The 45,340-nt window shown below is 73.1% G+C and carries 38 protein-coding genes and 1 pseudogene; 20 read left to right on the forward strand and 19 right to left on the reverse strand.

What is annotated here, in order from left to right; all coding sequences use genetic code 11:
* From FRCN3DRAFT_RS0201010 to fahA, 5 genes and pseudogenes are all read left to right on the forward strand, one after another.
* Nucleotides 1-679, forward strand: a pseudogene (locus tag FRCN3DRAFT_RS0201010) (hypothetical protein); the annotation flags it as partial.
* A gap of 185 nt (nt 680-864) precedes the next feature.
* Nucleotides 865-1,518: a hypothetical protein gene (locus FRCN3DRAFT_RS0201020; protein ID WP_007517993.1), complete on the forward strand. Its 654-nt coding sequence runs from the start codon at nt 865-867 to the stop codon at nt 1,516-1,518.
* Between the two features lie 167 nt (nt 1,519-1,685).
* Nucleotides 1,686-2,921, forward strand: coding sequence for a 4-hydroxyphenylpyruvate dioxygenase (hppD, locus tag FRCN3DRAFT_RS0201025; protein ID WP_007517995.1), 1,236 nt, complete (start codon nt 1,686-1,688; stop codon nt 2,919-2,921).
* A gap of 68 nt (nt 2,922-2,989) precedes the next feature.
* Nucleotides 2,990-4,318, forward strand: a complete 1,329-nt coding sequence (locus FRCN3DRAFT_RS0201030; protein ID WP_007517997.1) for a homogentisate 1,2-dioxygenase — start codon at nt 2,990-2,992, stop codon at nt 4,316-4,318.
* Nucleotides 4,315-5,568, forward strand: coding sequence for a fumarylacetoacetase (fahA, locus tag FRCN3DRAFT_RS0201035; RefSeq protein WP_007517998.1), 1,254 nt, complete (start codon nt 4,315-4,317; stop codon nt 5,566-5,568). The genes FRCN3DRAFT_RS0201030 and fahA overlap by 4 nt, the downstream gene beginning before the upstream one ends.
* Before the next feature lie 57 nt (nt 5,569-5,625).
* Here the strand turns inward: fahA and FRCN3DRAFT_RS0201040 are convergent, their stop codons facing one another.
* Nucleotides 5,626-6,129 carry a PH domain-containing protein gene (locus FRCN3DRAFT_RS0201040; protein WP_007518000.1) on the reverse strand — a complete coding sequence of 168 codons (504 nt, stop codon included), beginning with the start codon at nt 6,127-6,129 and terminating at the stop codon, nt 5,626-5,628.
* 56 nt (nt 6,130-6,185) lie between these two features.
* Nucleotides 6,186-7,079, reverse strand: a complete 894-nt coding sequence (locus tag FRCN3DRAFT_RS0201045) for a biotin--[acetyl-CoA-carboxylase] ligase (RefSeq protein ID WP_342435232.1) — start codon at nt 7,077-7,079, stop codon at nt 6,186-6,188.
* Nucleotides 7,080-7,200: 121 nt separating this feature from the next.
* Here FRCN3DRAFT_RS0201045 and FRCN3DRAFT_RS0201050 point away from each other — a divergent pair, with 121 nt between their 5' ends.
* The 4 genes from FRCN3DRAFT_RS0201050 (at nt 7,201) to FRCN3DRAFT_RS42070 (ending at nt 12,089) form a co-directional block, all read left to right on the forward strand.
* Nucleotides 7,201-8,796 (forward strand): acyl-CoA carboxylase subunit beta, encoded by a 1,596-nt coding sequence (locus FRCN3DRAFT_RS0201050; RefSeq protein WP_007518004.1) that lies wholly within the window; start codon nt 7,201-7,203, stop codon nt 8,794-8,796.
* 96 nt (nt 8,797-8,892) lie between these two features.
* Complete coding sequence (locus tag FRCN3DRAFT_RS0201055; RefSeq protein WP_007518006.1) at nt 8,893-9,144, forward strand: acyl-CoA carboxylase epsilon subunit; 252 nt, start codon at nt 8,893-8,895, stop codon at nt 9,142-9,144.
* A gap of 216 nt (nt 9,145-9,360) precedes the next feature.
* Nucleotides 9,361-11,130: an acetyl/propionyl/methylcrotonyl-CoA carboxylase subunit alpha gene (locus tag FRCN3DRAFT_RS0201060; protein WP_007518007.1), complete on the forward strand. Its 1,770-nt coding sequence runs from the start codon at nt 9,361-9,363 to the stop codon at nt 11,128-11,130.
* A gap of 365 nt (nt 11,131-11,495) precedes the next feature.
* Nucleotides 11,496-12,089 (forward strand): DUF5313 family protein, encoded by a 594-nt coding sequence (locus FRCN3DRAFT_RS42070; protein WP_007518008.1) that lies wholly within the window; start codon nt 11,496-11,498, stop codon nt 12,087-12,089.
* 63 nt (nt 12,090-12,152) lie between these two features.
* On the opposite strand, the gene FRCN3DRAFT_RS0201070 is transcribed toward FRCN3DRAFT_RS42070, so the two are convergent.
* Nucleotides 12,153-12,593 (reverse strand): gamma-glutamylcyclotransferase family protein, encoded by a 441-nt coding sequence (locus FRCN3DRAFT_RS0201070; RefSeq protein WP_007518010.1) that lies wholly within the window; start codon nt 12,591-12,593, stop codon nt 12,153-12,155.
* Nucleotides 12,594-13,174: 581 nt separating this feature from the next.
* Between FRCN3DRAFT_RS0201070 and FRCN3DRAFT_RS0201075 the strand changes: the two genes are divergently transcribed.
* Both FRCN3DRAFT_RS0201075 and FRCN3DRAFT_RS42075 read left to right on the forward strand, forming a co-directional pair.
* Entirely contained in the window at nt 13,175-14,623 is a 1,449-nt protein-coding gene (locus tag FRCN3DRAFT_RS0201075; RefSeq protein ID WP_007518011.1) for an NAD(P)H-quinone dehydrogenase, read from the forward strand.
* A 30-nt stretch (nt 14,624-14,653) separates the two neighbouring features.
* Nucleotides 14,654-15,073 (forward strand): hypothetical protein, encoded by a 420-nt coding sequence (locus FRCN3DRAFT_RS42075; RefSeq protein WP_051466101.1) that lies wholly within the window; start codon nt 14,654-14,656, stop codon nt 15,071-15,073.
* Here FRCN3DRAFT_RS42075 and FRCN3DRAFT_RS0201085 read toward each other — a convergent pair.
* The 4 genes from FRCN3DRAFT_RS0201085 to FRCN3DRAFT_RS0201100 form a co-directional block, all read right to left on the reverse strand.
* Nucleotides 15,054-16,421, reverse strand: coding sequence for an amidohydrolase (locus FRCN3DRAFT_RS0201085; protein ID WP_007518014.1), 1,368 nt, complete (start codon nt 16,419-16,421; stop codon nt 15,054-15,056). The genes FRCN3DRAFT_RS42075 and FRCN3DRAFT_RS0201085 overlap by 20 nt on opposite strands.
* Nucleotides 16,422-16,501: 80 nt before the next feature.
* Nucleotides 16,502-17,662, reverse strand: coding sequence for a glutamate--cysteine ligase (locus tag FRCN3DRAFT_RS0201090; RefSeq protein ID WP_007518016.1), 1,161 nt, complete (start codon nt 17,660-17,662; stop codon nt 16,502-16,504).
* Nucleotides 17,663-18,080: 418 nt separating this feature from the next.
* Nucleotides 18,081-19,871: an aspartate--tRNA ligase gene (aspS, locus tag FRCN3DRAFT_RS0201095; RefSeq protein WP_007518018.1), complete on the reverse strand. Its 1,791-nt coding sequence runs from the start codon at nt 19,869-19,871 to the stop codon at nt 18,081-18,083.
* A gap of 179 nt (nt 19,872-20,050) precedes the next feature.
* Entirely contained in the window at nt 20,051-20,437 is a 387-nt protein-coding gene (locus tag FRCN3DRAFT_RS0201100) for a hypothetical protein (RefSeq protein WP_007518019.1), read from the reverse strand.
* A 30-nt stretch (nt 20,438-20,467) separates the two neighbouring features.
* Between FRCN3DRAFT_RS0201100 and FRCN3DRAFT_RS58060 the strand changes: the two genes are divergently transcribed.
* Nucleotides 20,468-21,445, forward strand: coding sequence for an alkaline phosphatase D family protein (locus FRCN3DRAFT_RS58060; protein ID WP_232793881.1), 978 nt, complete (start codon nt 20,468-20,470; stop codon nt 21,443-21,445).
* 575 nt (nt 21,446-22,020) lie between these two features.
* Complete coding sequence (locus FRCN3DRAFT_RS0201110; RefSeq protein ID WP_051466102.1) at nt 22,021-22,860, forward strand: purine-nucleoside phosphorylase; 840 nt, start codon at nt 22,021-22,023, stop codon at nt 22,858-22,860.
* Nucleotides 22,861-23,160: 300 nt separating this feature from the next.
* Here FRCN3DRAFT_RS0201110 and FRCN3DRAFT_RS0201115 read toward each other — a convergent pair whose 3' ends face one another.
* The gene (locus FRCN3DRAFT_RS0201115; RefSeq protein WP_232794248.1) at nt 23,161-23,955 is read right to left on the reverse strand and encodes an SDR family NAD(P)-dependent oxidoreductase; all 795 of its coding nucleotides are present in this window, start codon (nt 23,953-23,955) and stop codon (nt 23,161-23,163) included.
* 224 nt (nt 23,956-24,179) lie between these two features.
* On the opposite strand from FRCN3DRAFT_RS0201115, the gene FRCN3DRAFT_RS42085 reads away from it, so the two are divergent.
* On the forward strand, nt 24,180-26,030 hold the full coding sequence (locus tag FRCN3DRAFT_RS42085; RefSeq protein ID WP_232793882.1) for a phospho-sugar mutase: 1,851 nt from the start codon (nt 24,180-24,182) through the stop codon (nt 26,028-26,030).
* A gap of 76 nt (nt 26,031-26,106) precedes the next feature.
* Here the strand turns inward: FRCN3DRAFT_RS42085 and FRCN3DRAFT_RS42090 are convergent, their stop codons facing one another.
* From FRCN3DRAFT_RS42090 to FRCN3DRAFT_RS42105, 6 genes are all read right to left on the reverse strand, one after another.
* Nucleotides 26,107-27,114, reverse strand: a complete 1,008-nt coding sequence (locus FRCN3DRAFT_RS42090) for an OmpA/MotB family protein (RefSeq protein ID WP_007518028.1) — start codon at nt 27,112-27,114, stop codon at nt 26,107-26,109.
* Complete coding sequence (locus FRCN3DRAFT_RS0201130; RefSeq protein WP_007518030.1) at nt 27,086-29,581, reverse strand: Hsp70 family protein; 2,496 nt, start codon at nt 29,579-29,581, stop codon at nt 27,086-27,088. Before FRCN3DRAFT_RS0201130 ends, FRCN3DRAFT_RS42090 begins: the two co-directional genes overlap by 29 nt.
* Nucleotides 29,581-30,207 (reverse strand): hypothetical protein, encoded by a 627-nt coding sequence (locus FRCN3DRAFT_RS42095; RefSeq protein ID WP_051466103.1) that lies wholly within the window; start codon nt 30,205-30,207, stop codon nt 29,581-29,583. Before FRCN3DRAFT_RS42095 ends, FRCN3DRAFT_RS0201130 begins: the two co-directional genes overlap by 1 nt.
* Before the next feature lie 68 nt (nt 30,208-30,275).
* Nucleotides 30,276-32,042, reverse strand: a complete 1,767-nt coding sequence (locus tag FRCN3DRAFT_RS42100; protein ID WP_035924184.1) for a hypothetical protein — start codon at nt 32,040-32,042, stop codon at nt 30,276-30,278.
* Nucleotide 32,043: 1 nt separating this feature from the next.
* A complete protein-coding gene (locus FRCN3DRAFT_RS0201155) occupies nt 32,044-32,355 on the reverse strand; it encodes a hypothetical protein (protein WP_007519665.1) in 312 nt (103 codons plus the stop codon).
* Entirely contained in the window at nt 32,327-33,451 is a 1,125-nt protein-coding gene (locus FRCN3DRAFT_RS42105) for a serine/threonine-protein kinase (protein WP_007519663.1), read from the reverse strand. The genes FRCN3DRAFT_RS0201155 and FRCN3DRAFT_RS42105 overlap by 29 nt, the downstream gene beginning before the upstream one ends.
* Nucleotides 33,452-33,860: 409 nt before the next feature.
* On the opposite strand from FRCN3DRAFT_RS42105, the gene FRCN3DRAFT_RS49065 reads away from it, so the two are divergent.
* Nucleotides 33,861-35,597 carry a serine/threonine-protein kinase gene (locus FRCN3DRAFT_RS49065; protein WP_007519661.1) on the forward strand — a complete coding sequence of 579 codons (1,737 nt, stop codon included), beginning with the start codon at nt 33,861-33,863 and terminating at the stop codon, nt 35,595-35,597.
* A gap of 47 nt (nt 35,598-35,644) precedes the next feature.
* Here FRCN3DRAFT_RS49065 and upp read toward each other — a convergent pair whose 3' ends face one another.
* Nucleotides 35,645-36,268 (reverse strand): uracil phosphoribosyltransferase, encoded by a 624-nt coding sequence (upp, locus tag FRCN3DRAFT_RS0201170; protein WP_007519659.1) that lies wholly within the window; start codon nt 36,266-36,268, stop codon nt 35,645-35,647.
* Between the two features lie 146 nt (nt 36,269-36,414).
* Between upp and deoC the strand changes: the two genes are divergently transcribed.
* Nucleotides 36,415-37,218, forward strand: a complete 804-nt coding sequence (gene deoC / locus FRCN3DRAFT_RS0201175) for a deoxyribose-phosphate aldolase (RefSeq protein WP_007519658.1) — start codon at nt 36,415-36,417, stop codon at nt 37,216-37,218.
* An 80-nt stretch (nt 37,219-37,298) separates the two neighbouring features.
* Here deoC and FRCN3DRAFT_RS0201180 read toward each other — a convergent pair whose 3' ends face one another.
* Nucleotides 37,299-37,994, reverse strand: a complete 696-nt coding sequence (locus FRCN3DRAFT_RS0201180) for a hypothetical protein (RefSeq protein ID WP_007519657.1) — start codon at nt 37,992-37,994, stop codon at nt 37,299-37,301.
* 177 nt (nt 37,995-38,171) lie between these two features.
* Between FRCN3DRAFT_RS0201180 and FRCN3DRAFT_RS0201185 the strand changes: the two genes are divergently transcribed.
* Together FRCN3DRAFT_RS0201185 and FRCN3DRAFT_RS0201190 are read left to right on the forward strand one after the other, a co-directional pair.
* Complete coding sequence (locus tag FRCN3DRAFT_RS0201185; RefSeq protein WP_007519655.1) at nt 38,172-40,466, forward strand: sensor histidine kinase; 2,295 nt, start codon at nt 38,172-38,174, stop codon at nt 40,464-40,466.
* Nucleotides 40,466-41,119, forward strand: a complete 654-nt coding sequence (locus FRCN3DRAFT_RS0201190) for a response regulator transcription factor (RefSeq protein WP_007519653.1) — start codon at nt 40,466-40,468, stop codon at nt 41,117-41,119. The genes FRCN3DRAFT_RS0201185 and FRCN3DRAFT_RS0201190 overlap by 1 nt, the downstream gene beginning before the upstream one ends.
* 40 nt (nt 41,120-41,159) lie before the next feature.
* On the opposite strand, the gene FRCN3DRAFT_RS0201195 is transcribed toward FRCN3DRAFT_RS0201190, so the two are convergent.
* Nucleotides 41,160-41,735: a TetR/AcrR family transcriptional regulator gene (locus FRCN3DRAFT_RS0201195; RefSeq protein WP_232793883.1), complete on the reverse strand. Its 576-nt coding sequence runs from the start codon at nt 41,733-41,735 to the stop codon at nt 41,160-41,162.
* Nucleotides 41,736-41,798: 63 nt separating this feature from the next.
* On the opposite strand from FRCN3DRAFT_RS0201195, the gene FRCN3DRAFT_RS0201200 reads away from it, so the two are divergent.
* Nucleotides 41,799-42,314, forward strand: a complete 516-nt coding sequence (locus FRCN3DRAFT_RS0201200) for a GNAT family N-acetyltransferase (RefSeq protein ID WP_007519649.1) — start codon at nt 41,799-41,801, stop codon at nt 42,312-42,314.
* 26 nt (nt 42,315-42,340) lie between these two features.
* On the opposite strand, the gene FRCN3DRAFT_RS0201205 is transcribed toward FRCN3DRAFT_RS0201200, so the two are convergent.
* Together FRCN3DRAFT_RS0201205 and FRCN3DRAFT_RS0201210 are read right to left on the reverse strand one after the other, a co-directional pair.
* On the reverse strand, nt 42,341-42,961 hold the full coding sequence (locus tag FRCN3DRAFT_RS0201205) for a DNA-3-methyladenine glycosylase I (protein ID WP_051466520.1): 621 nt from the start codon (nt 42,959-42,961) through the stop codon (nt 42,341-42,343).
* Between the two features lie 122 nt (nt 42,962-43,083).
* A complete protein-coding gene (locus tag FRCN3DRAFT_RS0201210; RefSeq protein ID WP_007519645.1) occupies nt 43,084-44,187 on the reverse strand; it encodes an adenosine deaminase in 1,104 nt (367 codons plus the stop codon).
* Nucleotides 44,188-44,401: 214 nt separating this feature from the next.
* Here FRCN3DRAFT_RS0201210 and FRCN3DRAFT_RS0201215 point away from each other — a divergent pair.
* Nucleotides 44,402-45,340, forward strand: a 939-nt coding sequence (locus FRCN3DRAFT_RS0201215; RefSeq protein ID WP_157845301.1) for a serine/threonine-protein kinase, incomplete at its 3' end; no start/stop codon positions are given.

Below are 45,340 nucleotides of genomic sequence, written 5' to 3' on the forward strand. Positions count from 1 at the left end.
GGCGTACGGCGCCTGGCCGGGGGCGGTCGACCCGTCGGCCCCCGCGGCGCCGTTCTGGCGACGCCGGCCCGCCCTGACCGCGGTGTCGGTGAGCCTCGCCATGCTGCTCGTGGCCGTCGGGCTCGCCTGGGTCGCCGTGGCGCCAAGCTGCTGCTCGGGCGGCACAGGGACTTCGGCCGCCGCGGCCACACCGGCCGCCGCCACGCCGCAGGCCGCGGACGGCGGCTGGACGTCGGAGCGGCGCGCCCTCGCCGACCGGCTCGACCCGGCGGAGATGGTGGGCTGCCGGCCCAACCCCAGCCCCGCCGGTGTCGGCGTGACGGCGGCGCTGTTCTGCGCGACGCCCGATGGCCGCCAGGTGGCGGTGTACGCCTACCGGGACGCGGACGCGCTGCGTTCCGACGTCACCCAGCGCGCCAACGGCGTGCCCAGCGAGGGCAGGTGCGAGCGCGGCGAGAACGAGGTCTTCTCCTGGGACACCGGCCCGGGCACGCCGGCCGGTGGGACGGTCGTCTGCCACCACCGGGACGGCCACGCCTTCCTGTTCTGGAGCTCGGACGCCGACGTCGTCTCCTTCCTCGCGTACGACACCGACCCTCGGGCCCTGGTCGACTGGTGGGAGTCGTTCGAGCCCTTCCCGGACCGCGCCGGCCCCACCGCCGCTCCTCGGCCGGCCTGAGCTCCCCCGGCCGGCCTGAGCCGCCCTGCCGGCACAGGGACGAGACCGGCGGGCTCACTGGTCCGTCGGCTCACCACCGCGTCGGCGGCGACCGGCCCGGCGCAACGATCCGCGCGCGGCGGGCGTCGCACACCACGCGGCGTACGGGACCTGGAGAAGTCCGGACACGGCGAAGGGGGACCGCGATGCGGCGTGGGCAGGTCGCGGCGCTGGCGGCCGGCGGGGCGGTGCTGGTGGCCGCCGGCATCACGGTCGCCGTGGTGCTCACCACCGGCGGCGACGGGCCGGCGCCGACCGCGGGCACGTCGCCCGCGGTGACCACCCAGGCGGCACCATCGCCGGCGGCGAGCTCCCCGGCCGACAACCTGACGCCGGCGCAGCGGGCGCTTGCCGCGACGCTCGGGCCGCTGCGGGTGCGCGACTGTGTGCCGGCGCCGCCCGAGCGGGTCACCGAGCCGCCCGGCCAGGGGTCGAGCCTGGACCAGGGCGTCGACGCCGCGATCCTGTGCCAGACCAACGTCATCGCCGGGGAGCCCGGCCCGGCCGAGGTCATCGCGCGTCACTACCACGACGCCGCGGCCCTGAAGGCCGACGCCGACCGGCGCACCGGCGCCATCAACGACGTCGGCAGCTGCGCCGCCGGCGAGCCGAGCACCGAGACCTGGGGGCGCTCGACGCGCCAGCTCGGCACCTTCCTCTGCGATCGGGTCGCCCCCGGCACACCGGACGCCCGCTTCGCGGTCTTCTGGACCGTCACCGCCGACCAGACGGCCCTGTCCGCTGCCTCCGCCGATCCCGCCGGCCTGATCGCCTGGTGGCGCGACTTCACGAAGCCGTAGCCAGCCGATACCTCGCGTCGGAGTGGACGGCCCCGGTCTGCGGGCGTAGGACGGTGGCGTCGGGCAGCGCGCGCACGGGCGTGGGCGAGCGCCCGGCGGGACAGTCCGGGACGCGGAGCCTGGCGAACCAGGCGGCGCTCCCGGGCGGACGGTGCAGGAGGCGGCCCATGAGCATTCAGCGGACCCTCACCGAACAGGAACGGCTCGCCCACCTGGATCCGGAGCAGCTGCGACGGCTGGTCGGGCTGGTGGAGCACGACCCGGCCGCCGACCCGTTCCCGGTGACCGGGTGGGACGCGCTGGTCTGGGTCGTCGGGAACGCCACCCAGGCGGCCGCCTACTACCGGCTGGTGTACCGGATGGAGCTGGTCGCCTACACCGGCCCCGAGACCGGCAACCGCGACCATGTCGGCTATGTGCTGCGTTCGGGGGCGGCGCGGTTCGTGCTGACGGGTGGCGTGGACCCGGCCAGCCCTCTGTTGGAGCACCATCGCCGCCACGGTGACGGCGTCCTGGACGTCGCGCTGGAGGTCCCGGACGTCGACCGGTGCGTCGCCCATGCCCGCGAGCAGGGGGCCGTGGTGCTGGACGAGCCGCACGACGTCGGCGACGAGCACGGCACCGTGCGCCTGGCCAGCCTCGCGGCCTATGGCGACACCCGGCACAGCCTGGTGGACCGGTCCCGCTACACCGGCCCGTACCTGCCCGGATACCTCGCGGTCCAGCCCGTGACGGCTACGGGTCCGACGGCTGCGGCTGCGTCGGCTCCGCCTGCGCGGGCCGGGGCGCCGCTGTTCCAGGCGCTCGACCACGTCGTCGGCAACGTCGAGCTGGGGCGGATGGACGACTGGGTCGCGTTCTACAACCGGGTCATGGGCTTCACGAACCTCGCCGAGTTCGTCGGCGACGACATCGCGACGCGGTACTCGGCGCTCATGAGCAAGGTGGTGGCCAGCGGCGACCATCGGGTGAAGTTCCCGCTCAACGAGCCGGCGGCCGGCCAGAAGCGGTCGCAGATCGACGAGTACCTGGAGTTCTACGGCGGCCCGGGAGTCCAGCACCTGGCGCTGGCGACCGACGACATCGTCCGCGCGGTCGATGTGCTGCGGTCGCGGGGTGTCGGGTTCCTGGCCACGCCCGACTCGTACTACACCGACCCGGCGCTGCGGGCGCGGATCGGCGAGGTGCGGGTGCCGATCGACGAGCTGCGCACCCGCGGCATCCTCGTCGACCGCGACGAGGACGGCTACCTGCTGCAGATCTTCACCAGGCCGATTGGAGACCGACCGACGGTGTTCTTCGAACTGATCGAGCGGCACGGCTCGCTCGGGTTCGGCAAGGGCAACTTCCAGGCCCTGTTCGAGGCGATCGAACGCGAACAGGCCAGTCGCGGCAACTTCTAGGGGTTCGCGGCCCGGTGAGCCGGAGGTCGGACCGGTGCGCCGGAGGCGTGTGAGAGGGGTGCCAGGACATGGCGCACTACCGCGCGGTTGGCTCGATCCCGCCCAAGCGGCACACTCAGCACCGTTCGCCCGAGGGCGGCCTCTACTACGAGGAGCTCATGGGAGCCGACGGGTTCTCGGCGGACTCGTCGTTGCTGTACCACCGTGGCGTCCCATCGGCGATCGTCGACGCGACGCCCTGGGAGCCCCCGGACCAGACACTCACCGAGAACCGGCCGCTACTCCCCCGGCATCTGCGCCTTCCCGCCCTCTTCCCGGAAGAGAGCTGGAAGCGCGTCAACCCGGTCACCGGGCGGCGGTTGGTGCTCGGCAACGCCGACGTCCGGATCTCCTACGTCGTGGCGGGCGCCTCCTCGCCGCTCTACCGCAACGCCGCCGGCGACGAGTGCGTGTACGTCGAGTCCGGCGCCGCGACGGTGGAGACCGTCTTCGGAGCGCTGACCGTCCGCCAGGGTGACTACGTGCTGCTGCCCCGGTCGACGACGCACCGCTGGGTGCCCGCTGACGCCGCCGACGCCGCCGACGCCGCCACCGGCGCCGTCCGGCCGTTGCGGCTCTACGTGATCGAGGCGGGCACGCACATCGCGCCACCGCGGCGCTACCTGTCCCCGCGCGGCCAGTTGCTCGAACACGCGCCGTACTGCGAGCGGGACCTGCATGGCCCGGCCGAGCCGCTCCTGGCCGACGGCGACGACGTCGAGGTGCTGGTCAGGCACCGCGGCGCCCACACCGTCACCGGCACCCGGTACGTCTACTCGACACATCCGTTCGACGTCGTCGGCTGGGATGGCTGCGTCTACCCGTACACGTTCAACATCGCCGACTTCGAGCCGCTGACCGGCCGGGTGCACCAGCCGCCGCCGGCCCACCAGGTGTTCGCCGGCGACGGGTTCGTCATCTGCAACTTCGTGCCCCGCAAGGTCGACTATCACCCGCTGGCGGTGCCGCTGCCCTACTACCACTCCAACATCGACTCGGACGAGGTGATGTTCTACTGCGGCGGCGACTACGCCGCCCGGCGAGGAGCCGGCATCGGCCAGGGCTCGGTCAGCCTGCACCCGGCCGGGCACTGCCACGGCCCGCAGCCCGGCGCCGTCGAACGCGCGCTCGGCGCGCAGTTCGTCGACGAGCTCGCCGTCATGGTCGACACGTTCCGACCGCTCCAGCTCGGCGAGGGCGCCCGCGCGGCCGAGGACCCGGCCTACGCCTGGACCTGGTCCGGCCGCGCCCCGACCACCGGACCGGGCCCGGCGGGACCGGTCCGGGCGGCATCGGGCCCCGATGACCACCGATCCGAGATGACGATTCATCCGACAGGCGGAGGAACCCAGGCGTGAGCGTGGTCGAGGTCCCGGCGGGTTCGCCCTTCGGCCCGGACAACCTGCCGTACGGCGTCTTCTCCACGGCGGGGACCGCCCCGCGGGTGGGCGTGCGGCTTGGCGACACCGTCGTCGACCTCACCGTCCTGCTGAGTGGCGAACGGCCGCGTGACGACGAGGATGGCGGGAACGGTGGGAGGGCCGACGGCGAGGACAGCCAGGACGACGTGTTCGCGGCGCCGACGCTGAACCCGTTCCTGGCCCAGGGCTCGGCGCGCTGGCTGGCCGCGCGCCGGCGGATCACGGACCTTCTCGCCGGCGACGTCCCCGACGCGGCGTGCCACCCCGTCCACGAGGTCTCCACGCACCTGCCGTTCCAGGTCGCCGACTTCGTGGACTTCTACGCCTCCGAGCACCACGCGTCGAACGTCGGCCAGATCTTCCGCCCGGGCGCGCCGCCGCTGATGCCGAACTGGAAGCACCTGCCCGTCGCCTACCACGGCCGGGCCGGCACGGTCGTCGTCTCCGGAACCGGCATCGTCCGCCCGCAGGGACAGCGCCGGCTCCCGGGCGCGGAAACACCCAGCTACGGCCCGAGCCTCCGGCTGGACATCGAGGCCGAGCTCGGGTTCGTGATCGGCACTGGCTCCCGCCTGGGCGACCGGGTTGGCGTCGACGAGTTCGACGAACACGTCTTCGGCGCCGTCCTGGTCAACGACTGGTCCGCGCGCGACCTGCAGGACTGGGAGTCCCGGCCGCTCGGCCCGCACCAGGGCAAGAGCTTCGCGACCTCCGTCTCGCCGTGGGTCGTGCCGATGACCGCGCTGCGCGCCGCCCGGGTCCCACTGCCGGCCCAGGTTCCCGAGCCGCTGCCGTACCTGCGCGGGCGCGCGCCCGGCTGGCGGCCGTGGGGCCTCGACGTCGACCTGGTCGTCGGCTGGAACGGCGAGGTGGTCTCCCGCCCGGCAGCCCGCGAGCTGTACTGGTCCCCCGCCCAGCTGCTGGCCCACCTGACGGCGAACGGCGCGTCCGCCCGCACCGGCGACCTGTTCGCCTCGGGCACGGTGTCCGGTCCGGAGAAGGACCAGCGGGCCTGCCTGCTCGAGCTGACCTGGAACGGCGCGGAACCGATCACGGTCGGCGGCGAACGGCGCACCTTCCTGCTCGACGGCGACCAGGTCACGATCTCCGCCACCGCCCCGGGCCCGGACGGCGCCCGCGTCGGTTTCGGCGAGGTCACCGGCACTGTCCTGCCCGCCCGCCGCTGAGCACGCTCGATCTCCGGACGGGGCGCCTAGCGCCCGCCGTAAGGACCGCCCTACGCGCTAGGCGCCGGAGTAGCCGCGGAGGGCTTCGCCGAGCTCGTAGAGGCGCAGGTGGACGTGCTCGACGTGGGGAACGCTGGTCAGGACCACCTGCCCGCGTTCTCCCGCGCTCTCGATCGTCAGCGTGCCCGAGCCGACCATCCGCTCGAAGAGCGTGTGCTCGAACGTGACGTCGTTGAGCCGGACCAGCGGGATGTCCCGGCCCGATCGGGTGAACACGCCGGTGCGCAGCAGCACCCGCTCGTTGGTGATCACGTAGCGCGTCGTCACCCAGCGAACCCAGGGAACGATGGTCAGATAGACCAGCAGGACCACGGCGACGATCAGCACCAGGTACTGCAGCGGTTTCTGCAGTACGCCGTTAGGCGCGAAGAAGACCGCCAGCACGGCTAGACCGAGCACCACGACAGCGCTGAACACCGGCCGTACCAGCCGGATCCAGTGCGGGTGCAGGTCGAGCACCACCACTTCGTCATCCGTCAGGATGTCTTCGGGAAAGGCCACGCGACGATCGTCGCACTCCCTGTTACATCCGGGCGAGATGCCCCAGAGCGGGCCGCTCAGGGCGTGGCGGGAGCCGGCCGGAGGTGGACGACGTCGGCGGCGCTGAAGGCCCGGCCGCCGACGACCAGCCTGCCGGTCTCGTCGACGTCGGTGGCGACGCCCACGACCGTCTCGCCGCCTGGCAGCTCGACCCTGACGTCGCGGCCGAGGGTCGCGCACACCTCGAGGTAGCCGGGCCGGGCGGCCTCTGGATCCGCGTCGAACCGGGCCAGGGCGCCCGCGAGGCCCGTGAGCAGCGCGGCGAGCAGATCGGTCCGCCGCGGCACCTCGCCGGGACCGGCGGCGGCCAGCACGGCCAGGCTGGTGCCGCCCGGGGGCAGCTGCGCGGCGGTGGTGCGCACGTTCAGCCCGAAGCCGATCACCAGTCCCGGCGGCGACGCCCTCGGCGCGTCCGGCTTGCCCGGCGCGGCGCGGACCAGCTCGACCAGGATGCCGGCGAGCTTGTCCCCACCGACCTGGACGTCGTTCGGCCACTTCAGCCAGGCCGGCACCGCGAACCGGGAGCGCAGCGTCGCGACCAGCGACGTGCCGACGACCATCGGCACCCAGCCGAGCCGAGCCGTCGGCACCGTCGGCCGGGCCAGCAGCGACACGGTCAGCCCGGAGCCCGGCGGGGACACCCAGGAGCGGTCGAGCCGACCCCGCCCGGCGCTCTGCCGCTCGGCGGCGATCACCAGCCCGGCCGGCTCGCCGGCGCGGGCCCTGGCGGCGACGTCGGCGTTGGTGGAGCCGGTCTCGGCGAGGACGACCACCCGCAGCCCCACGGGCCGCCCGGCCTGGGCGAGCTCCGCGGCGTCCAGCGGGTCCGCCACCGCCGGCCCTTCCACCGCCGGCTCGTTCGCCGCCGACGGGCCCTGCCCGCCCGATGCCGCGCTTCTGGGGTCAGCCACGACCACAGCTTGCCAGCACGCGCCACCTTCGCCCACCGGGACCACAACCCCTAGTCGCGGGTGTGAGACAGAGTGCACTGTTGCTCGCACCCACGCCCACGCTGGCCGTACGCTGCCGCGCATGGCACTTCCGGCGCCCGCTTCCGAACCCACGCCCGACCCGCACACCACAGCGGGAAAGCTCGCGCAGCTTCAACGGGTGAACGACGACGCCGTGCACGCCGGATCGCAACGAGCGGTCGACGCGCAGCACGCCAAGGGCAAGATGACCGCCCGCGAGCGGATCGCGGCCTTCCTCGACCCGGGCTCCTTCGTCGAGACCGACGCGTTCGTCCGCCACCGCGCGCACGACTTCGGCGTCGAGGCGAACCGGCCCTACGGCGACGGCGTCGTCACCGGCTACGGCACGGTCGACGGCCGTCAGGTGTGCGTCTTCAGCCAGGACGCGACGGTGTTCGGCGGCAGCCTCGGCGAGGTCTTCGGCGAGAAGATCGTCAAGGTCATGGACCTCGCGGTGCGGACCGGCTGCCCGGTCATCGGGATCAACGACTCGGGTGGTGCCCGCATCCAGGAGGGCGTCGTCGCGCTCGGCCTGTATGGCGAGATCTTCTATCGCAACGTGCTGGCGTCCGGGGTCGTGCCGCAGCTGTCACTGATCATGGGCCCGTGCGCCGGCGGCGCCGTGTACTCGCCCGCGATCACCGACTTCACCCTGATGGTCGACAAGACCAGCCACATGTTCATCACCGGGCCGGACGTCATCAAGGAGGTCACCGGCGAGGACGTGGGCTTCGAGGAGCTCGGCGGCGCCCACACGCACAACAGCAAGAGCGGCGTCGCCCACTTCCAGGCCACGGACGAGACCGAGTGCTTCGAGCTGGCCAAGGCGCTGCTGTCGTACCTGCCGCCGAACAACATGGACGACGCGCCGATCTACGACGAGGTCGCCGACGTCGAGGGCGAGGTGGACCCGGAGCTGGACACCTTCATCCCCGACTCGCCGAACACCCCGTACGACATGCACAAGGTGATCGAGAAGATCCTCGACGACGGGGACTTCCTCGAGGTGCACGCGCAGTTCGCCATGAACCTCATCGTCGGTTTCGGCCGGGTCGACGGCCGGTCCGTCGGCGTCGTCGCCAACCAGCCGATGCAGTTCGCCGGCACCCTCGACATCGACGCGAGCGAGAAGGCCGCGCGGTTCGTGCGCACCTGCGACGCGTTCAACATCCCGGTGCTGACGTTCGTCGACGTCCCGGGCTTCCTGCCGGGTACGTCGCAGGAGTGGAACGGCATCATCCGCCGCGGCGCGAAGCTCATCTACGCCTACGCGGAGGCGACCGTCCCGAAGGTCACGGTCATCACCCGCAAGGCCTACGGCGGTGCCTACGACGTCATGGGGTCCAAGCACCTGGGCGCCGACATCAACCTCGCCTGGCCGACCGCCGAGATCGCCGTCATGGGCGCCCGCGGCGCCGTCAACATCGTCTACCGCCGCGAGCTGGCCAAGTCGGACAACCCGGACGCCCGCCGCACCGAGCTGATCGCCGACTACAACCACCACTTCGCGACGCCGTACATCGCGGCCGAGCGCGGCTACCTCGACGCCGTGATCCCGCCGTCGGTGACCCGCCGCGAGGTGATCCGCGCGCTGCGGCTGCTGCGTAACAAGCGCCAGACGCTGCCGCCGAAGAAGCACGGCAACATCCCGCTCTAGCGGGCCAGGAGGTGCGAAAATGATCTTTCTTCGCGCTTCCTGAAGCACCGAGCGCCAGCCGCACAGTGACACATAGACCATCTCGAGGAGGTGCCGGTGGCCGAGAACGAACCGGCCGAGCCGCGCCGGCCGTTGCTGAAACTGGTGCGCGGCGACGCGACACCGGAGGAGGTCGCGGCCATCGTCGCGGTGTTCGCGGCGCACGCCGCCGCCGCGGCGGCGGTGCCGGCGCCGCGCGCGCCCCGGTCGGTGTGGGCCGACCGAAGCCAGGCGTTGCGGGTCGCGAGTGGCCCGGGAGCGGGCGGCTGGCGGCGCGCGGGCATCCTCGGCGGCCTGCGGACCGGGTGATTGTCGTCACTGACGGCTCGGCCGCCGGCCGGCGAGCCCCGGCGACCCGATGCTTCTGACGGAGCCAGGACGGCTTTTGACGGAGCTAGGACGCAGGATTCTCGTCAGCCCACGGCGCAGTTACAAGATCAACGGGCAAGCAGGGACATTCCAGTAGCAACCTCAGCGGCCTCAGTCGCCCTAGACTCGGGCAGGCCGAACGAGGACGGGAGGAACGTGCGCAAGATCCTCATCGCCAACCGCGGCGAAATCGCCGTCCGGGTGGCGCGGGCGTGCAAGGACGCTGGCTATGCCAGCGTCGCGGTGTATGCCGAGCCCGACATCGACGCCCTGCACGTTCGCGTAGCCGATGAGGCGTACGCACTCGGCGGATCCACGCCGGGCGACTCGTACCTGCGCATCGACAAGATCCTCGACGTCGCCGCGAAGTCGGGCGCCGACGCGGTGCATCCCGGCTACGGCTTCCTCTCCGAGAACGCCGACTTCGCCGAGGCCGTCATCGCCGCCGGGCTGACCTGGATCGGCCCGACGCCGGACGCGATCCGCCGGCTGGGCGACAAGACCGCCGCCCGCCACATCGCGCTCGCCGTCGGCGCCCCGCTCGCGCCCGGCACCGCCGACCCCGTCGCCGGTGTCGACGAGGTCATCGCGTTCGCCGACGAGCACGGCCTGCCGGTCGCCATCAAGGCCGCGTTCGGCGGTGGCGGCCGCGGCCTGAAGGTCGCCTGGACGCGGGACGAGCTGGCCGAGCTGTTCGACAGCGCGGTGCGCGAGGCGGTCGCGGCCTTCGGCCGGGGCGAGTGCTTCGTCGAGCGCTACCTCGACCAGCCGCGGCACGTGGAGACCCAGATCCTCGCCGACACGCACGGCAACGTGGTCGTCGTCGGCACCCGCGACTGCTCGCTGCAGCGCCGCTACCAGAAGCTCGTCGAGGAGGCGCCCGCGCCGTTCCTCACCGACGCCCAGCGCGCGTCGCTGTACGAGGCCTCCAAGAAGATCGCCAAGGAGGCCGGCTACGTCGGCGCCGGCACCTGCGAGTTCCTGGTCGCCAAGGACGGGATGATCAGCTTCCTCGAGGTCAACACCCGGTTGCAGGTCGAGCACCCGGTGACCGAGGAGACGACCGGCATCGACCTGGTGCGCGAGCAGTTCCGCATCGCCGAGGGCGAGGCACTCGGCTTCACCGACCCGCCGGCCCGCGGCCACGCGATCGAGTTCCGGATCAACGGCGAGGACCCCGGCCGCAAGTTCCTGCCGGCGCCGGGCACCGTCACCAGCCTGGTGCTGCCGACCGGCCCCGGCGTGCGCGTCGACACCGGCATCGAGAGCGGCAGCGTCATCGGCGGGGCGTTCGACTCGCTGCTGGCCAAGCTGATCGTCACCGGCGCGACCCGCCAGCAGGCCCTGGAGCGGGCCCGCCGCGCACTCGACGAGCTGGTCGTCGAGGGCATGGCGACGGCGCTGCCGTTCCACCGGGCCGTGGTACGCGACCCGGCGTTCGCCCCGGCCGACGCCGACGAGCCGTTCACGATCCACAACCGCTGGATCGAGACCGAGTTCATCAACACCATCCCGGCGTTCACCGGCGGGGCGCAGGACGAGACCGCCGACTCCGCGGCGCGGGAGACCGTCGTCGTCGAGGTCGGTGGCAAGCGGCTGGAGGTCGTGCTCCCGGCCGGCCTCGGCGCCATCGGGGGCGCGGGCGGTGGCGCCGCCCGCGGCGCGGCGCCGAAGCGCAAGGCCAGCGGCAAGAAGGCCGGCGCGGCCAGCGGCAACTCGCTGACCAGCCCGATGCAGGGCACGATCGTCAAGGTAGGGGTCGCCGACGGCGACACCGTGGCCGAGGGCGACCTGATCGTCGTCCTCGAGGCGATGAAGATGGAACAGCCCATCACCGCCCACCGCGCGGGCACCATCACCGGCCTCACGGCCACTGTCGGCGCGGTCGTCCCCAGCGGCACCGTCCTCTGCGAGATCAAGGACTAGCCGACCTCGAAGGACTGGCCGACCTCGGTCGAGAGCGGCGGTCGCGGGCACCTCCCGCGGCTGCCGCTTCGTCATGTTCCGGGCTTGGGGAGCATTCCGGGCTTGAGGCGCATTCCGGCTTGACGAGCCGGCGCAGGACAGTCGGCATTTGTATGCCGCTTCGGATGTGTTAGGGGGCACTCGCGGCGGCTGGGGGGTGAGCCCTGGGGACTCTGCTGGGGGCAGGGTCCCCAGGGCTTTCACGTTCTCGGCCCGCCTGTTGGAACGGCGGGCCGCGGGTGACCCGGCGCTGGCCTGGGCGACGACGTAGCCGGGTGATGCAGCCAGCGGCGCCGGTGCCGCCCGTGGTTCGTAGGCTCGGACGTATGAACGTTGGCAACGAAGCCCGGACGGGCACCGCCGAGGCCGAGAAGCCCATCAGAACGGTGCCATCTCCGGCGGCGACGACGGTACCGGCACCAGCCGGCGGACCCGAGGCCCCGCCGCTGACGGGACGGGTCGCATACGTGTTCGGCGGGGCGCTGCCCGCCCGGTACGTCGCCTGGGTGTCGCGGGACCTAACGGGTCCGGGGTGGCGGCGACGGCAGGCGCTGCGGCCGGTGCTGATGATGCTGCCGTTCGCGGTCATCTTCGCGCTACTGCCGGGGCCGGTCGGGGTCCGGGCGCTGCTGGTCGCCTTCCTGCTGGTGGCGGCCGGGGGGCTGGGGCTGGGGATGAGCGGCCACTTCCGCAACCGCCGGCTCGTCCAGCACGGCTTCCCGCCCGTCATCAAGCTGAACGTCGAGGACGTCGAGGACGTCGAGGACGTCGAGCCCGAGCGGCCGGCCGGCCTGGCCCCGGCGAGGGCCCGCATCGACGCGACGCCCGCGACCAGGGAACCTAGCCAGCCCGACAGCACCGGTACCAGCGGCAGCGGCAGCGGTGCCGACCCGGACGACCCGGACGGCATCAACGCCTGACCCGGTCACCTGGCGCGTGGCCGATGGGGTCCTCGGGGCTGTGACGGCGAAGATCCCACCGGATCAAGCCGTGGGACGGGCGCGCAGGTCGGCGACGTAGTCGCTGGGGGCGCCGGCCTTCTCGGCGCCGTCGGCGATGTCGGCCAGGTGGCGGGCGGAAGGCAGGCCGCCCTCGTAGGCGTCCAGGACGTAGGTCCAGGCGAGCACGTCGCCGTCGAGGGTGGAAAGGCGTACTCGGATGCGGGTGTAGAGCCCGGTGTCGGCGCCTTCCCAGACGTCGAGCCGCTCCAGGTCGTAGCGGTCGATGTCGTAGAGCATGACGTACACGCGTCCCGCCGGGTACGGGACGATCGTCGCGAGCGCGCCGTCCCAGCCGAAGTTCTCCCCGCCAAAGGTGAGCCGCCAGCCGCTGAGCCAGCCGGTCCCGGTCACCGGCGAGTGCGGAGCACGCTCCTTCATCTTCGCCGGATCAAGATTGCTGGCATACGCTGCGTACAGATTCATGTCGGCGTCTCTCATCCCATGGCCCGAGCCTGGATGGCGCGGGGGCCGGTGCAAGGCCGGTGGCGCGCGGTGTGAGCACCGCAAACGCGCGTGACGGCGGGGCCGGTTCGCCTCGCCATTATGCGACCGATGGCCCCCTTGATCACACGGGCCTTTCCGTAGAGCCTGGCCACACCGGCTAATCATGGCCATGCCGGGGAATGGGCCGGTCGAGAACCTGGCGAGTCCGCTCACGCTCCGCTCGCCGAGCGCTCGCGGTCCGCTCACCGAGCGCTCGGCGTCGGCGCCGAGCGGTCGTCATCCGCGCGCCAAGCGTTCGTCGCCCGCTCCTCGACGGTTTCGCGCCGGGACGGGCCGGCGCGGTCTGGACGTTGTAGCCGGAGGCCACCCGGCGGGGCTCGGTGGTGGGTGCGGTCGCGGCGGCAGGCAGGATGGACTACTGGGTGGGCCGGCCTACCAGCCGGCGATACCCACGGCCGCCGGGCGGCCGCTCGGTGCCGGGCGCGGCGAGCGGTCGCGGCGGTACGAGACTCGACAGGGCAGGAACCGTGGCAGGGACCAGAAGTGGCAAGGAGGGGACCGTGAGCCGGATCGTCATCCTCGGCGGGGGGCCCGGCGGATATGAGGCGGCCCTCGTCGCGGCGTCGCTGGGGGCCACCGTCACGCTGGTCGACTCGGACGGGGTGGGCGGTGCCTGCGTACTCACGGACTGTGTGCCGTCCAAGACCCTGATCGCCACGTCGGAGACCATGACGTCCGTCGCGGGGGCGCCGGCGCTCGGCCTTTCCCGCAAGGGAATGCCGACCCCCCGGCCCGCCAGCTGGGAGGGCGAGGGGCCGCATCTCACCCCGCCCGAGGTCCTCACGTTCGAGGCGAAGCGCGTCAACAGCCGGGTGATCGAGCTGGCGCAGGCGCAGTCACGCGACATCGAGGCCCGCCTGCGGCGCGAGAAGGTGGAGGTCGTCCACGCGAAGGGCCGCCTCGTCGGGCCCACGGCGGTCGAGACGGACACCGGTGACAGCTTCGTCGGCGACGTGGTTCTCATCACCACCGGCGCGGCCCCGCGCATCCTGCCGACGGCCGAGCCCGACGGCGAGCGGATCCTGACCTGGCAGCAGCTCTACGAGCTCCCGGAGATTCCCGAGCACCTCATCGTCGTCGGTTCCGGCGTCACCGGCGCCGAGTTCGCCAGCGCCTATCGAGCGCTCGGCGCGGCGGTGACGCTGGTCTCGTCCCGGGAGCGGGTGCTGCCCGGCGAGGACCCGGACGCCGCCATGGTCATCGAGGACGTGTTCCGCCGCCGCGGCATCGAGGTGCTGAACCGCTCCCGGGCCGCCTCCGTCCGCAGGATCGGCGACGGCGTGCTCGTCGAGCTGACGGACGGCCGCACGGTGACCGGTTCGCATGCGCTGATGGCGGTCGGATCGGTACCTCGGACCAAGAACATCGGGCTGACCGAGGTCGGGGTGCGGCTCGGTTCCGGAGGGCATGTGGTCGTCGACCGGATGTCGCGCACCTCGGTGCCCGGGGTGTACGCGGCGGGCGACTGCACCGGCGTGCTGCCGCTGGCCTCGGTCGCCGCCATGCAGGGCCGGATCGCCATGCGGCACGCGCTCGGCGAGGCGGTGACACCGCTGCGGCTCGGCACCGTGTCGTCCAACATCTTCACCGACCCGGAGATCGCCACCGTCGGTGTCACCCAGCGCATGAAGGATTCGGGCACGATCGCGGCGGAGGTCGTCACGCTGCCGCTGGCGCGCAACCCGCGGGCGAAGATGCTCGGCATCGCCGACGGGTTCGTGAAGCTGTTCTGCCGGCCGGGCAGCGGCAGTGTGCTCGGCGGGGTCGTGGTCGCGCCGCGGGCGTCCGAGCTGATCCTGTCGATCTCGCTCGCCGTCTCCAACGGCCTGACCGCGGAGCAGCTGGCGAACACCTTCTCGATCTACCCGTCGCTGTCCGGCTCGATCACCGAGGTCGCCCGGATGATGCGCTCCGAGGACCTCTTCGCGGCCTTCGACGACACTCTCTGACAGCGCCGCGAGCGGTGTGATGATGGCCGCATGACGGACAGGCGGACTGTGGACGTCGGCGGCGTCGGCGGCCGGGCTGGCTTCGCGTACGAGGCCCAGCTGCGGCTGGCGCCTGGCGCTGACGAGCGGGCTCCCGGCGGCGCCGTGACAGCGGCCCTGTGCGGTCACTGGGAGCACGACGGCCCGTGCCGCTGGCCGCACCACACCAGCGTCGACGAGCGGGACGGCGAGGAGCTCACGGTCCGGGTGGTGGCCGCCAGCCCGCCCACTGAGCGTGCCGAGGTACAGCGTCTGATCGACGGCGCCCTCACCGTCGGTGAGCTCGTCGGCCCGGATGGACCGAGCCACTGGACGCTGCTGCGCTCCGGTCCGGTCGGCCTGCGCACCGACGAGCTGGCCCTGGCCGGCCGCCTCGCCACCGGCCCCGCCGCTAGCGGGCCAACCGGGTGAAGGCCTCGACGGCGGCGCCGGCCAGGAGGCGGACCCCGACGCCGATCGCGCGCTCGTCGACGGCGTAGTCGCCCTGGTGCAGGTCGTAGGTCGGGCCGCCCGGGGTGCGGGTGCCGAGCCTCGCCAGGGCGCCGGGGACGTAGGTGAGGTACCAGCCGAAGTCCTCGCCGCCGAGCGACTGGGCGACGGTCGTGGCCGCCTCGTGGCCGAACGTCTCGGTCACGGCGGCGTCGAGGACGTCGACCATGTCGGCGGTGTTCACGACCGGGGGCACGCCCCGGCGGTAGTCCACGACGATGTCCGCGCCGAACGGCGCGGCGATCTGGTGGGCGAGCTCCTCGACCAGCTCGGGGGCCGTCTCCCAGGTGTCGCGGGACAGGGTCCGCACGGTGCCGCGCAGCTGCCCGGCGCGCGGGATGGCGTTCGCCACCGAGCCGGCCTGCACCTGGCCCCAGACCAGCGCGAGCCCGGACCGGGGGTCGATCCGCCGGTTCAGCGCCGCCGGCAGCTGGGTGATCAGTGCACCGATGGCGTAGACCAGGTCGACGGTGTTCTGCGGGCGCGAGGTGTGGCCGCCGGGGCCGGCCAGCATGATCTCCACCAGGTCGGCCGCCGACGTGATCGGGCCGGGCCGCAGCCCGACGGTGCCGACGTCGAGGGCCGGGTCGCAGTGCACGGTGAGCGCCGCGTCGACCGGTTTGAGGATGCCCGCGTCGATGACCTCCAGGGCGCCGCCCGGCATCGTCTCCTCGGCCGGCTGGAACAGCAGCCGCACGGTGCCCGCCAGCGGGTGGGACCGGGCGTACTCGGCGAGCGCCAGGCCCGCCCCGAGCACGACGGTCGTGTGGACGTCGTGCCCGCAGGCGTGGCAGACGCCGGGGATGATGGACGCGTAGGGAACGTCCTTGGCGTCCTGCAGCGGCAGCGCGTCCATGTCGGCGCGCAGCATCACGACCGGGCCCTCGTCGGGAGAGGTCCGGGTCGCGTCGCCCGGGCCGCCGGTGGCGATGTCGCACCAGATGCCCGGGATGTCGGAAAGCCGCTGGGGCGCCAGGCCCGCCGCGGCGAGCCGCTCGGTGATCAGCCCGGCTGTCCGGTGCTCCTGGCGGCCGAGTTCGGGATGCATGTGCAGGTCGCGGCGGAAGGCGATGAGCTCGTCCTCGTGCCGGGCGAACCAGTCCCGGACGAATCCGGTGACGTCCGCGGCGCGTTCTCCCCGCGCGCCCGCCGGCCAGGCCGCCCGCGCGGTCGTCGCCGCCGAGTCGGCGGGTTCCGCGTCCCCCGACGGCGCGTCCACCGACATCGCGTCGGCGGGCGCCACCGGCATCGCACTCACGTTGTCCGACATCCCGAAATAGACCTTCCCCCGGCTGCACCGGCTTGTCCGTTGAACAAACACCGGCGCACTCGCCAGGAACTGCCCGAAGGTCAGCCAGCCGACCTGTCCAGCCGCAGTGGACGGCCGATGTTCATCTCCTCTAGCAGAGTATCGACGACCTGGCTGAGATCGCCGCCGGCCCGCCGGGCGGCGGCGCGCTGCCGCTGGTAACTCGCTCCGATCGTCAGGATTTCCGGCACCGCCTCCAGCTCGGCGGAGCAGCCGAGGCGGCGGGCGACTGGCAGCAGGTCGTCGACCAGGTCGGCCAGCTCCGTGCGCACCGGACGGGTGGTGCCGCGGTCGTCCACCAGGATCTCCGCGTCCAGCCCGTAGCGGGCGGCCCGCCACTTGTTCTCCTGGACGACCCAGCGGCGCGGCACCGGGAGCGTGTAGCCGCGATCGAGCTGGCTGTTCATCCGGTCGACGAGGCACTGGGCCAGCGCGGCGACCGCGCCCACCTCCCGCAGCGTCGGCAGCCCGTCGCAGATCCGCAGCTCGACGGTGCCGAAGTTCGGATGCGGGCGGATGTCCCACCACACCTCGCGGATCGTCTCGATCGTGCCAGAAGCGACGAGAGTCTCCATGAACCGCTCGAACTGTGCCCAGTCCGACAGTTGGTAGGGCAGCCCGGCCGTCGGCAGGCTCTCGAAGACCTTCGACCGGCTGGAGGCAAGTCCGGTGTCCCGCCCAAGCCAGAACGGCGACGACGCCGACAGCGCCAGGAAGTGCGGGATGTAGCTCATAAGCGCGTTGACGATCGGGAACGCCTTCTCCTTGGAGCGGACGCCGACGTGAACATGCACACCGAAGATCAGCAGCCGGCGGGACAGCCACTGCATCTGGTCGACAAGGCGGTGATAACGCTCATTCTCACTGATTTCCTGCGTGCTGTACTCGCTGATCGGGTGCGTACCACTGCACATCAACCCGATTCCGCGCCTTTCCGCGAGACCGCGCAGCACGTCGATCGTTCCGGTCAGATCGGCGAGCGCCTGCGGCACCGAATCGCAGACGCCCGTGATGACCTCGATCGTCGACTCAAAGAGCTCGTGCTTGGCTTTGGCCGCATCCTCGTCGCCGACCTTGGCCGCGAGCTCCTCGAGGATCTCGGTCGAGGCGCCGCGTAGCTGGCGAGTCCGGAGGTCGACCAGCTCCAGCTCCCACTCGATACCCAGGCTGGTGCGCGGCGACGACGAGAAGGGAATATGCACCCTGCCTCCTCCTGTGTCAGCGGTCGGCGTGGAAACCGGGACGACGCGATCACACAATCACGCGATCATGCGGGTCGTTGCGTGTCCGGGCTCTCCTAACGACGTGGGGGCTTCAGGACAGGTAGGCGGTCATGGCGCGTCGGTGGGCATGATGCCGCGGCGGGAGAGCCGCCCCGGCGGGACCTCGGTGAGGCGACGCCTCTCCCGCGGACCACGCACCCCCTATGCGGTTCACCGGCGGGCAGGCAAGGTCCGTCCGTCCGGCCTGGCTGCCGGCGAATTACCCGCTTGGCCCGTCGATACGCACAACAGCGGTCAGACACCACCCCCGTTGAGGTAACGGTAGGTCGCCTCACCCCCGTTTCGGGGCTATTTCCCCGAAACGGGCCGTACATACCCGAGCGCGGAACTTCCTCGCTTAGGCCGGCGGCGTGGCCACCACGCGGACGCCCAGCTCGCGTAGCTGACGCTCGTCCACCTGGGTCGGGGCACCGGTCATCGGGTCGAGGCCGGACTGCGTCTTGGGGAACGCGATGACCTCGCGGATGTTCTCCTCGCCGGCGAGGATCGCCACCAGCCGGTCGATGCCAAACGCGAAGCCGCCGTGCGGCGGGGCGCCGTACCCGAACGGGGTCAGGAAGAACCCGAACCGGGCGTTCGCCTCCTCCGGGCTGATCCCCAGCAGGCCGAAGATCCGCTGCTGCAGCTCCGGCTCGTGGATCCGGATCGAGCCGGAGCCGAGCTCCCAGCCGTTGAGGACCAGGTCGTAGGCGCGGCTGCGGACCTCCAGCGGGTCGCTCTCCATCTTGTCGACGTCGTCCGGGTGCGGGCGGGTGAACGGGTGGTGCCCCGGCTTGGGCCGCCCGGTCGCCTGGTCGATGCCGACGAACAGCGGGAAGTCGACCACCCAGACGTAGCGGAAACCGCCCTCGCCCGCCGGCGGGCGCCCCAGGGAGTTGCGCAGCTGGCCGAGCACCTCGCAGGCGGTCATCCACTCGTCGGCGACGAGCAGCAGCAGGTCGCCCTCGACCGCCTCGGTCCTCGTGACGATCCCGGCCAGCTCCTCGGGCGAGAGGAACTTCGCCACCGGCGACTCCAGCACACCGCCGGCGCCGACCCGCATCCAGACCAGGCCCTTGGCGCCGAGCTTCTTCGCCGTGTCGGTCAGGGTGTCCAGCGCCTTGCGGTTGTGCGTCGCCGAGCCGCCCGGCACCCGGACGCCCTTCACGGCGCCGGCGCCCGCGAACGCCTTGAAGCCGCTGCCGGCGAAGACGCTGGTGAGCTCGACCAGCTCCATGCCGAAGCGCAGGTCGGGCTTGTCGACGCCGAAGCGGTCCATCGCCTCGTGCCAGGTCATCGTCACGACCGGGGGCACCGGAACGTCGACGACGGCCTCGGTCGCGGCCAGCACGGACGCCGTGATGACGTCGAGCACGTCCTGCTGGTCGACGAAGCTCATCTCGATGTCGAGCTGGGTGAACTCGTACTGCCGGTCGGCGCGCAGGTCCTCGTCGCGCAGGCAGCGGGCGAACTGGAAGTAGCGGTCCACCCCGCCGACCATCAGCAGCTGCTTGAACAGCTGCGGCGACTGCGGCAGCGCGTAGAAGCTCCCCGGGAACTGCCGGGAGGGGACGATGAACTCGCGCGCGCCCTCCGGCGTCGACGGCATCAGCAGCGGCGTCTCGACCTCGGCGAACCCCAGCGGGGCGAGCGCGGCGCGGATCGCCGACAGCGCCGCCGAGCGGACCCGCAGGTTGCGCTGCATCCGGTCGCGGCGCAGGTCCAGGTAGCGGAAGGCCAGCCGGGTCGACTCGTCGACGTTGTCCGCCCGATCGTCGAGCGGGAACGGCGGGGGCTTCGCGACCGAGAGCACCTCGACCTTGCAGTCGCGCAGCTCGACCTGACCGGTCGCGAGCTGCGGGTTGACGGTGCCCTCCGGCCGTTCGGTGACGGTACCGGTGATCTTCAGCACGTACTCCGACCGCACGTCGACCGTGCCGTCGACGACGCACTGCACGACGCCCGAGTAGTCCCGCAGGTCCAGGAACTGCAGCGACTGCCCGTGCTGGCGCCGGTGGGCCACCCACCCGCACACCGTCACGGTCTCCCCGGCATCAGCCAGCCGAAGGTCCCCGCACCGATGCGTACGCATCGCGGTCTGCCGCACCCGCGGCGTCCCCGGCTCGCCGTGCCCGTCTGCCGTCACCATCGCCCTGCCGTCCTGTCCGTGTGTCCTCGTCGCTCACGTCGGCCCTGTACGAGCAAAAGGGGAGCGAGAAAGCGTCTTGGTGTGATGCCACACCGAACCTTCACACCACACAGAACCCTACCGGCGCGATACGCCCTGCCCTCGGCACGCTCCGTGCCGACGATCGGATCGGCGAGTTGTCAGTGTCTAAGCGCCCTGATGAAGCGGCTGACCTCCGAGCGGATGCCCGCCGGGACGCGGAGGACCTGGGGGCCGCCGGGGGTGGTGAGCTGGACGCGGATCACGTCGCCGTGTTTGACGCCCTGGGAAGCCTTCACCTCGCGGCGGTCCCAGACGACGTCGAACCAGTCCCCCTCGCGTGGGAACGGCGCCACGACGAGCAGCCGCTGGCTGGTCAGCAGGATCCAGCGAGACATGCCGAGCCGGTACCCGATGAACCGCTCGGCCCTGGCGACCAGCCGACCTCCGCCGCCGGGGTCGGTGAGCCGGCCGCGTAGCACGACCTCGGTGAACTCCCCCGGTTCCAGCGGCACGTCAGGCGGACGTGAGCTACGCGGGATGGCCACGCCGCAAGTCTGCTCCTCATCGGCCGGCGCGTGCCGTCCCACGCGTGCCGTCCCGCGCCCGCCGCGCCGCGGGAGCCCGGCGGGCGCGCGGCGGGCCGGTGCCCGCGAACGGTAGCGAACGTTCACCGGCTGGCCCCGGTCAGGACCGGTCGCCGTCAGGCAGGTCTACAAGCCTGTCCAGGAGAAGGACGGGGACGGGCTGGGGGACCCAGAACGGCTGAACGTGAGCCATACCGGACCGAAAGGAGCTGCGATGCCGCAGCTGCCCACCATTCCCGACGTGAGCCGACGAGATCTCCTCCGGGGTGGCGTCATCCTGACCGCGGCCGGGGCGGCGGCGGCCACCGGCGTGCTGTCAGGCGGGCCGGCCTGGGCCGGCGGGGCGAACCTCGGCGGCCTGCCGTCCTTCACCTCCGGCGTGCAGTCCGCGGATGTGACCGCCAGGAGCGGAGTCATCTGGGCACGTGCCGATCGGGCCGCCCAGATGATCGTGGAAGTGTCCGCCGCAGCAAGGCCACCTGGAAGGTCATCGCGAACGACCTGCCGCTCGGCCTGGTCGTCCCGGATGGCACCGCTGTCGAGGGTGTCGCCCAGGGCGACAACGGCGTCCCGCTCGGCCGTGAGGTCGAGTTCGCCCGCATCCTTTCATCGATCAAGCACAACAAGGTGCGCAACACCGTGTGGCTGACCGCCGACGTGCACTACACGGCGGCCCTGCATTACACGCCGGACCGCGCCGCGTTCAAGGACTTCGACCAGTTCTGGGAGTTCGTCGCCGGGCCGGCCAACGCGGGGACCTTCGGGCCCAACGGCACGGACGGGACGTTCGGGCCGGAGGTCGTGTTCCAGAAGGTGCCACCGGCCGGCCAGTCGAACCTGCCGCCGTCGGCCGGGTACCAGTTCTTCGGGCGAGTCACGATCGACGGCTGGTCGCGGGCGCTGACCGTGGAGCTGCGGGACGCTTCCGGCACCGTCCTCTGGTCGAACCAGCTGCCGGCCGCCAGGTAACCGCTCCCCGGCCGGTGTCGCGTCGTGTACCACGCAACGCGCCGCGGCACCGCAGGGCGCCCCGACTCCTGGTGGCGGCGGCAACGAGGCCGCCGCCACCAGGTATTTGCCTGCCCGCGCTCTCCGCCGAGGCCCGCCACGGCGATCCGGCGACGTCTCGCCAGTCAAACGGTCCCGCCCACGGCCTCTGAAGGTCGATCCGTGGCACCTGGGCATGCCTATTGGCAGGGCCATCTGACACGCTTCACCGATCGCCTTTGGGTGTGTGTCAGATAGGCGTGCCTATAGACAGGCTGAGACGCCGCGGTTCGGCTGGCGGGCGAGACCTCGGCGGGGCGGGGCCTCAGGGTGAGGTCGGTCGGGCCCAGGGAATCAGTCCACGCGCCTCTGGCCGGCTGTCAGCGGCCCGCTCAGCGGTGTCCACGGCGCCACGCTCTGTGTTTTACATAACACCCATGGCCTCAGGCGACCTTTCGTGCCAGTAGACGGCGTCGCCTGCACGGCCGCGGTCACGCCGTACAGTCGGGCCCGTGACGCAGCTTGCCGGCAATGCTGACCATTCGGCCTCCGAGGGCGTGAGCAGAAACACCCCCGCGCCTTCATCAGCCGCGACGGCAACAGCCAGACCCGACGCCACCGCCTCCGCCGCCCGCCTGGCCGCGGTCACCGGCGCCGACAGGCATGACGTGGCGGTGGTGCTCGGGTCGGGCTGGAAGCCCGCCGCCGAGACCCTCGCGGCCCAGGGCCGGGTGCTCGCCGAGGTGTCGTTCGCCGAGCTAGGCGGCTTCCCGGAGACGACCGTGCCGGGGCACGGCGCGAGCGTTCGCTCCGTCGAGCTGAACGGCCGGCGGCTGTTGCTGTTCCTCGGCCGGGTGCATGCCTACGAGGGCCACGACCTCGCCCATGTCGTCCACGGGGTGCGCACCGCGTGTGCCACCGGCGTCGGCACTGTCGTGCTCACCAACGCGGCCGGCGGCCTGCGCGCCGACATGCGCGTCGGCCAGCCGGTGCTCGTCAGCGATCACCTGAACCTGACCGGCCGCTCACCGCTCGTCGGCCCCGCGTTCACCGACCTCACCGACGCCTACGCGCCGCGGCTGCGGGCGCTCGCCCGCGAGGTCGAACCGACCCTGGCCGAGGGGGTGTACGCGGCGCTCCCCGGCCCGCACTTCGAGACCCCGGCCGAGATCCGGATGCTGCGCACGCTGGGCGCCGACCTCGTCGGCATGTCGACCGTGCACGAGACGATCGCCGCCCGCAACGCCGGCGCCGAGGTTCTCGCGATCTCCCTGGTCACCAACCTCGCCGCCGGCATGACCGGCGAACCGCTCGATCACCTCGAGGTCCTCGCCGCCGGCGAGGCCGCGGCCACCCGCATGGGCGCCCTCCTCGCCGAGGTCGTCTCTCGCCTCTAGCAATCAGGGCCCGGCCCGGCCCCGGCCTGGTCGGGTCGGGTCGGGTGCGGCGATGGAAGCTGCCGGCGGCCGGTATCGCGAGGGGCCGCCCATGATCTGGTGGATTCCTCGGAGCTCTGACCCGGAAGATCCCACCGGATCATGATCAGACCCATGGTCCGGTGGGATCTTCCGCGCCGTCCGGATCAACCCTCACGAGCTCTCCCCTCAACCCGCCGCCGGGGCGTCAGGCGCTGGGGCGCCGCGGCGTCGGGGCATTGGGGGTCAGGGCGTGGTGCCGGTCGTCGGAATGCCACGTCGTCACAGGGTTTTGATCAGGCCGCCGTCGATGGTGAAGTCGGCGCCGGTCACGTTGCCGGCGCGCTCGCCGGCGAGCAGGACGACCAGGTCGGCGACCTCGTCGGGCTGGGTGAACCGGCCCGACGCCGCGTCGGCCGCCGCCCCGGCCGCGACGTCCTTCGCCGCGACACCGTTCTTTCGCGCGATGCGTTCGGCGACGCCGCCGGCACCTAGCCACAGGTCGGTGGCCACCGGGCCGGGGCTGATCGTGTTGACCCTGATCCCGTGGGCTGCGACCTCCTTGGACAGGGACTTCGAGAAGTTCGTGAGCGCGCCCTTGGCCGCGCTGTAGTCGATCACCGCCGGGTCGGGCAGGAACGCGTTGACCGAGCTGACCGTCACGATCGAGCCGTGCCCGGCGGCGATCATGTGCGGCAGCACCGCGCGCGTGGCCCGCACCGCCACCATCAGGTTGAGGTTGATCGAGCCGAGCCACTGCTCGTCGGTGACGGCGAGGAACCCGTCGAGCCTCGGCGGCGCGCCGCCGACGTTGTTGACGAGCACGTCGATCCGTCCACCGGACCGCTCGGCGACCTCCGCCGCCCGCGTGACCAGCTCCGCCGGGCCCTTCGGGTCGGAGAGGTCGACCAGCACCGACACCGCCGAACCAGCGGCGACCAGCTCGTCGAGCTGCGCGGACGACGCCCGCGACCCGGCCACGACCGTCGCGCCCTCGGCCACCAGGGCTCGCGTCACGGCCAGGCCGATCCCCCGGCTCGCGCCGGTCACGATGGCGGTCCTGCCCCGCAGTCCCATGTCCACGATGTCTCCCCTGACCTTGGGTGATCGGCTCCGACGCACGTTGCGCGCAGGGCAACCGTAGGTTCGCGAGGCCGCCTGCGCATCGGTAAGGCGACTGCCCCGGCGACTCCGTCCCGCGCGTCCGCTCGCGGTTCCCACCTGATCGGCGACCCCGCTCCGGCCGTCGGAACCACCCGGGTCGCGCCCCCGCTCGCGGCCGATGCGGGCAGCATGGGGGCGTGGAGGACAGCGAGGCACGCCCGGGGCCCGGTTCATCACCCGAGTCGTTGGTCGTGGCCGCGCGGGCCTGGCTGGCCGACGATCCGGACCCGGCGGACCGGGCGGAGATCGAGGCGCTGCTGAACGCGGTGGCCACGGGCGGCAACGCTGACGAAGACAGAGACGGAAACGCTGACGGAGACAGCGACGCTGACGGCGGCGAGGCTGACGACGGCGAGGCTGCCGCCGCCGGGGCGGTGGCGTGGGCGGACCTGGCGGACCGGTTCGCCGGGCCGCTGCGGTTCGGGACCGCGGGCCTGCGCGGCCCGGTGCGGGCCGGCCCCAACGGGATGAACACCGCCGTCGTCCTGCGCGCCGCCGCCGGTCTCGCCAGCTGGCTCGTGGCAAACCGGTCGAAGAGCCCGGCGCCCGCCGGCGCCGCGTCAGCCGACGCGCGCGGCATGGCCCACGCCGCCGCGGGCAGCTCAGCGGATCCCGCGCCGCCGTCCGTGGTCATCGGGTTCGACGCACGACGCCGCAGCGACGCGTTCGCGCTGGCCAGCGCGCGGGCGTTCGCGGGCGCGGGGCTGCGGGTGCTGCTGCTGCCGGGGCCACTTCCCACGCCGGTGCTGGCGTTCGCCGTCCGCCATCTCGACGCCGACGCGGGCGTGATGGTGACCGCGAGCCACAACCCAGCGCCCGACAACGGCTACAAGGTCTATCTCGGCGGCCCGCTGGGCGATGCCGGCCGCGGGGCCCAGCTGGTCTCACCCGCCGACGAGCAGATCGAGGCGGCCATCGCCGCCGCCTCGCCGGCCGCGCGGACGCCGCTCGCCGATACGTGGACCCAGCTCGGCGACGAGATCGTGGCCGCCTACGTCACGGCCGCGGCGGCACCGACCCCACGAGAGAGCGAGCTGGGCGCTGGGCGGGACGCCGCCGGGGAAGCGACGGCAGGGCCCGGGCCGCGGATCGCGTACACCCCGCTGCACGGGGTCGGGCTTGGCGTGCTGCGGCGGGTCTTCGCGGCCGCCGGGCTCCCGGAGCCGGTGGTCGTCGCCGAGCAGGCGGAGCCAGATCCGGACTTTCCGACCGCGCGGTTCCCGAACCCCGAGGAACCGGGGGTGATGGAGCGGGTGCTGGCCCTCGGCGCCCGGATCGGCGCGGACGTCGTCCTCGCGAACGATCCGGACGCGGACCGGCTGGCGGTCGCCGTCGGCGGGCGGGTCCTCACCGGCGACGAGCTGGGCCTGCTGCTCGCCGACGAGATCCTCCTGCGCACCCCCGGCCCGGTCGCCAGTACGGTTGTCAGCTCGACCGCCCTGCGCACCCTGGCCGCGCGCCGGGGTGTCCGCTACGCCGCGACCCTCACGGGCTTCAAGTGGATCATGCGGGGGGACCCGGACCTGGTCTTCGGCTACGAGGAAGCCCTCGGCTACGCCGTCCGCCCGGACCTCGTCCGCGACAAGGACGGTCTCACCGCGGCCGTCACGGTCGCCCGGATGGCTGCCGCCGAGGCCGCCCGCGGCCGGACCCTCCTCGACCGCCTCGACGAGCTGAACCGCGAGCTCGGCGCGCCCGCCACCGCCCAGGTCTCGATCCGGGTCCCCGACCTGGCCGCCAGCGCCGAGCTGATGCGCCGCCTGCGCGCTACCGCGCCGGCGGACGTCGCCGGGCTGAAGGTCGTGATCGTCACGGACCTGCTGGTCTCGTCGGGCCTGCCCGCGTCCGACGTCCTGATCTTCACGCTTGCCGGAGACGCCCGCGCCGTCGTCCGCCCCAGCGGCACCGAGCCCAAGCTCAAGATCTACCTGGAGGCGACCGCCGACCGCCTACCTCCGCTCATCTCCTGGGCCCGCGGCCTGGCGTAGCGGGAGCCGCCCGGGACGACGGCGGCTCCCGGGCACCGGCCGTCGTCCCGTCTCGTCTCGCCTCCCGAGCCAGGTCCTAAGCCGACGGGGTCAGGCGGAGGGTGACAGTACGGTTGCGGGCGCGGTCGGCCGGCGTGTTCGGGTAGAGGGGGACGGCGCTGCCGGCGGCCGAGACGGTGATCTGGGCCGGGGACAGGCCCGCGCCGGCGAGCGCCGCGGCGGCCGCCCCGGCGCGGGCCTGGCTGAGGGCCGTGTTGTCGGCGTAGAGGCCGCCAGGGGGGACCGGCAGGTCGTCGCTGTGGCCGACGACCTCGACGGCGACCCCGGGAATGGCGGCGATCCGGGCACCGACCCGGGCAAGCGCCGCGGCCCCGTCCGGGCTCAGGGCCGCGCCGCCCTCGAACAGCCGCGCGCCGAAGAGCAGGACGACCTGGCCGCCGGCCCTGGTCACCGTCACCTCGGGGCCGGCGACCCCGTCGGCGAGCGCCTGGAGCGGCGAGGCCACGGGCGACGCCGCAGATGACCCCACGGACGGCGCCGCCGCCGGGGCGGTCGTCTCCGATGGCAGACCGGGACCGGCCGACGCCGTGCCCGGACCGCCCGACGCGGCGAGGGCGGCCGGAGGCACCGCCGTCGCCGTCGCGTCGCTGTCCCCGCCGGTCGCCGATGCGTCGGCGACCGCCCAGCCGAGCAGCGCCCCGCCGCCGAACAGCACGGCGGCGGCGAGCGCGGCACCGGCGACCCGGCCACGGGTCGTGACGTGCCGGCCCTCCAGGGCCGCGATCCTGCGCAGCCCGGCGACGGCCTCGGCCTCGTGGCCGCCGAGCTCGGCGGCGCGCCGCCACTGCTGGGCGGCGGCGTCGAGCCGGCCCTGCTGGGCGTGGATCCGGGCGAGCAGGTCACGCTCGGGCGCGGTGTGGGCGCGCCGGGCACCCAGCTCGTCGAGCAGGGCCAGGGCACGCCCGTGCTGGCCCGCGCGGGCCAGGTCGGTGGCCCGGGCGACGGTGGCCTCGTCGACGAGCGCCCCGAACGGGTCCGCCTCGGGCGGGTCCGCCCTATCGGCGGAAGTGGCCGAACGGGTCATCGGGGCCCTCCGTCCTGGGCAGCAGGTCGATGAGCTGGCGGACGACGTTGCGCAGCCGGTCCAGGCTGCCGCTTTCCAGTGCCCGGTCGCCGTCCTCGAACAGCCGGTTCGCGAGTGCCTGGTCGCGCATGCTCGCGCGGTGCTCCTTGAGGGCCTCGAACCGGGCGGCGTCGAGGCCGCCGGTCTTCTTGTTGAACAGCACCATGAGGAAGATGCGCAGTTCGTCGGTCCGGGTGTGCAGCAGCTCGACGTCGTGGGAGCCCAGCGCGGCGCGCAGGTCGGACACGAGCAGGTCGTAGCGGCGCCGGTCGCCGCGGTCGGCGAACTCCTCGATCACCCGGGGGGCCTGGGACAGCAGCTCCTCGGCGTCGCGCACCGCCCGCGGCCAGGCGAGGGCCCGCTCCACCTGGTCGAGCCGCGCCTGCAGGTCCAGCAACCGCTTCGCGGCGGTGCCAGCCGCGTCCGCGTCGCCGTTGTTGTACGCGGCCAGGTCGTCGTCGAGCTGCTCGGCGACGCGCTCGTTGTCGATCTCTGCCAGCCGGGCGAGCGATTCGGCGTCGTTCGCCTGTCGGGCGGCGTCCTCCAGCTCGCGGCGGCGGGCCTGCTCGACGCGCGCCGAGTTGCGTAGTTCGCCCGCGTTCGGCGCGGCCTGGGAGCGCAGGTCGAGCTGGGTCTCGAACTCCTCGTCGAGAAGCGGCACGTACGCCCTCGCCGCGACGATGCGGGAGGCGTCGATCTCGATCGTCACCTCGACCTCGGTGCTGACCGGGAGGTCACGGCGCACCTGGCTGGCCAGGATCTCGAGGTCGCCGACGTGGCGGTTGCGGTCGGCCCGGTCGTACTCGCCCTCCAGCACCGGGATGCGCAGCAGCCCGCCGGACTGGCCCCGGCTCAGCGCCACCGTCGTGCGCAGCACGTCACTGCCGCGGCCCGGGATGCGGGAGCCCTTCGTGAGCAGCCAGATGACCTTGTTCCCCTCCAGGGCGATGCCCACGGAGTGGGTCATCGCCGCCTCCGGCGCGACCGTGCCGATCGTGTAGGCCAGGCTGGCGGGCTCGGCCTGCTGGCGGCGCCCCGCGGAGTCCTCCAGCAGGATCGCGAACTCGTTGCGCACCCCGGGGGCCGCCGACAGCGCCGTGATGAACCCGCCGGTCGCCGACAGTGGGATCTTGCCGCTGCGCCACGGCGGGCGCGCCTGGGCGTTGACGAACTCGATCGTGAGGCCGGCCACGCCCGCGCCGGCGGGGCCGCGGACGACGCCGCCGATCTGCGGCTCCGGGTCGGCGCCGATCGGGTTGTACTCCAGCTCGACCGTGTAGGCGCCGGTGACGGCCGGGGTGGGGATGGCGGTGTCGAGCCGCTGGGTCCCCGCGAAGATCGCCGCGCCGCGCGCGACGACCGTCATCGGGTCCTGGGTGATGTCGATCGGGATGCCCAGCTCGCCCGCGACCCGTTCGCGCAGGTACGGCATCAGGGTGGGGCCGCCGACGAGCAGCACCCGGTCGATGGCGCCGGGCGCGAGCTTCGCGTCGCGCAACGCCTTCTGGCAGATGTTGACCGCCCGGGCGACGAACGGGTCGGTGAGCCGCTCCACCTCGTCGCGGCGCAGGTCGTGGACGAACTCGACCGGCTGCCCCCGGTCGTCGACGCACAGCGGCGGGTCGTCCAGCTCGATGGTCGCGCTCGTCGCGACCGACAGCGTGATCTTCGCTTCCTCGGCCGCGCGCTTGAGCCGGGCGATGGCCGCCGCCCAGCGCGGGTTTCCCCGGGCGAAGTCGGTCAGCGGGTACTGGGCGAGCAGGGGCGGGATCAGCAGCTGCTCGACGATCGCCCAGTCGATCAGCTTGCCGCCGAGGAAGTTGTCACCCTCGTGGTTGACGATGTCGAACTCGCCGTCGCGGACGTGCACCACGGCGGCGTCGAACGTGCCCCCGCCGAGGTCGAAGACCAGCCGGTAGATGTTGTCCTCGTCGCGCTGGAAGCCATAGGCCAGGGCGGCCGCGGTCGGCTCCTGCAGCAGCGGCGCATGGGCCAGGCCGGCCTCCCTCGCGGCGCGGCGGGTCGCGTCGCACTGGTTGAGGTCGAACGCCGCCGGGACCGTGATGACGGCCGCCTGGATGTCGTCGCCTGTCCGCGCCTGCGCGTCGGCCTTCAGCCGGCGCAGCACCTCCGCGGACAGCGACTCGGGGCTCATCGTCAGCTGGCCGTCGCGGAAGCGCTTCTCCGAGTCGCGCTGGCCCATCTGGAGCTTGAACTCGGCGGCGGTGTTGTCGACGTCGTGCTCGACGCGTTCCCGGGCGCGGTCGCCGACGTGGATGCGACCGTGCCGGTCCACGTAGACGGCCGACGGCGTGGTGTCACGCTGGGCCGAGTTCTTGATGATCTGGGCCTCGGTGCCAACGAGCATCGCGATCGCGCTGTTCGTCGTGCCGAGGTCGATCCCGAAGTCCACGGTCGACCGTGCCATCAGGTCCTCTCCTGCCGATCGGGGTCCCGCTGATCGGGGTTCTGCTGATCGGGGCGCGGCGGCGTGCCGACGATCACCTCGCCGGCCTGGGCCAGGCGGCCGGCCAGGTAGACCGAGGGGCGCAGCGTCTGGACGACGCGTTCGTCGGTGAGGCCGTCGGTCTGTTCGAACGCCAGCACCATCAGCTGCTGACCGCTGTCGTAGCGAGCGCCGTCGTGGTCCTGCACCTCGACGCCGGCCGCGGCGAGCACGTCACCCACGGCGTCGAGCCGCCGCAGCGCCCGACGGGCCTCGGGAGTGACCGGGGCGCCTGTCGGGACGAGCTGGCGACGCAGCCGCCACAGCTCGGTCGCCACCCGGGCGATGTCCCTGGGCTCGAGCGCCGCCACGTCGGGTACCGCCCCCGAGGCGATCGCCGCCACGTCGTGCGCCCCCGAGACGGGAGCGTGGGGTACCGCGCCCGCGGCGGGCGTCGCCGAGGCGGGCGCCTCGTCCAGAGCGGCGTCCTGGCCAGGCGGGACCACCGCGCGGGCCGTCGCGTCGGACAGCGCGACCAGCTCGGACGGCCACCGCGGCGGCGCGATCCGAAACTCCCGGGGATAGCGCCACTGGCGCACCGTCGCCATGAACCCCCCGCCCAGGCGCCCGGGCCGCGGCGGTCCGTCGGGGCGCGCGCCGTCACGAGTCGTGGCCATCACGACCCCGCCGGCTTGGCGCCAGGTAGCCACTTCTCGGCACGCAGCTCGATCAGCGGCGGGTAACGATTCGTCTTGCCACTGATCGCCGCGCGCCCCCAGATCACGGAGATGAGGAACGCGATCGCGCCCACCAGGACGCCCCACCCGGCCGACCCGACCACCGTGGCCAGGGCGACGATCACCAGGAAGGCGGCGATACCGCCGAGCCACGAGAAGATCCGCCGCTCCTGGTGCCTCAGGGCGCATTCCCGGCAGCGAGGGATCGTCACGGTCACCGACTGGTAGTGGATCCGCCGGCCGTTCCACGTCGTCTCGGTGTGGCTGACCCGGTGCATGGGGCGCGACAGCGACGACGCCTTGTCGTAGCGCCGGCGCTGGCAGTAGTAGCAGGCGGCGGCGGTGGCCTGGCGTTCGACGATGTCGAGGTTCTCGCCGATGCGTTGGGCGAGCGCCGCCGACTCGACCAGCGGGGTGACCCGGCGCAGCAGCTCACGCATCCGGAAATGGTCGGGGAACTCGGTGGTCGACGGCTCGCCGGCGGCGTTGACGAAGGTCTGGTCATAGAGCAGCAACGCGGTCAGCACTGTCTGGCCAAGCTGGTCGCGGATGCCGATCCTGGTCAGGTTCCTCGGCGGCAGCAGCTCGTCGATCCGGGCCATCGTCGGCTCGGCGTCGGTGAGCACGCGTTCGGCGACGTCGAGACCGGTCGCTGGCCTGTCCTGGGCCGCCCGGTCGGCGTCCGCGCACAGTGACCGGACCTGGGCGAGCCAGGGCTCGCAGGCCGCCCGCAGCGCCGCGTCGAGATCCCCCGCGCCGAGCTCGCGAAGCGCGGCGAGGTGGGCACGGGCGGCCGGCAGGTCTCCGGCGTCGACGGCGGCGGCGACCAGTGCCGCGCCGCTGGCGAGCAGGGTGTCCGGGAGCGCGGAGCGGATCCCGGCGGCGAGCCCGACGCCGAGCCGGGCGTCGCCGGCGGCGGCTATGCGCGCCTCGAACGCGTTCCAGCAGGCCTCGTCGGCCAGCACGGCCGCCCACAACCAGTACACCTCGCGCCAGTCCGGCCGGGGCGGCGCGCCGGCGGGCCCCGCGGCCGCGTCCGGCGCGCCGGACGCGGCGCCGGCGCCGGCGCGCTCGGCGTCAAGGGCGCGTAGATGAGCCAGGACGGCGAGGTTGTGCCGGGCGGCCCCGTCGGTCGAGGCGGCCTCGATCCAGCGGCGCCGGGCCCCGTCGACGTCGCCCGCGGCCAACGCGGCGAGCGCCGGGTCGCCGGCGGTGGCACTGTCCGTGGTGGCACTGCCGGTGGTGGCGCCGGTGGCGGTGGCACCAGCGGCGGTGGCACCAGCGGCGTCATCACCAGCGGTGGCACTGTCGCCGGTGACGCCACCGGCGGCCGCCTGGTCGGCGGCGGTGGCGCCGCCGGTCGTCGTCGCGGCGGCGGCGGGACCGGGGGCAGTGGTCGCGCCGGCAGGCTCGGCGGACGGCCAGAGCCAGAAGAACTCGTCGACGAGGCGGAGCCGCGGGTCGCGCAGGCGGTCGAGCGCGGTGGACAGGGCCGCCGCGGTCACGGGCACCGTGAGGGCCAGGGCATGGGCCGGGGCGGCGGCCTCGCCCAGCCGCTCGGCGATCCTCACCCGGTCGGAGACCCGGCGGATGTCGCGGCGGCTCGCCGTCACCGCCAGGCCCGTCACCCGGAACGCGTTGGCGTCGTACAGCCACGGCAGGCTGACCTTGCCGAGGATCTCCCGCCCCTCGCCGACGGAGGTCACGTCACATCACCACACCCCTGCGTGAGAGCTGTTCCCGAGATCCGTGCCGGTCCCGCAGGGCCGGGACCAGGTCGTACGCGGCGGTCAGGCGGTTGGCGGCGGCCACGGGCCGGCCCTCCCCCGCGAGCCGCAGCGCCTCGTCGACGAGGTGTGCCGCCGCCCCGGCCACGTCGTCGGCCTCGACACTCGCGGGGACGCTGGCCAGGGAGGGGACGTCGTCCGGCTCCGCGGCGCCGGGAGACGCCGGCCCGGGACCGGTGGCCGCCTTCGCCGCGCTCCGGGCGTCAGCGTCCGGCGGGCCGGCGGTCGCCACGGCGCCGGATCCGCCCGACGGGCCGCTGCCGGAGTGCGGGCCCCACGTCGTGGCGGCGCTGGAGGCCCCCGGTGAGCTGGGCCGGGCCGCCCGCCGCGAGCCCCGTGTTCTGGGCGCCGGCGGGTTCCTCGCGGGGCGCCGGCCCGCGCGTGCTCGGGCGCTCGGAAGCCGCCGGCGGAACGGACGGGACGGAGGGGGGCGGGACGGAGGGGGGCGGGACGGAGGGGGGCGGGACGGGCGCGGCCGGGGTCCGCCAGCTCTCGAGGTCGGTGAGCAGCTCGGGCGCGGAGACATGGCGTTGGGACGGGTCCAGCGCGAGCGACCGGGTCACGATCTTCTCGAGGCGCTCGTCGACGACGTACCGCAGCTCCCGGGGCGGGATGAGCCGGCCCGTGTACCAGGCACCCGCGAGGGGATCAGCCGCGACCAGCTCCGGGTGCGGCATCTGGGCGGTGAGCAGCAGGTAGAGGACCGAGCCGATGGCCCAGACGTCGCCGGCGCGGGAGTCGCCGCGCGGGTCGAGGAACGTCTCCGGCGCCTTGAACGCCATGGTGCCGCGAGTGCTGGCCATCAGCGTCCACGGGTTCACCGCCCTGGCCAGGCCGAAGTCCGAGACGAGCACCCGGGTGGCGTCGCCGTCGTGCCCCATCAGCAGGTTCTGCGGCTTGATGTCGCGGTGGATGATCGGCGGGTTCTTCTGGTGGGCGACGGCGAGGCCGCGACACACCTGGACGGCGATGTCCACGGCCTCGGCGACCGGGAGGAACCCGCGGTGAGCGGCCAGGTGGTCGGCCAGCGTGCCACCGGGCACGTATTCCATCGTGAAGTAGCCGAACACCCCGGACGAGGTCTCGAGAGTGTTCGCGTCGAAGACACGCACGATGTTGGGATGTCCGAGCCGGGAAAGCAGCACGGCTTCTCCCAGCGCCTTCTCGATGTCGTTCGTCGACAGGCCGGGACGGCGAAACACCTTCATGGCCTGCCGGCCAAGGAATGGGTGCCTGACCCGGTAGACCTCCGCGAAGGCGCCCTCTCCGAGAAACCGTTCCACGCGATAGGTGTCGCGGATGACCTGCCCCTCGCCCAACAGCGGCATATAACGTCCAGACGCGGTCAGGCCTCGGAACGTGACAGAGCCACCGAGGCGCTATCGAGCGGGTACGGCGCGAGCAGGAACGGCGTCAACCGGAAAGACCGGGCGATCGGGGACAGCTTACCGCGAACCGTCTGGCGCGCAACGTAGTTGGCGTAGAGACGAGGTTGTCGCGCAGACGACCGTCCCACCACGCCGGGCGGAAAGCGGTGGCCAACCCGCGAGGCCGCGCCAGGGGCGTTCCGCGGGTAGAAATCGTTGCCCGCGCAAATAACATGCCATACCGAGTTCCCGGCGGTCGGCGATCCGTCGGGTCGGCAATCTGGCAGGTCGACGATCCGGCAGGTCGGCGGTCCGGGAGGTCGTAGTGTCGTCGACACGGGCGATCTCACGCCGCCAGGGGAGCACACAGATGTCGATCTACAAGGCGGCCGTCCAGGCCGCGTTGCCCGACTACGAGGTCGGCGACGAGATCGGCGTGGGCGGATTCGGTGTCGTCCTGGGCGGATACCACCGGGCCATGGGCCGCAGGGTCGCCATCAAGGTCCTCACCCAGCCCAACCAGCAGGACCGGTTCAGTCTCGAGGCCCGGGTCCTGGCCAGTCTCGACGCCCACCCCCACGTCGCCCGCGTGTACGACTACCGCGAGGTCCCGAACCAGCGCCTCCGGCTGCTCATCATGGAGTTCCTCGCCGGCGGGACCCTCAGCGCCCGGCGGCGGGCGGGCTTGTCCCCTGAGGAGATCTGCGCCGTCGGCATCGCCGTCGCCGAGGCCCTGCACCACGCGCACGCGTCCCGCGTCCTGCACCGCGACGTCAAGCCCGACAACATCCTCTTCGCCGCCGACGGCACCCCCAAGGTCACCGACTTCGGCATCGCGAAGATCCTGGAGAGCACCGAGGGCGAGGCCAGCTACGTCATCGGCAGTCCTGTCTACATGGCTCCCGAGCAGCTCCAGGGCGGCATTCTCAGTCCGGCCACGGATGTCTTCGGCCTCGGCGTGGTGCTCTACCGCCTCCAGTCCGGCCGGCTCCCGTTCCCGCAGCGGTGGGCCAGGACCGCCGCCGTCCCACCGGCGCCGCCCGTCCCCGAGCCGCTCGCCCGGGTGGTGATGAAGGCGCTCCAGCAGGAGCCGGCCGAACGCCAGAGCACCGCCCGTCAGCTCGCGCTCGAGCTCGCCGAGGCCGGCGCCCGGGTCTTCGCGCCCGACTGGCTCGACTACTGCCGCATCCCGGTGGCCGTCGACATGTCCGTCCGGGCCGCCGCCCGGGCGGCGTCACCCATGACGCGCCGGATCGACCCTCGCCAGACCCCCGCCGAGGGCTGGGACGACGGTGATCCCGAACAGCTGAGGGAACGGGCCAGGACGGCCGGGGACCTGGCCGACGCCGGCAACCATCCGGCGGCCCGCGCCATGTACGAGGACCTCCTGCCGCGCCTTCGCCGCGTACTCGGCCAGGACGACCCCGACACGTTGACCGCCGTGGGCCTGGCGGCGCAGAACCTGCGCGAGTCCGGCGACCACGCCTCGGCTCGCGCCCTGTTCGATGACCTCATCCCGCGCCTGCGCCAAACGCTCGGCGAAAACGAGGCGCGAACATTGTTCTTCGCCGGGGAGGCGGCGCGTAACCTCGCCGACTCCGGCAGTCGGGCCCAGGCACGCAGCCTGTACCAGGATCTCCTGCCGCGAGCCCGCCAGGTGTTCGGGGAAAACCATCGGACAACGCTGATCGATACCGGCCTGGCGGCGCGGAACCTGCTCGATCACGGCGACCACGAGGCAGCCCGCGCCCTCTTCGACGACCTCGTCCCACGCCTGCGCGAAACACTCGGAGAAAACAACCACAACACACTGACGCTTTCCGGTTTCGCCGCGCGGAACCTACACAGGTGCGGCGACCGGCAGGCCGCCCGCGCCCTCTACGAGGATCTTCTCCCCCGCCTGCGGCAAACTCTGGGTGAGAACAACCGCACCACGCTGACGATTAGCGCCGACGCGGCGCTCAACCTGCTCGGTTCCGCCGACCGGCGAGCCGCGCGCGCCCTCTACGAGGAACTCCTGCCCCGCGTCCGCCGGGTGTTCGGCGACACCGCTCCCGTCACGAACGCCGTCCACGCCGGTTATCAGCACGCCCTCTCCGACGGATAGGGCGCCGACCGGCCGTCCGGCACGGCACGGCACGGCTCCGGCAATGGTCAGACGGCGCCGAAGAGGCGGTCGCCGGCATCGCCGAGACCAGGGACGATGTAGGCCGTTTCATTGAGGCCGTCGTCGATGGTGGCGGTGACGAGGCGAATGTCCAGGCCGCTGGCCTCGAGAGCGGCGATGCCCTCGGGGGCCGAGACGACCGAGACGACGACGGTTCCCCGGGCACCGCGGTCGGCGAGCAGCCGCAGGGCGTGCAGCGCGGAACCACCGGTGGCCAGCATCGGGTCGAGCAGCAGCACCGGCCGGCCCGACAGATCGGCGGGCACCGATTCCAGGTAGACCGTCGGCTGGAAGGTCGCCTCGTCCCTGGCCAGCCCGATGAACGCGCTGACCGCGTCCGGCACGAGCGCCTGCGCCGCCGGCAGCATGCCCAGCCCCGCGCGCAGGACGGGCACGACGACCGGCTCCGCGGCGAGCCTCGTCCCGGTGGTCTCGGTCAGCGGCGTACGCACCGGGACGACGGACGTCGGCAGCTCACGGGTGGCCTCGTAGATCAGCATCGTCGCCAGGTCGTGCAGAGCCGCCCGGAAGCCGACCCGGGGCGTCGTCTCGTCCCGCAGGAGAGTGAGCGCGACCGCGGCAAGCGGGTGATCGATGACATCTACCTGCACGAGAATGCTCCTTGGGAGGTACCGCGCCGGCCGCGGGCGGGCGGGACCGCGCGCGCCGCGGGCCAAAAGGACGTGTACCACCGCATCACCGGCATCCAAAGCGCAGGGGCCTCGTCCGCGGGCGAACCGCGCGGAAAGATGGGGCCATGACGACGGCAGCCGACGAACCTGACCAGCCAGCCGGCACCTCGGGAACGACCAACCCGCACAAGTTCCCGCCAGCGCCCGAGTCGCCACCACTACCGCCGGTGCCGACGAACCGGGCGGAACTGGCGGCGATCATCGACCACACGCTGCTGAAGCCCGACGCCACCGACGAGGACGTCCTCAAGCTGTGCGCGGACGCGGCGAAGTTCAAGGTCGCCGCCGTCTGCGTCGCGCCGACCCACGTCTACCTGGCGGCGGCCAGCGCCCGCCGGGAGGCGCGGTCCGTGGGCAACGGCGGCCCGCCGGCCTACGCGGTCGCCTCGGTCGTCGGCTTCCCCCACGGCAACCACCTGACCGCGGTCAAGGTGGACGAGGCGCGGCGCGCGGTGGCGGACGGCGCGACCGAGATCGACATGGTGATCGACATCGCGAACGCGGTGGACGAGAACTGGGCCGCGATCGAGTTCGAGATCCACCAGATCCGCGTCGCGGTGCCGGCACCCGTCGTCCTCAAGGTCATTCTCGAGACGGCGCTGCTGAAGGACGCGACGATCCGGTCGGCCTGCCGCGCCTCGCTGGCCGGCGGCGCGGACTTCGTCAAGACATCCACCGGCTTCCACCCCGCCGGCGGCGCGAGCCTGCGCGCCATCCGCGCGATGCACGCCGCCGTCGGCGGCCGGCTCGGGATCAAGGCCTCCGGCGGGATCAAGACCGCCTCCCAGGCCTTGGCGTTCGTCCAGGCCGGCGCCACCCGCCTGGGTCTCTCGTCCACCGCCGACGTCCTGGCCGAAATGCAGCCCTGAGTCATGGTCCGGGCATGGCGTCGGCCCGCCTGGTTTGTGAACCAGGCGGGCCGACGGCGTTCGACGACCGAGGCGAGGTGTCAGGCCTTCGCGGTGCCGGTGAGCTCGTGCTTGCCGAGGCTCAGGCCGGCGAAGGCGATGATCAGCCAGATCGGGCCGACCATGCCGGGGAAGCCCGCGATCGACATCGTGCAGGCCATGAACAGCACCGCGAGCGGCGGGATCAGGCTGACGATGCCCAGCCACTTCGAGACGAGCCGGTCGCGCAGCCCGAGCCAGGCGACGGCGCCCGCCGCCACGACGACGCCCAGGTAGCCGATCCAGGGGCCGAAGTCGCAGAGCATGTAGTAGACGAACTGCCCCTCGCGGGTGAAGAGCTTCTCGTCCATCCCGCCGGGCATGTAGTCGGCGAGGGCCAGCTTCCAGCCGTAGCCGAACGTCAGCGCCGCGGCCGAGGCGACGAACGCGTCCGCCACCACCCGGGCCGCCACCCTGTCCGGGAACGCCTGGATGATCTTCGAGCGCCAGCAGGCGGCCAGCACCAGCAGAAGCGCGACGGCCACGTACCCGATCGCGCCGCCTATCTGGGTCGAGGTCCGCGAGATCTTGTCGATCACGCCCGGCCCGACCTGCTTGTCGGACACGCCGGTGGCGGTGACCACCGTCGCGACGAAGCCGAGCACGCCGGCGCCGACGCCCAGCCAGGTCCAGCGGGGGCGGGCCACCGCGCCGGCGGCGGGAGCGGCGTGGCGGGCGGGGGCAGTTGCGGTTGTCATGTCATCCGTCCTCTCGTCTGCCGGCGGCCTCGTCGCCGTCGGCGTCTGAAAGCAAGGTCCTGCGCCCGCTGTCCCGGAAACGAGGGACAGCGGGCCCGCGCAGGGGACGCGCACCCGACAGGTCCGGGGTCACCGACAGGACGGCTACCAGCGGTATCGCGCGGGATCCTGGGGAACATGGGCGCCCACACGTTGACGCTGGACCACGGCGACAGCCGTGCCGACGGGGCCGTCGTCCATGACGGCCTCGACCGGGCCACGCCCACCGCGGAGCCGAGGGGCGCGGGGCGCGGCCCGAGCACGGGCACCGCCGCCACCGCGGCAGGGCCGGCATCGATCACGCCGATGATGTCCATGACGCCGGCGGTGGTCGCGGCCTCGGTCCTCGCCGTGCTGCTGACGCTGCTGTCGATCGGCTGCGCGTTCGGCGCGATCGCCCTGCATGGATACGTCACCGACCGGACCGCGCACCGGACCGTGCTGTCGAGCGCCGACCTGGTCCTCGCGACCGCGTTCCCGCTGGTCGCGGCGCTCGTGCTGGTCCACCAGCCGCGCAACCGGGTGGGCTGGGTGCTGCTGTCGACGGCGCTGACCGGGCCCTACCTGCTGGCGACCCAGTACGCGGCCCTCGCCCTCGTGCCCGGCCAGGCCGAGTTGCCGGGGCAGGAGGTGGCCACCTGGTTCGCGGTCTGGGGATACGTCCCGTACATGGTCCTGTGGGGACTGGTGCCGCTGCTGTTCCCGGACGGCCGGCTACCGTCGGCGCGCTGGCGTCGCGTCGCGGCGGTCCTCGCGGCGCTCATCGCCTGCCACCTGACGGCCCGGATGTTCTCCCCCGTCAGCACGGACGTCTCCCCCGAGCTGACGAACCCGCTCGCGGTCGACGACGCCACCTGGTTGCTGTACACCACCGTGATCACCGCATATCTGATCATGCTCGGGGGTGGGCTGGTGGGGCTGGCCGCGGTCGTCACCCGGCTGCGCCGCTCGGCCGGCGTCGAGCGCGCGCGCCTGCAGTGGCTGGTCGCCGGCATGGTGGGCCTCGTCGGCGCCACCCTCGCGGGGCTCCTCCTCGAGGGCGACTCGGACTCCGACGGCCTGAGCATGGGCGTCGGCATGCTGCTGCTGGTCGCCGCGATCGGCGTCGGCGTCGTCCGCCACCGGCTGTTCGACATCGGCGCCGCGCTCAGCAGGACCGTCGTATACGGCCTGCTCACCGTTTTTCTGCTGTTCGCCTACGCGGCGACGGTCGCCTCCGCCGGGGCGCTCGTCCCCGGCCAGCGCGTCGCCTACGGCGTGCTCGCCGTCGCCGCCCTGGTCGCGGCGGCCGCTCGCGACCAGGTGCAGCGGTTCGTGGACCGGTTGCTGTTCGGCTCCGCGCGGGACCCGTACGCGGTGCTCGCCGCCCTGCACGGCCGGCTCGACCTGGCCACCGGGCCGATCGACGCGCTGGCGCAACTCGCCGAAGGTGTACGCCGCGCGCTCAAGGTGCCCTATGTCGCCATTCACCCGGTGGACGAGCGGCTGGCGATGATCGAGACGGGAACGCCGGTCGACGCGGTCGAGCGTGCCGCGCTGCATGCCAGGACCGGGCAGGCCGGCACGCTGGTCGTGGGCCGGCGCCACCCGGCCGACGAGTTCAACGCCGCCGAACGGGCGATGTTCGACGACGTCGCCCGCCGCGCCGGCGACCTCCTCGACGCCGCCGCGACGCAGCACGACCTGCGGCGCAGCCGGGACCGTCTGGTGACCGCCCGTGAGGAGGAGCGCCGGCGGCTGCGCCGGGACCTGCACGACAGCATCGGCCCGCAGCTCGCGGCCATGGCGATGCAGCTCGACAGCCTCACCGACGGGCTGGAGGACCGGGCCGACCCGGCGGCGGCGCAGGCCGCCCTGATCCGGGACCGGCTGCGCGGCACCGTGCGCGAGATCCGCCACGTGGTGGAGAACCTGCGCCCGCCGGCGCTCGACGACGGCGGGCTGACCGTCGCGCTGCGCCAGTTGGTCGCGCCGTTCGCGCCGATCGTGACACTCGACCTGCCGGATGAGGCGCAGGCCGACCAGCCGGCGGAGAGCACCCCGACGGCGGAGAGCACGCTGCCGGCCGCGACCGAGGTGGCGGCGTACCGGATCGTCGCCGAGGCGGTGACGAACGCGGTCCGGCACTCCGGCTGCGGGCGGTGCGTGGTCCGCGTCCGCCAGGAGCCGCCGTGGCTGGTCGTCGAGGTGGTCGACGACGGTATGGGGCTCGCCGTGGACGCCGTGCCCGGGGTCGGGCTCCAGAGCATCCGGGAGCGGGCTGGCGAGGTCGGCGGCCGCCTGGAGGTGCACCGGGCCGCGGCCGCCGCGGCCGCGGCCGTGGACGGCGGCATGGCCGTGGACGGCGCCGCGGCCGTGGGTGGCGGCACGGTCGTGGGTGGCGGCACGGTCGTGCGGGCCCGCCTGCCGCTCGGCGAGCGGAGGGCGTCGTGATGTCGTCCGTCCGGGTCGTCATCGCCGACGACCATCCCCTGTTCCTGGACGGCCTGCGCGGCCTGCTGGCCGAGCTGGGGGCGACGGTCGTCGCCGAGGCGCAGGACGGCCGCGCGGCGCTGGACGCGGTGCTGCGCCACCGGCCGGCCGTCGTCTTCATGGATCTGCGCATGCCGGGCCTCGGCGGCATCGAGGCGACGGCCCGCATCGCCGAGCAGGCCCCCGAGACGGCCGTCATCGTGCTGACCATGAGCGAGGACACCGCCTCGTTGCAGGCCGCCCTGCAGGCGGGGGCGCGCGGCTACCTGCTGAAGGAGTCGTCGAAGAAGGACGTCGCGCGGGCACTAGAGGCCGTGGCCCGCGGCGAGCTGGTCATCGGGACGGGGGTGGCGAGCAAGGTCCGCCACGCGGTCGGCGGCTTCTCCCCACAGATGTTCCCGCAGCTGTCCGAGGCCGAGGTCCGGGTGCTGGAGCTGGTGGCAGACGGGCTGGACAACCGGTCGATCGCCGCCCGCCTCTTCCTGGCCGACAAGACCGTCCGCAACCGGGTGTCGTCGATCCTCGCCAAACTCGACGTCACGACCCGGGCCGAGGCCATCGTGCGCGCCCGCGACGCCGGCCTCGGCTCCGGCCCGGCCAGCCCAGCCGGCTGACCAGCCCGGCCGCCTGACCAGCCCGGCCGGCTGACCGGCGTCAGCCGTCGAGGGCCCCGAGCTTCGGGGTCGTGAGCGCGTCGATGGCTGACTCCACGGCTGTGGTCACGCGCGGTTCGTCGCCGGTACCGAGCAGGTCCAGCAGTCCCCCGCGGAGCACCGCCAGCACGGCGCTTCGCTGCCGTTCACCGTCAGGGGTGCGGGCCACGCCGGGGCGCTGGCCTCGTTCGAACAGGTCCAACCAGTCCCGGACGGTGCGCTGCGCGAAGCCGCCCCAGGGGCCGTCCGGCTGGATCAGCGAGTTCGCGTAGGACTCGACCCACAGGCGCAGGATCTGCTCGTTGGACGGGTCCGCGAGCCATCGCCAGACGGCCGTCGCCACCACGGCCAGGTCCGCGTCCTCGGGGACGACCTGCATGAGCCGCAGCTCGTCGGCGCGCGCCCGTTCCAGCAGCGCGGCCACCAGGCCCTCCTTCGATCCGAACACGAAGCGCAGGACACCGGTGCTCGATCCGATGGCATCGGCCAGCGGCCGCAGTGAGAGGTCCACGAGGCCGTGCTGGAGCACGTAGCGATAGGCGGCTTCGAGCAGTTCCGGCCGGCGAGACGTGGTCACGGCCACCACTGTACTGATACGGTCGTGTCACTGACACAGTCGTATCAGTCGGAGGGAGCTGGGGTGGGCACGGCGACGTCCTTACGTCAGATCGGCAGGCCGGGCGATCTCGGCTGGGTCATCCAGCGGCATGGCGAGCTGTATGCCAGCGAGTTCGGGTGGGACTCCTCGTTCGAGGAGCTCGTGCTCTCCCTGGTCGCCGAGTGGAGGAACCGGCGCTCCCCGCGTGACCTGGGCTGGGTGGCGGAGGTCGACGGCGAGCGCGCGGGCTGCGTCTTCTGTTTCGAGACGGACGAACGCGTCGGCCAGCTCCGGATGCTGCTCGTCGAGCCGCGGTTTCGGCGTTACGGCGTGGGCCGGGAACTCGTCGACACCTGCCTGGCACACGCCCGATCCGCCGGGTACGAACGGCTGACGCTCTGGACCAACGACGTCCTCGCCGCGGCCCGCGGGCTCTACCTGCGGTCCGGCTTCACGCTGGTCGCCCGCGAGCCGCATCGCAGCTTCGGCGTCGATCTGGTCGGGGAGACGTACGCGCTCGATCTGGGACCGCCGGACCCCGTCCCGCGCCCGGGCTGAGGGTCACTCGGCGCGCGGGCCCACGGTCATCCGCCGGCCGCGCCCCGGGCGAAGCAGTCGGCGAGGTGGTCGTTGACGAGGCCGCAGGCCTGCATCAGGGCATAGCTCGTGGTGGGGCCGACGAAGACGAGCCCGGCGCGGCGCAGCGCCTTGGCGAGCGCGATCGACTCCGGCACCGTCGCCGGGACGTCGGCGAGCGTGCGCGGGACGGGGCGGGCCGCCGCGTCCGGCTGGAAGGACCAGATGAGCTCCTCCAGCGGGCGTTCCAGCGCGAGGATGGCCCGCGCGTTGACGACCGTCGCCTCGATCTTGCGCCGGTTCCGGACGATCGAGGCGTCCAGGAGCAGCCGCTCGACATCGGCCTCACCGAACGCCGCCACGGCCGCCGGGTCGAAGCCGGCGAACGCCTTCCGGAACCCGTCACGCTTGCGCAGGATCGTCAGCCACGACAGGCCCGACTGGAACGCTTCCAGGCTGAGCCGCTCGAACAGCCCCACCGTGTCCCGCACGGGCCGCCCCCACTCCTCGTCGTGGTAGGCGACGTAGTCGGGGGCGGACATCCCCCAGGGGCAGCGCACCAGCCCGTCCGGGCCCAGCCGCCCCCCGCCGGCACCGTCGACCGCCGTCACGGGGCCATCCACACCAATATCAGTAGCCACGGAGACCTTCCCGGACGTTCTCGGACCCGACACGGCGAGGATGGCACCCAGGTCCGACAAGCCAGTCGCCTTCGTGGCGGCGGTGACGGTCTCCGTCCGCGCCCACGGCGTCACCAGCCCGGTGCCCTCCCGGACAGGGCGTCGTAGCCGGGCTTGATGACGTTGTCGATGAGGTCGAGGCGCTGGTCGAAGGGGAGGAAGGCGGACTTCATCGCGTTGAGGGTGAACCAGCGGATGTCCGACCAGCCGTAGCCGAAGGTGTCCACCAGCGTCGCGAACTCGCTGCTGAGCGTGACGTCACTCATCAGCCGGTTGTCGGTGTTCACGGTGACGCGGAAGCGCAGGTCGCGCAGCAGGCCGATGGGGTGGGTGGCGATGCTCGCCGCGGCGCCGGTGTGCACGTTCGACGACGGGCACATCTCCAGCGGCACCCGGGTGTCGCGGACGTAGTTCGCCAGCGGGCCGAGCGTGGCCCGCCCGTCCGGGTCGACGGCGATGTCGTCGACGATGCGCACGCCGTGGCCGAGCCGGTCGGCGTTGCACCACTGAACGGCCTCCCAGATCGACGGCAGCCCGAACGCCTCGCCCGCGTGGATCGTGTAGTGGCCGTTGGCGCGCTGGATGTACTGGAAGGCGTCGAGGTGGCGGGTCGGCGGGTTGCCCGCCTCGGCGCCGGCGATGTCGAAGCCGACCGCGCCCCGCTCGCGCCAGCGGATCGCCAGCTCGGCGATCTCCAGCGAGCGGGCCTGGTGGCGCATCGCGGTGAGCAGCACGCGCGCGTGCAGGCCGGTGCCACCCGCGCCGACCCGCAGCCCGTCGATCACCGCCTCGACGATCTCGTCCAGCGACAGCCCGCGCTCGGTGTGCAGCTCGGGGGCGAACCGGATCTCGGCGTAGACGACGCCGTCGGCGGCGAGGTCCTCGGCGCACTCCCGGGCCACCCTGGCGAGCGCGTCCGTGGTCTGCATGACCGCGACCGTGTGGCTGAACGTCTCCAGGTAGCGAACCAGTGAGCCGCTGTGGGCCCCGCCGCGAAACCACCCGCCCAGCTTGGTGATGTCGGTGGTCGGCAGCGCCGTGTACCCGCACGCGTCAGCCAGCTCCACCACCGTCGCCGGCCGCAGCCCGCCGTCCAGGTGGTCGTGCAGCAGCACCTTCGGCGCCCGCCGGATCTCCTCCACGGTGGGCAGTGCCTCACCCGTTGTCGTCGTCATCGTCCCGAGCGTAGGGCAGAACTGTAACGATTCCGGTTCGCCGATCCGGCGACGCGCGCGAGCGGGGAGAGTCGGACAATCGGGCCTGGGACGGTGGGACCCACGTGGGGACGAGCCGGGCATCAGGTGTACCGGCGCGCGGCCGGATGTGCTCGGATGAACCTGGGCACGGCCGGACGCGCGGGCCGGGGGGCGACGAATGAGGGAGCACGAGATGTCAGGCGAAGGCCGGTCAGCGTCGGGAGCCGGCCGACCAGCGGTCTTCCCCCCCGGGACCGTCGTGGGCCGGCGCTACCGGCTCGACGAGGTGATCGGCGAGGGCGGGATGGGGGTGGTGCACCGCGCCACCGACCAGATCATGCGCCGGACTGTCGCCATCAAGCAGGTCCGGCTGCCCGCCGGCGCCGGGATGGCCGTCGCGCAGGCCAGGGAACGGGTGCTGCGGGAGGCACGTGCCGCCGGGCGGGTCCACCACCCAGGCGCGGTCGGGGTACTCGATGTCATCGACGACGGCGAGCTGCCCTGGATCGTGATGGAGCTCGTCGAGGGGGACGCGCTGTCGGCCCTGATCGAGCGCGACGGCGGCCTGCCCGTCGAGCGGGTCGCCCAGATCGGGATCTCCCTGGCCTACGCGCTGGACGCGGCGCACCGGCTCGGCGTGATACATCGCGACGTCAAGCCGAGCAACGTCATCGTCACCCCCGACGGGCAGGCTCGGCTGACCGACTTCGGGATCGCCGTCAGCCAGGGCGACCCGCGGCTCACCAGTACCGGCGAGGTCATCGGATCGCCCGCTTACCTGTCGCCCGAACGCGCGCAGGGCGACGCCGGCGGGCCGGCCTGTGACGTCTGGGGACTCGGCGGCACGCTCTACGCCGCCGTCGAGGGTGAGCCGCCGTTCGGCGGTGCCACGCCGGTGGACATCCTCACGTCGGTCGTCGAGGGCCTGATCCGCCCGCCCAGGCATGCCGGGCCGCTCTGGCCGATCCTGCGGACGATGCTCGCGCAGCGAGAGGCCGACCGGCCCTCGCTCACCGTCGTGCGCTCCCGGCTGCGCGACCTGTCCGGCGAGACGTCGTCCCGCACCGGGGGCACCCAGCCCAGGACGCCCCGCCCCGCCGCGTCCCGCCCCGCCGCGGCCGGTCTCACGTCC

The organism is Pseudofrankia saprophytica, from assembly GCF_000235425.2.
GTDB lineage: Bacteria > Actinomycetota > Actinomycetes > Frankiales > Frankiaceae > Pseudofrankia > Pseudofrankia saprophytica.

Excerpts from the sequence above, each read along its gene's own strand:
- FRCN3DRAFT_RS42090 (WP_007518028.1), bottom strand. The coding sequence starts at position 27,114 with ATGACCCGTTCGGCCACTTCCGCCGATAGGGCGGACCCGCCCGAGGCG.
- FRCN3DRAFT_RS0201185 (WP_007519655.1), top strand. The coding sequence starts at position 38,172 with ATGGGCGCCCACACGTTGACGCTGGACCACGGCGACAGCCGTGCCGAC.
- FRCN3DRAFT_RS0201130 (WP_007518030.1), bottom strand. The coding sequence starts at position 29,581 with ATGGCACGGTCGACCGTGGACTTCGGGATCGACCTCGGCACGACGAAC.
- FRCN3DRAFT_RS0201070 (WP_007518010.1), bottom strand. The coding sequence starts at position 12,593 with ATGAATCTGTACGCAGCGTATGCCAGCAATCTTGATCCGGCGAAGATG.
- aspS (WP_007518018.1), bottom strand. The coding sequence starts at position 19,871 with ATGGTGACGGCAGACGGGCACGGCGAGCCGGGGACGCCGCGGGTGCGG.
- deoC (WP_007519658.1), top strand. The coding sequence starts at position 36,415 with ATGACGACGGCAGCCGACGAACCTGACCAGCCAGCCGGCACCTCGGGA.
- FRCN3DRAFT_RS0201020 (WP_007517993.1), top strand. The coding sequence starts at position 865 with ATGCGGCGTGGGCAGGTCGCGGCGCTGGCGGCCGGCGGGGCGGTGCTG.
- FRCN3DRAFT_RS0201085 (WP_007518014.1), bottom strand. The coding sequence starts at position 16,421 with ATGTCGGACAACGTGAGTGCGATGCCGGTGGCGCCCGCCGACGCGATG.
- FRCN3DRAFT_RS42095 (WP_051466103.1), bottom strand. The coding sequence starts at position 30,207 with ATGGCGACGGTGCGCCAGTGGCGCTATCCCCGGGAGTTTCGGATCGCG.
- FRCN3DRAFT_RS49065 (WP_007519661.1), top strand. The coding sequence starts at position 33,861 with ATGTCGATCTACAAGGCGGCCGTCCAGGCCGCGTTGCCCGACTACGAG.
- FRCN3DRAFT_RS0201050 (WP_007518004.1), top strand. The coding sequence starts at position 7,201 with ATGGCACTTCCGGCGCCCGCTTCCGAACCCACGCCCGACCCGCACACC.
- FRCN3DRAFT_RS0201210 (WP_007519645.1), bottom strand. The coding sequence starts at position 44,187 with ATGACGACGACAACGGGTGAGGCACTGCCCACCGTGGAGGAGATCCGG.
- hppD (WP_007517995.1), top strand. The coding sequence starts at position 1,686 with ATGAGCATTCAGCGGACCCTCACCGAACAGGAACGGCTCGCCCACCTG.
- FRCN3DRAFT_RS0201115 (WP_232794248.1), bottom strand. The coding sequence starts at position 23,955 with ATGGGACTGCGGGGCAGGACCGCCATCGTGACCGGCGCGAGCCGGGGG.
- FRCN3DRAFT_RS42105 (WP_007519663.1), bottom strand. The coding sequence starts at position 33,451 with ATGCCGCTGTTGGGCGAGGGGCAGGTCATCCGCGACACCTATCGCGTG.
- FRCN3DRAFT_RS0201190 (WP_007519653.1), top strand. The coding sequence starts at position 40,466 with ATGTCGTCCGTCCGGGTCGTCATCGCCGACGACCATCCCCTGTTCCTG.
- FRCN3DRAFT_RS42070 (WP_007518008.1), top strand. The coding sequence starts at position 11,496 with ATGAACGTTGGCAACGAAGCCCGGACGGGCACCGCCGAGGCCGAGAAG.
- FRCN3DRAFT_RS0201030 (WP_007517997.1), top strand. The coding sequence starts at position 2,990 with ATGGCGCACTACCGCGCGGTTGGCTCGATCCCGCCCAAGCGGCACACT.
- FRCN3DRAFT_RS0201180 (WP_007519657.1), bottom strand. The coding sequence starts at position 37,994 with ATGACAACCGCAACTGCCCCCGCCCGCCACGCCGCTCCCGCCGCCGGC.
- FRCN3DRAFT_RS42075 (WP_051466101.1), top strand. The coding sequence starts at position 14,654 with ATGACGGACAGGCGGACTGTGGACGTCGGCGGCGTCGGCGGCCGGGCT.